We start from the raw sequence: 55,694 nt of genomic DNA, 5'->3' as shown, positions 1-55,694 counted from the left end.
GTCACATCGTCGGCCACACCGGCCTCGACGGCACGGCCGAACTCCTCGTCCGGGTATTCGCGCACGGTGGACAGGTCGTTGCCGATCACGGCATCCACCAGTCTCGGCTTCATGACCAGGCCGTCGTTGGCGAGTCCGGCCGAGATCATCGCGACCTGCAGCGCCGTCGCGGTCACCTGCCCCTGACCGAATCCGGTCAGCGCCGTCTGCGGGTCGTTGAGGACCCGGGGGTAGCTGGACTTGGCGACGGGGAGCGGCGTGGTGAACTCCTGGTTGAAACCGAACTTCTCCGCGATATCGAAGATCGTCTCGCTGCCCAGTTCAACGGCGAGCTCTGCCATCGGGATGTTGCAGCTGAGCTTGACGGCCTCGGCGATCGTCACGGTGGAGCCGGATCCGCACGTGCCGCCCCAGGCGTTGCGCACCTGGTTGTTGGATCCGGGGAGGGTGTAGCGAGCAGGATTGGGGAGCGTCGACTCGGGCGTCCACTCGCCGGTGGCGTACGCCGCCGCGGCGACGAGCACCTTGAACGTCGATCCGGGAGGGTTGACGTCGTCGGTCGCGTTGTTGATGAGCGGGTTGGGCTTGAGGGCATCCAGAGCGTTGTACGCCTCTTCAGCCTGCGTCGCGCTGTGCACGGCGAGCTCGTTCGCGTCGTATCCCGGCGTCGAGTACATCGCGAGGATGCGTCCCGTCGACGGCTCGATCGCGACCGCTGCGCCCTGCTTGTCGCCGAACGCCTCGTACGCGGCGCGCTGGGCCGCGGCATCCAAGGTCAACTCGATGCTGAATCCGCGTTGCGGCTGTCCGGAGACGATCCGCTCGATCTCGGCGAGGAAGGCGCTCGCACCGGTGCCCGAGAGGTCGGCGTTGAATGCGTTCTCGATGCCGGTCGAAGACTGCAGCGCCGGGTTGAAGAACCCGGTGACGCTCGACCACATCGGCGAATCGACGTACTCGCGCTGGTAGCGGTACTCGTCGTCGGACGCGACGGAGGACACGATAGGGGAGTCGTCCACGAGGATCGATCCGCGCTGGATCTCGTAGCTGGCCAGCAGCGAACGGGTGTTGCCGTCTGCCTGGCCGAGGTTGTCGGCCTCGACGACCTGGATCCAGCTGGTCGCGACGAACAGCGACAGGAACATGAACAGCATCACGATGCTGAGTCGGCGCATCTCTTTCGTCATCAGCCGATCACCACCCTGGGCTGGCGGCGCACGCCGTCGGATATCCGCAGCAGCAGTGCCACGATCAGCCAGTTGGCGACGAGTGAGGATCCGCCGGCCGCGAGGAACGGCGTGGTCAGACCGGTCAGCGGGATGACGCGGGTCACGCCGCCGACCATGATGAACACCTGCAGCGCGATCGTGAACGACAGCCCGGTCGCGAGGAGCTTTCCGAAGTCGTCCTGACCGGCGATGCCGATGCGGATGCCACGGCTGACGAACACCATGTACAGGCAGAGGATCGCGAACAGGCCGATGAGGCCGAGCTCTTCGCCGAGGCTCGGGATGATGTAGTCGCTCTCGGCCAGGGGAGTGATGTCGGGGCGTCCCTGGCCGAGGCCGGTGCCGATCAGGCCGCCGTGGGCGAGACCGAAGATGCCCTGAACGAGCTGGAACCCTGGGCCCCTCGGGTCGACGACCTCTGGGTCGAAGGCGTACAGCCAGTTCGTGAAGCGTCCGTGCACATAGGGGAGGATCTGGGTCGCCGCGGCGACGCCGGCCGCGACCATCCCGAGGCCGATGAGAACCCAGCTCGTCTTGCCCGTGGCGACGTAGAGCATCGCGATGAACAGGCCGAAGATGAGCATTCCGGTTCCGAGGTCGCGCTGGATCACGATGATGCCCAGCGAGATCAGCCAGACGACGATGACCGGGCCGAGTTCGCGCATGCGCGGCCATGTGATCCCGAGGAATCGCTTGCCGACGGAGGTGAGGCTCTCGCGGGTGCGCACGAGGTAGCCGGCGAAGAAGATCGCCAGGCAGATCTTGGCGATCTCACCCGGTTGGAACGAGAAGACCCCGCCGATCGAGACCCAGACATCCGCGTTGGCCTCTGCGACCCCGAGGCCGGGGATGAACGGCAGCAGCAGGAGCAGGATGCCGGCGAGCCCGAACAGGTACGTGTAGCGGAACAGGATGCGGTAGTTGCGCAGCAGGATGACGATCGTGATCGCACCGGCGAGCGAGATCGCCGTCCACGCCAACTGCTTGGTGGAGAACGCAGACCAGCCGGTGTAGTGCTCGGCGATGTCGAGGCGGTAGATCATCGCGATGCCGAGGCCCGTGAGCAGTGTCGCGATCGGCAGCACGAACGGGTCGGCGTCGGATGCCACGGCACGCAGCACGAAGTGCAGGGCGAAGGCGAGGATGGCGAGGCCGCCGCCGATGAAGAGGATGAACGGGTCGATCAGGCCGAGGGCGCCGAGCTGCACGAGTGCGAGGGCTGCACCGCTGATCGCGCAGGCGAACAGCAGCAGCCAGAACTCGCGGTTGCGCTGGGTCTGCGGCATCCGCATCCGCTTGAGGGCCTTGATGACGGCGGTGTCGGCGGCGACGTCGGCGCTCATCCGATCACCTCCTCGTCGGTGCTCGCGGGGGCGCTCTGCGGGGTGCTCGTCGGGGTGGGGCTCGGCGACGGGGTCGCCGTCTCGCCCGTGACGGCCTCTTCTCCGGCGCGCAGCCGGTCGACGATCGCCATGGCGTCCGAGAGTGAGCGGGCGGTGATCGTCCGCTCGACGGTGGCGCGCTGGTAAGCAGGCAGGTTCGCCAGGAGGATGCCGGTGTCCTCGAGCTCGGTCGACAGTGAGATCGGTCCGATGTTCTGCTGCACGCCCTGGAAGATCACGACGCTGTCCTCATCGGCGCCGACGAAGTAGCGGGTCTGCGTCCAGTTGTAGGCGAGGATGCCGGCGCCGGTGAGCGCGAGGATGACGACGACGAGGGCGGCGACCCAGCCGATGCGACGGCGTCTGGCCCGGCGACGGTCCTCCTCGATGAGCTCCTCGAGGTAGTCGGCGGCCGGCTCGAAGTGCGAAGGATCGTTCGCGGCCTGTCGGACCGGATGCAGCCAGCTCGTCCTGGGGGCACGGGTCGGCGGGATGAGGACGCCGGACGGAGTGGATGCCGCCCCGACGATGGTGGGGGTGCCGGACGAGAGCGGGTGCAGGCCGCCCACCTCGACGAGCACGATCGTGACGTTGTCCGGTGCGCCGCCGTCGAGCGCCTGCTTGAGCAGGTTGTCGGCGGTGCGACCCGGGGCGAGGCCCATGCGCATCGCCTTGAGGATGTGCGTCTCGTCGACGACACCCGACAGGCCGTCGGAGCACAGCAGCCAGCGGTCGCCCGGGAGCGTCGGCATGACGAACATGTCGAGCTCCGGGTCGTGGTCCATGTCGCTGAGCACGCGCATGAGCACGGAGCGACGCGGGTGGTAGCGAGCCTCTTCGGGCGTGATGCGGCCCGAGTCGACGAGGCGTTGGACGAACGTGTGGTCGGCGGTGATCTGGGTCAGCTCGTCGTCGCGATAGAGGTAGATGCGCGAGTCGCCGATGTGGCCGATGACGGCGTGGTCGTCGACCATGATGATCGCGCTGACGGTGGTGCCGAGCCCCGCGAGCTCCGGCTGCTCCTTCGCTGCGCGGATGAGGTCGCCCGCCGCGGTCGTCGCAGCCGCCTGCAGGGAGGCTTGCGCGTCGTCCGTCGAGGAGAACGCCTGGTCGAGCTGCTCGAGGTGCTGGATGGCGATGGTGGATGCCACGTCTCCACCCGCGTGCCCGCCCATGCCGTCGGCGACCGCGAACAGGTTCGCTCCGGAGTAACCGGAGTCCTGGTTGTTGGACCGGACCTTCCCGGTGTGGGAGATCGCGGAGGCGGATCCTTCGAAGACCATGCCGGGTTCAGGCCCGCAGCTCGAAGGTCGTGGCGCCGACCTTGACCGTGTCGCCGATGCTGATGGGCGCCGGAGCGCTGCCCAGGCGCTTGCCGCCGAGGAAGGTTCCGTTGGTCGAGTCGAGGTCCTGGATGGCCCAGGTGTCGCCCCGCAGCAGGAGGCGTGCGTGGTGGCTGGAGGTGTAGTCGTCGCGGATGACGAGGCCCGACTCGCTGGAGCGGCCGATCGTCATGGCCTCTGTACCCAGAGGGAGTTCGAGCCCGGCTTTCGGTCCGGAAGTGATCACGAGCTTCGCGACGCTGCTCGTGGTGGCGGCGGAGCCGTCTCGCGGGGAGGGCTTGGGCTTGGATGCCGGTGCCGGAGCGGCGGCGACCGGAGCGCCGCTCGCTGCCTCGGCGGGGAGCTTGCGCACCTTCACGCCGAACAGGTCGGCACGCAGCGAGTAGACGACGCCGAACACGAAGAACCACAGCAGCACCAGGAAGCCGATGCGCAGCAGCAGGAGGACGAGTTCACTCATCGTGCGGCCCCTTCTGCGGCGATCGCTACGACGCGGAAGACGAGGTCGGTGCGACCGATCGTGATGGTCGTGTCGCTCGGCAGAGGCGCCTCGCGCACCTTCTGTCCATTGACCTTGGTGCCGTTGGTGGATCCGAGGTCGCGCATCATGGCGCGCTCGCCGTCCCACAGGACTTCGACGTGCTTGCGGCTGGAACCTGCATCCCCGATGGTGATGTCGGCGTCGCTGCCGCGACCGATGACCGTGCGCGCGCGTGAGAGGGAGTGCCGGCGACCGTCGACATCGATCACGGCCTGCCAGCTGACGCGGCCCTCGATCGTGCCGGAGTTCACGCGCACTGTTCCGGTGGCGACCTTCTCGTCGGATTCGAGCGCGATCGAGACGGGTCCGGAGAAGCTGTACCCCTGCGCCTTGGCGTGCTTGGTCACCAGCGCGTGGAGTTCGTCGGTGAGCGCACCGCCGAGGGCGTGCATCCGGTCGTAGTCGTCGCCGCTCAGGCGCACGACGAAGCTGTTCGGCACGATGATGCGGTCGCGGCTGACGACGGCGGCCTTGATGTCGGCCTCCCGGCGCAGCGCCGAGGCGATCTCCACCGGCTGGATGCCGCTGCGGAAGGTCTTGGCGAAAGCGCCGTTGACGGCGCGCTCAAGACCCTTCTCAAAGCTGTCAAGTAGTCCCACTGGGCTCCTCTGGCATGGCGGCGGTAGCAACATCGTAGCCAGACCACCTGGGTACGCGCCCCTTTGCGGCCCCGGCCGCACGTTCTGCGCCGGTGAAAGTGCGTGATATCCTCGTGAAGTTGAGTTCTTCGGAACGAGACGCTCGCGCGAGTGGCGGAATGGTAGACGCGCTGGCTTCAGGTGCCAGTGTCCTTATGGACGTGGGGGTTCAAGTCCCCCCTCGCGCACGCGAGTGAAATGGCCCCCGACCTGAGATTTTCAGGACGGGGGCCATTCGCGTATCCAGCATCCCTCCTCCGCGAGAATTGCTCTGCGCGCTGAGACCGGCGTTGGCAACGCAATTCTCGCGCGCCAAGGCAATTCTCGGGATGGGTCACACGCGCTCGACCGGCATCCACAGCTCGGTCGTCGCGGTGCTGAAGTCGTCGGCGCGCTCGAGAACCGCCACAATCGACGGCCCGGGGCGCAGTCGCCACGGGTTCGAGGGGAACCAGTCGGCCGCTGACGAGGCGTATGCCTCCTGCAATGCAGCGGGGTAGGCACCCGACGTGCGGAACACGACCCAGTCGCCCTCCGGCACCTCGATCTCATCGAGGTCCTCCGGTGCAGAGGTCGCGGCATCCGCCGCCACCCCGTGCAGGTAAGTGAGCTCGCTCCCCTCGGTGTAATCGGGGTCGACGTCGGCGCTGACCTGCAGCAGGCCGGCGGGCTCCGTGTTGGACAGCGTCTTCAGCCGGTCGTGCTCGGATGCCGGGATGCTGGCGATGTGCGCCCGGATGTGCGGGTTCATGCCCTGGTGGATGAGCGGGACGCGGGCGGCGTGCCCCACGAGGCGGAAATCGGGGCGGTGGGTGATGCGGGTGTCCATGGAGCTGTTCCCTTCGACGGTCAGGCGGAACCTGAGTTTCGGTTGCGATCGAAGGGGACCGCCGTTAGCGCGGACCTCGGCCGGGCTCGTTCCGTGTACCGAGCGGAACGCCCGACCGAACGCCTCTGTCGAGCCGTAGCCGTAGCGCACCGCCGTGTCGAGCATCCGGTGTCCGGCCACGACGTCCGCAGCGGCGATGGCCATCCGCCGGCGCCGGATGTATTCCGACAGCGGCATACCTGCGAGCGACGAGAACATCCGGCGCAGGTGGTACTCGGTCGTCCCGAGCCGCATGGCGAGATCGTTGACGTCGATATCCTCGGCGAGGTGCGTTTCGACGACGTCGACCAGGTGGTTGAGCTCTGCGATCACGAGGGTCTCCCTTCGCACTCCAGCCTGCGTTCCGTGCCCCGGCGGCGCCCGACATCTCCGGACCGATGCGGTCGGATCCGCTGCCGCTAGGCTGGATGCGACTCGTCAGGGTGGACGTCATTCCGCCCGCCATCCCTTGGAGTCTCTCATCCGCCGCAACGCCCACGCCTCCACCGCGTCGCGCGGAGTCGCGGCATCCGTCTTCGCCTCGGTCCTGTTCGGCGCGATCGGCCTGCTCGGCGGCCACCTCGACGGCCTCACGCCCGAACAGACCACGGCCTGGCGGGTTCTGTTCATCGCTGCGGCCCTCGGCGCGCTGCACGCCACAGGACCTCGCCGCGCCGCTCTGGTGACAGTTTCGCGCCGCATCATCCGCCGCCCGAGGCTCATCGCCGTCGTGTTGCTGAACACCGCCATCATGGCGGTGCAGTTGTGGGTCTTCATGTGGGGGCCGGCGAACGGGGACACGCAGGACATCGCCTTCGGATACTTCCTGCTGCCACTGGTCATGGTCGTGGTCGGCCGGTTGTTCTTCCGCGACCGTCTGCGCATGCTGCAGTGGGCGGCCGTCGCGGCCGCTGCCGTCGGCGTGCTCGCTCAGGCACTGATCGCCGGAGGCGTGGGCTGGCCGGTGCTCATCATCGCCGGCCTCTACCCGGTCTACTTCGCCCTGCGCCGCTGGGCGGGCATCGACTCGATGCAGGTCTTCCTCATCGAGATCCTCCTGCTCGTCATCCCGTCCGCCGTGATCGCGGTCTCGCACCTCGTCTCACCGGCGGATGCCGCGGCATCCTGGCCGCCGCTCCTGCTCATGGCGACCCTCAGCGCGGCGGCGATGATCCTCTACATCCTCGCCTCGCGCCTTCTGCCGCTGTCGCTGTTCGGGCTGCTGTCGTACCTCGAACCCGTCCTCGTGCTCGGGGCATCCCTGCTGCTCGGAGAGACGCTCGCCGTCGCAGACGCCTTCGTCTACGGACCGATCGTCGCCGCCCTCGTGCTGCTCGGACTCAGCGGCCGCCGCCGGCCGCGCGAGCACCTCGAGGAGCCGCCGCTGTAACGGGAGCGTTCGCGCGGGTGGGTGGGTGCGGTACGCCCGCGCGTCAGCCGCGCTGGTGCCGGGTGCTGCGGCGGATGACCAGGCGGGCCGGGATCTCGTCGAGCGCGGCAGGCGCCGACCCTGTGTCGATCTCCGACAGCAGAGCGGATGCCGAGGCGCGTCCCAGCTCGCGACCCGACAGCGCGTTCGTCGCGGAGCGCTAGCCCGGCATCCTGCTCCAGCCCCACCGCGAGACGGGGTTTGCCACACGAGACGGGGGCGTATGGCCCGGGTCTCATGCTGCAAACCCCGTCTCGGCGCGGCGGCGCTCAGATCCAGCCGCGCTCCTCGGCCATGAGAACGGCCTGCTGCCTCGTCGCGACATGCAGCTTCGACAGCACGGCCGAAATGTGATTGCGCACCGTGCCGGGAGCAAGCGACAGCCTGCGCGCGATCTGCCCCGTCGTCTCGCCGCGCCGACCCGCTCGCAGCACGTCGAGCTCTCGGTCGGTCAGCGGGCAGCGCTCGTCACTCAGCGCGTCCGCCGCCACCTCGGGGTCGACGTAGCGGGCGCCGGCGGCGACGCGCCGGATGACCTCGGCGACCTCGTCGGCGCCGCGTGACTTCGGCAGGAATCCGGCGACTCCGGATGCCAGCGCTCGCCGCAGCACGCCCGGTCTCGCATGCCTCGTCACGACCACGCACCGTGCGGTGATGGAACGGCTGAGGCGTTCGGCCACTTCGACGCCGTCCAGTCCTGGCATCTCCAGATCGAGCAGGCAGACGTCCGGCTGCAGCTTCTCGGCCATCGCGACGGCCTGCACCCCGTCAGCGCACTCAGCGACGACGTCGATGTCGTCCTCGAGTCGCAGCAGCGCGGCCAGCGCCGAGCGGATCATCGCCTCATCGTCGGCGAGCAGCACCCGGATCATCGCGATCCCTCCGGCTCGGTCGCAGCATCCGGAACCGTGACGATCACGTGGAACTCGCCCTTGCCGCGCTCCACACGCACCGCACCGCGCGCCTCGGCGACCCGACGCGTGATGCCGTCGAGTCCCGAGCCGGCGCTCCCGGACTCGACGCGGGGTCCGTCGCCGGATACCCCGCTATCGGATGCCGCGTCGTTCGCGATCTCATACCGCCATGCATCCCCGTCGCGCGCCAGAGACAGACGAGCCCAGCGTCCGCTGCCGTGCCGCAGCACGTTCGTCGTCGTCTCGCGGATGACCGGCCCCAGAACGGATGCCGGTGCGTGGGCCGCATCGGCGGACACAGCGGCGTCGGCCGTCGTCCCGGCCGCGCGCAGGAGGTCGACGGCATTGGCGATCTCGTCCGGCAGCGGCACACCGCGGAAGCGCATCGCGAGGTCGCGCGTCCCCTGTCGCGCCTCGGCCACGCTCGCGCGCGCGAGTCGGAGCTGCTCCAACGCGGCATCGCGGTTCTCGTCTTGAGCCCCTGTCTTGTCGAGCAGCCGCTCCGCCAATTCGAGCTGCAGGGCGATCACCTGCAGGTGGTGACCCTGCAGGTCATGAACATCGGTGGCGACGCGCAGCCGCTCCTGCGTCGCGCCCAGACGCGCTTCGGACGCCCTGGCCCTGTCGAGCGTGACGAGAACGTCCCACCACCACAGCGACATCACGGCCATCACCGGCAGAGAGACGCCGATGAAACCGAACACCCACCAGGCTCCGACCACCTCGGCGTCGGCGTCGGCGAACACCGTTCGCAGGTCGATGAACCAGAGTGCGGCGAGCACCACCATCGCCACGAGCAGCAGCCGTACGCGGACGCCGCGCGGCCAGTTCAGCAGCGCAAGCGACTGGATGAGAGGCAGCGTCCCGACGAGCCAGAGTCCGCTGAGGATGCCGGTCACGACCCCGAACGCGATGGCGAGCGCAATGGGGATGAGGATGCCGCGCCAGCCGGCGACGGGCCCAGCGGCGTCGTCGCGGTGGCGGTACTGCAGCAGCAGGGGAAAGCTCGCCGCGCACCAGACGAGGCCGCCGACGCCGATCACGGCGAGCGTTGCGAAGTCGAAGCCCAGGCCCCCGAAGATGCTCAGCCAGACGAACACGACCATCACCTGGAAGGCCATGACACCCGACACGGTGTACCACCAGGTCGCCGTTATGCCCTGGTTCAGGCGGCGTGCACCGATCACCTCTGGGAGGGCGGAGCCGGGCGGGACTGTACTCATGCCCACAGCCTATGGGCGTGACAGTTGTCACCCATGCGGCGTGCGATGCTCAGGGAGAGAGGTGACAGCCTGACACTTCTGGGATGCCGCGGCACCGGCTGGACTGTACTCATGAACCTCATCGAGACCTTCCAGAACCTCGTCGCCCAGGTGCCCGAACTGGTCCAGCCGCTCATCGTCGCCCTCGCCGGCGCCGTGCCCTTCATCGAGGGCGAGGGCGCTGCGACCATCGGCATCCTCGGCGGCATCCCTCCTGTGATCGCAGCCATCGCGGCGATCACGGGCAACTTCCTCTGTGTCGCGCTCCTCGTGCTGCTGAGCTCGAAGGCCCGTGCCGCGGTCGTCGGCCGTCGCCGCGCGGGTGCGCTCGTCGGCGCTGACGGCCGCCCAGTCGCGGATGCCGGTGCCGCCGGCATCCCGATCGAGGACGACAACGCGCGCAAGACGGCCCGCAAGCAGAAGTTCCAGCGGGCGCTCGACCGCTACGGCGTTCCCGGGGTGAGCCTGCTCGGCCCGCTGCTGCTGCCGACGCAGTTCACCGCGACGATGCTCGCCGCCATCGGCGTCAGCAAGGCGCGCGTGCTGATCTGGCAGGCCGTCGCGATCGTCGGCTGGACGACCGTGCTCTCGCTGCTCGCCAGCGGAATCGTGCACTTCGCGGTCTGATGACGAGAGGTTGACGCCCTCACGCGCGGCGTCAACCTCTCAGCAGCGCGCGGAGGCCGGGGATGCCGGCTTCCGCATACGCGTCGCGCTGGCGCTGGGCTCCGGTCCCCGCCTCCAGGATCCGATCCAGATGCGCTGCCGCGAACGCCAGATCTCCGCTCGCGGTCAGCGCCGGGGTGATCACCTGCATCAGCAGGCTCACCGCCTGCCGTGCAGGAATGAGATCACCGCTGAACGGATCCACGAGGGTGGCATCCAGACCCTCCCGTGCTGCCGCCCACAGCGAAGCCTGAACGGCATCGCCGTCGCGCATCGGCACATCCATGTCAGCTGCCGACTCGACCAGAGCACGACCGAGGGCGGCGCACAGCAGGGCGTCCTCTGTCGTGAGTTGAGCGTCGAAGATGCGCAGTTCGACAGTCGGATACGTCTCCGACAGACGAGCAGCCCAGCAGACCGAGGCCAGATCGGGGATCACGTGCTGCGTGACGAGACGATCGACCGTCGCACGGTAGTGCCCCATGTCGCGGAAGTGGGGAGGGCAGCCTGTCAGCGGCAGCCGCCGCATGATCACGGTGCGCCAGCTCTGGTGCCCGGTGTCGCGCCCGTCGGCGAACGGGGAGTTGCCTGCCACGGCGAGCAGGGCCGGCATCCAGGGGCGGACGGCGTTCAGCGCCCTCACGCGCGCCTCATCGTCCAGCACCTCGACGTGCAGATGCAGTCCGTTGACGTGGTGTTCGTCGACGATGTGGCCGAGCCAGCGCGCTACCGTCCCGTAGCGCTCGGATGTCGAAACCGATGCCTCCGGTCCGATGCCGAAAGGTGTGCCGGATCCGATGGCGACCGCGCCGTGGTCTCGCGCGAACGATGCCAGTGCCAGGCGGAATGCGCGCAGTTGCTCGCGGGCGGCGCTCAGAGTCAGCACGGGAGTGGTGGAGAACTCGACCTGCGAGGTGAGGAACTCCTTGCCGACAGTACCCACGCCGCTGGGCAGCGCCCTACGTGCGGCGCTGCCCAGCGGGAGAGGAACAAGAGTGTTCTCTTCAAGGAGTTGGAACTCCTCTTCGATACCGAAACGGGTCACGTTCGTCGTCTCGGAACGGATGATCTGTCAGATCACTTGTCGAAAGCGTCCTTGACGTCGTCGCCGGCCTTCTTCAGATCGGCCTTGGCCTGATCCGTCTTGCCCTCGGCTTCGAGCTTCTCGTTGTCGGTCGCCTTGCCGGCGGCTTCCTTCATGTGGCCGGCGATGTCTTCTGCGGTGTGCTTCGCCTTGTCTCCAATGCCCATTGATCCATTCCTTTCGTCGGGGATCAGGTGATCCGTGGCAGACACGTTGGCACGGTCCGACGGATCGCGCGAAGGGGTTGACGGGCGCGCGGCCTGCGGTTAGAGCCCCACTGGCGATTCGCCATTCTCAACCTTTCGAGCGATGTTCGGATCCCCGCACGCTGGTGGGCTGGACATCATGACAGCAACGCGCACGCGCCTTCCCTACCGGCTCACCTCTCGAAGAGGTGCGTGGGCATCCCTCGGCATCGTCCTCATCGCCTTCGTCGCCCTGTTCGGTCTGTTGAGCCGGATCGATGCGCCATCAGGCAACGAGACGGCGCCGGCGGATTCGGAGTCGAGTCGCGTGAGCGCGCTGCTGGACGAGTTCCCCGATGCCGACGAGCAGTCGGTCATCATCGTGGCTTCGCGGGCGGATGCCGGTGAGCTGACGGCATCCGACATCGACGCCCTGGACGATCTCGTGCCCGCGCTCGACGAGCACACCGGCCTGGAGCCGTCGCCGCCGAGCGTCAGCGACGACGGCTACGCCGCGGTGATCGTCACGCCCATCAACGTCGGCGAGGACAACGCCGAGACCGCCGACATCGTGAAGGACCTGCGCGGATCGCTGCCGGACATCGATGGGCTCGCACTTCAGGTCACGGGCGGCCCGGCCTTCGGCGCAGACATCACCTCGTCGTTCGACGGCGCGGACTTCACGCTGCTGATCGTGACGATCCTCATCGTCGCGCTGCTGCTGATCATCACGTATCGCTCGCCGATCCTCTGGCTGCTTCCGCTCGTCGTGGTCGCATTCGCGGATCAGCTGGCATCCAAGGTCACGGGAGCTGTGGGATCGTGGCTCGACCTGCAGTTCGATGCCGGCATCATCAGCGTTCTCGTCTTCGGCGCCGGGACGAACTACGCGCTCCTCCTCATCTCGCGCTACCGCGAGGAGCTCGCCGTGAACGACGACCACCGAGCCGCGCTGAGCGCGGCCTGGCGCAAGACCGTTCCGGCGATCGTGGCATCCAACGTCACCGTCGTGCTCGCGCTGCTGACCCTCGCTCTCGCCGTCATCCCTGGTACGCGCGGACTGGGCATCTCGTCCGCCGTTGGCCTGCTCATCGCGCTCGCCGCAGTGCTCTTCGCGCTGCCGCCGCTGCTCGCGGTGTGCGGGCGCAGGGTGTTCTGGCCGTTCGTCCCGAAGCCGACCGCCGATTCCGCGGGTCATGCGGCTCCGAGCCGAGGATCCGTCTGGCATGGCATCGCGTCGGGCGTCATGAAGCGCCCTGCCGTGAGCCTCGTCGGCGGACTCGCGCTTCTCGCCGTCATGGCCACAGGACTGCTCGGAACGTCGGTCGGCCTGGACCAGGCGGAGAAGTTCCGCGTGCAGTCCGAGTCGGCCGTCGGCCTCGAGGTCCTCACCGATCACTTCGCCCCTGGGGAGTCGCAGCCGATCTTCATCGTCGCCGCATCCGATCAGGCGGACGAGGTCGTGGACGCCGTCACCGATCTCGGCGGCGTGGTGCGGGCGCATCCGACCGGCGAGACCGACGACGGTGCGCTGACCAGGATCATGGTGACCGGCGAGTACGCACCGGGGACCACGGAGAGTCTCGACCTCGTCGCGGAGCTGCGCGACGTGGTGCACGACATCCCTGACGCCGATGCGCTCGTCGGCGGCGCGGTCGCCACCGATCTCGACGCCCGTGCCGGCAACCAGCAGGACCTGCTGCTGATCGCGCCGCTCGTGCTCGCCGTCAGCTTGATCGTGCTGCTGGTGCTGCTGCGGTCGATAGTCGCTCCTGTGGTACTGCTGCTGGTGAACCTCGCGAGCGCCGCTGCCGCGATCGGCGTCGGGTCGTGGTTCAGTCGCGTGCTGTTCGACCAGCCGGCGCTCGATCTGCAGGTTCCGCTGCTGGCGTTTCTCTTCCTCGTCGCGCTCGGCATCGACTACACGATCTTCCTCGTGCACCGCGCCCGTGCCGAGGCCGAGACGCGCGGCACCCGCGAGGGCATGGTGCAGGCGGTGTCGCACACCGGCGCCGTGATCACCAGCGCCGGGATCGTGCTGGCAGCGGTGTTCGCCGCACTTGGCGTGCTGCCGCTGGTCACGCTCGGACAGCTCGGGCTCATCGTCGGAGTCGGCGTGGTGGTCGACACCCTGGTGGTCCGCACGGTCATCGTGCCCGCCCTGTTCGGGGTTCTGGGCGACCGGATCTGGTGGCCCAGGAACGTCGCGAAGGAGCCGCGGCGAGAATCCTGATCTTTGTCCCCCAAATGGGGGACAAACGCTTGCAGTTGGATATAGGCTGTCTCTGACGCACCCTCCGGTCGTCTTTGGCCCTCATCGCTCCCCCCGCGGTGAGGGCCGTTCCCGTTCTTGCAACATTTGGATTACCTTCTGGTCGCAGCGGTTCCGCTGGAGCGACCCGCAGATAATGTGGGCTTCGTCGGGGCACCCCGGCGAGATTCCAGCAGAACGGCAGTACATGAGCACCCAAGGCACGGTCAAGTGGTTCAACTCGGAGAAGGGCTTCGGCTTCATCTCCCCCGATGACGGCGGCGCCGACGTCTTCGCGCACTACTCAGCCATCGAGTCAAGCGGCTACCGCTCCCTCGACGAGAACCAGCGCGTCGAGTTCGATGTGGCGCAGGGCCCCAAGGGCCTGCAGGCCGAGAACATCCGCCCTCTCTGAGGCAGATACACATAGCACTCCCTGAGCGGGAGCACGTCATCTGCGTGCCCTCGCCCGGGGAGCGCTGTGGCTTAAGCGGCTTCTTCGACGAGCAGGAGTGAGCGCAGAGCGGCAGCGTCGACCGCGCGGAACGCGGCCGGTTCGCCCTCGGCATCCTCGCCGAAACCCCACTCGGAGAAGATGACGGGGATCCCGAACTCCGCTGCGCCCTCGATGTCATGGAAGCGGTCGCCGATCAGCACAGGTCGCGAGGTGTCGGCGCCGGCGGCCTCGAGACGCTCGAGCGCCCATCGGATGACGTCGCTCTTGCCGTCGCTGCGTCCGAGTTCCCCGGCGCGCGCACCGGAGATCGCGGTGAACAGACCGAGCAGGCCGTTGTGCTCGAGGATCGCGCGGACCTGGTTCTCCGGCTTCGTGCTCGCTGTCGCCTGGGGGATGCCGGCGGCGGCGACGTCGCGGATCACGTCGGGGACTCCGGGGTAGATGTCGACGGACGCCGCGTAACCGTCGCGCGCGGCGAGGGCGCGATAGGCGGTCAGCGCCTCACCGGCCCGCTCGGGGCTGAGGCCGGCGAGCTTCTGGAACGACTCGAACATCGGCGGGCCGACCCAGCGCGACATCTGTGCGGCTTCCGGCGCGGGCAGCCCGAACGATTCGTAGACTTCGAGCAGTCGGGGGAAGATGCCGGGGGTCGCGTCGGCGATCGTGCCGTCGACGTCCCAGAGCACGCAGGTATAGGGGGAGTGCAGCATGCGTCCAGCCTATGGGCGTGCGCTCAGAACAACCGCGGGATGCCGGACTCGATGCCCTTCATCTCGTCGTAGTCGAGGACGAGACAGCGGATGCCGCGGTCCTCGGCGAGAACGCGGGCCTGGGGCTTGATCTCCTGAGCGGCGAAGACGCCCTGCACGGGAGACAGGTGCGGGTCGCGCCCCAGGAGCTCGAGGTAGCGGGTCAACTGCTCGACGCCGTCGATGTCTCCGCGGCGCTTGACCTCCACCGCGATGGCCACGCCCGCGGCATCCCGAACCAGCAGGTCAACGGGACCGATCGCCGTCGGGTACTCGCGGCGCACCAGGGTCGCCCCGTCCGAGATGAGCGAGACCTGCTCGGCCAGCAGGCGCTGCAGGTCGGCCTCCACGCCGTCCTTCTGCAGGCCGGGGTCGATACCGAGCTCATGCGCCGAGTCGTGCAGGACTTCGTAGATCTGCACGCGCAGCGCATCGCCGGTCTTCTTGTGGGTCACGCGCCAGACGTCGATGACACCCGCACTCGCCTCTTCCTCGCCCGGCTCCTCGGCGGTGAGGGTGCACGGTGGGCTCATCCAGTTCAGCGGCTTGTAGCTGCCTCCGTCGGAGTGCACCAGCAGCGACCCGTCGCCCTTGTGCACGAGCAGACGCGTGGCGAGGGGCAGATGGGCGTTGAGGCGGCCCGTGTAGTCCACGGAGCAGCGGGCGATGACGAGGCGCACCCGACGAGCCTACTTCGTCCGGTGATCGTGCCGGGTGCGCTGTCCGGGGTTGTCCGGGAACGGGCGTACGGGCGGGGATGCGCTCGAGTGGCTCGCTTGAATGGGGGGCATGCCGAGACCTGAGTGGGCTGAGTACATCGTGGAGAGCGCCCACGCCGACGCTGCAGCGACGGGCGCCCTCATTGCTGTCGAAGCGCAGCGCAGTCGCCGCGTCCAACTCGAGGCTGCGCGGCGGCAGATCGAGGCCGCAGAGCGGCAGACCAACGCCGTCCGCGAGACGGCGTTGGCGACGCAGCATGCTGTTGCGGACGCTGCGGACCGCCAGGTCGCGGCGCAACGGGATACGACGCATGCCGTCGCCGATCTGGGCGCCTCGATGGATGCCCTGAACGACCGGCTCGGCGATTCGCTGGATCTCGGCTTCCTCCGGGTCCAGCAGACCGTGAGCGAGGGACTGGAGACCCTCGAGCGAAACCTGAACGTGATCGCTGGCATCACCCACGGCGGGTTCGAGCTGGTGGGGCAGCGGGTGATCGAGCAGACAGCCGTTCTCGGCGACATCGCGACGATGACCGCCCAGCCTCTGACGACCGCCGCCGCTGAACACTACCGGCGGGGGGTCATGTCGCTGGGGCAGGGGTGGCTCGATGACGCGGTTCCCGAGCTCGAACTCGCGATCGAGAAGGATCGGACCAATCCGGCGCCCCGCTACGCACTCGGTGTCGCCCAGGCCGCGCTGAACGAACCGGCTGCGGCGTTCGCGTCGCTGGTCTCGGCCATCAAGTACTCCACGGCTGACGAAAGATGGGGTTCACTGGCCGCGAGTGCCGCGATTCTGCTGCGCTCAGTCGCGACACCCGACCAGGCCGACGAGGTGGGGCGCGCTCTCGACAGCGCGTTGCGGGTCGCGCCCACGTGCGCGGAGCTTCTCCTGATCCGCGCCGTCCATCGTGGGACGCGAGGCGATCTCATTCACGCGTTCACTCTCGCTCCGGAGCTGGCGGTCGTGGCGATTCAGGCGGGCGTTCCCGGCGCGGAAGAGGCTGCGGAGATCGTCGCCTCCGATCCTTCGAGCCCGGTTCACGCGCGACGGGAGATTCAGCGACTCATCACCGCATCGGGAGACGACGGCTTCGGCCCCAATCTCGAACCGGCTGACATCCCGCAGGCGATGATCGGCTACGACGGATGGGTCCGCACCGCACTCCCCACTGTCGTGGAGCATGCCCGCGTCGGTATCGCACAGCGATTGGATGCGGCAGCAATCTCCGTATCGTCTACACGGGCGGCGGCGGACCTCGCCCGCCTCACTCTCGCGAGTATGCGAGAGGACGTTCGCGAACTCGAACGCCAGCGCGAAGGCGCCGTCGAGGCGGTCGCACGCGCCGAGGCAGCGGCCGCCGCCTACCGGATGCTCCCTGCCGCGACGGCGACAATCGAGCACACGCCGAATGTCGTAGGTGGGTTCCAGCCGTTTTTGCGACCTTTCGTGGCGTTGATCGTCACGGTGCTGCTGATGGCCTTCGCGGGTGCGAACTCGCCTATCGCGTTCATTGCCGGGACGTCGGCAGTCGTCTTCGGCATTCTGTTCGTCGTGTGGCTCGTCAAGGCCTTCGGCCACGCGGCCGAACGGCGCGCGGTGGCAAAGCGCGAGGCGGTCACCGCACAGCAGATCCGTGATCATCACGCGCGAATCGCGCAAGACCAGAGCGAGCGTGCGCGCGATCGCGCGGAGCGGGAACTGTCGGACGTCACACGGGCGCGACAGGCAGCCCAGCAGGCAGTAGCGACCGCCACCGATCGCATCGTCGAACTCGACGCCGATCTCCAGGCCGCCGAGATCGAGCATCGTCGGGCGCAGGAGGATCTTTCCCGCCTCACATTCGAGGCAGATCTTTACCAGCGGCCGATCCTCGCGCTGCTTCCACAGCTCGCGCCGGCTCGCATCCACCCGCTCGGATACGTCTCGTGACGCAACCCTCTCCCCTTCTCTCCCGATCAGATCACCGAAAGGCATCAAAATGACAACAAGCCCCGCCGGCTGGTATCCCGCCGAACAGCACCCCGGTCGTCAGCGGTACTGGGATGGAGATCAGTGGACCGATCACTTCCACCCACCGCTCGATGAGGCCCCGGCCGTCCCGCCCGTGACCGCCGCCGAGGTCACCCAGATCGCCGCGGCGTCCGGTGGGGACGACGATGTCGTCGCCATCCTCACGTCCGTGAAGAACGATGCGATCGCGGCCGGCATGCTGACCAAGCACAAAGTCACGTCGAAGGCGAACAAGCGGCGCCAGGAGGTTGAGGCCAACTTCACCGCGCGTCTGAAGACCGTCAAGAACTACTGGGTGAAGATCGACGTCATCAAGACGCCGCATGGCATCAGCTGGTCGCCCGACAATGGCGTCTGGAGCAAGGATGGGGCGTCGCGCGGGGGCAAGATGGGGCTGGCCAACGAGCTGTCCGCGGGAGGCGGCATGGTCAGTGGGCTCGTCGGGAACATGATCGCCGGGTCTGTCGCGAAGGCAGCGGCAAAGGACGCGCAGCGTGCCCAGATGGAGTACGCGGCTTTCGAGTCCGCGGTTCTCTCGAACTACTACCGCTGAGTCGATACATGTCGAACGTGTCGGCGTACGAGGCGATCATCGCGCGGGTCGTTGCGATGCGTGCCGCCGCCGACTGGCGAAATGGCGAGCAACGACTGCGTGAGTTGGAATCAGACCTGAAGACGCTGGGTGCACCGGCTGATCCGAGAGATCGGCAGCGCATCTGGGGGGACTTCTCCGCCGCCCGCGCCGCGTATCGCAACGCGCGCGCGGAGTTCTTCGCGGCGAGGGAGTCGGGGAGTGGTGCCGCCCGTGGACGGGGGGCGGGCGGCACCACAGCATCGCCCGCGTCACCCGCACGCGTCCGTGAACAAGACGAGGCGAAGCGGCGGAAGAAGACTCTGATCGGACAGCTCCGCCTCCTGCTCGGCGGAGAGCCTGGCGGACCGGCGACGGCGCAGGTGAAGGCGCTGGGCGGGGAGTTCTTCCAGGCCGGATACGCCGGGAAGGAGCACAACGATGCCCTCGCGGCGGAGTTCTCCAGCCTGCGCGCGGAGTACTTCCGCAAGCTCGGGGATGCGATTCAGCGTGCGCAGGAGCACCGCGATCGCATCGCACGCGATATGGATCACGCACTGTTCGTCCTGGAACGGATCGCGCACGGGTCGGACCTCACGGATCGGTGGGCGAAGTGGACCGAGGCTTCCGAGCGTTACCGCGCCTTCGGGTATCCCGGCAAGGAAAAGAAGGCGGAGCTCGATGCGCGCTTCCAGCGCCTGCGCGCCGAGCTGAGTGTCGCCCTCGAGCGGGACAAGCAGAAGCGCCAGCGACAGCGCGAGGCCGAGTGGGCGGCCGACCGGGCACGGCGCGGGCGGCCGGCTCGCTGAGGACTGGCCGGCGTTCGCACTATGCTGTGGTCGTGGAACAGGACGTGCGCGCTCAGAAGGCGTCGGCCCGCTTCAACTCCATCGTCGAGGAGCTCCGCATCCTGCGCGAATCTCGTGGCGTCACGTACCGAGAGCTTGCCGCTCGCATCACGCGACAACGCGAAGAGAATGGCCTCGCTCCGGCAACGGCCCGGATCGCGCACACGACGGTCGCGGATGTCTTCCGCCCCGGGCGTGCGCGGCTGAACGCTCAGCTCGTCGCGGAGATCGTGCGCGCGCTCGACGGCGATGCCGACACAGCGGAGGAGTGGCGTGCGCGGGTCGCTCAAGCGGCCCGGCTGGTCCCGGAGAGCCGTCCGACGCCTGACGCGATCGGTGCCTCGGCGTTCATCATCCCCAGCGTGCATCGCACCACGCCGGCGCTCATCGTCGCGCTCGTCACGGGCGGGCTCCTCCTGAACGCGACCGGCAAGTTCTTCAACCCGCTGCTGGGTGACGTCTTCTTCGTCGACATGGTGGGGACGGCTGTCGTGGCGCTGATCGGCGGGCCGTGGCTGGCCGCTCTCGTCGGGGTGCTTTTCGTCGTCGTGGAACTTCTCAAGTTCCAGGTCGGCGGTGCCCTGTTCGCGGTGACCATGATCTTCGCGGGCTTGATCTGGGGCTACGGGGTCCGGCGGGGTTGGGGCAACACGCTGCCGCGGTTTCTGGCCGTGAGCGCCGTGGTCGCCATCGCGACGTCGGCCGTCGCCGTGCCCATCACGATGCTGTACTACAACGGACACGTCGCTCGCGGGCTCGATGTGCTCTTCGCGCACCTTCAGGAGGGCGGCCTCGGGCCCTGGCTGGCCGTCAGCGGCACCAATCTCACCGTCTCTCTGGTCGACAAAGTCGTCACCGGCGCCATCGCCTTCCTGATCGCGCGTCTCATCCGGGCGTTGCCGAGAGTGGCCGAGCAGGTTTTCACCCCGCTGCGCTGACTCACCCAGGATGCCGATCTGCGGATCGTCCGGTTGAGCGGCTCGTGGCCGTCGCCCACGTGCGCGAGCAGACGAGCCTACTTCGTCGTGGCGGGTGCGCTCTTCGTCGCCAGCGGCTTGGCCGCGCCGGAGAACAGGCCGGATGCCACGACCAGCGCGACGAGGATGAACAGCGTGTTCAGCAGGCCGATGTGCTCGCTGATCACGCCGAGCACCGGAGGCCCGCCGAGGAACGCGATGTAGCCGATCGTCGCCGCAGCGCTCACGCGGGCAGCGGCCTTGGTCGGGTCGTCCGCAGCGGCCGACATGCCGAGGGGGAACCCGAGGGACGCGCCGATCCCCCACAGTGCAGCGCCGACGAAAACGAGCGGGAGCGACGGGGCGAGGATGAAGAGCAGGATGCCGCCTGCCGCCGCCACGGAGAGCGTGCGCAGGACGAGCACGCGGCCGAACCGGTCGACCAGGGGCCCGCCGAAGATGCGCACCGTCGTCATGCAGACCGAGAACACGGTGAGCGCCGCGGCGCCCATCGCCGTGCCGCCGCCGTGGTCCTCCGCCGTACCGAGCGCGAGCCAGTCGTTGGCGCCGCCCTCGGCGAACGACATTCCGAGCATCACGACGCCGAGCGCGTAGGTGCGCGGTTCGCGCCAGGCCGACAGGGCGACGTGCATCCGCTCGCGCCAGTGGGGCTTCTCGCCCGGCTCCTGAGGATCGAGCACGGACTCGCGATTCGGCACGTTCGCGATGCAGACGAACGCGGCGACGAAGATAGCTGTCGCCACGACAGCCGCGTGCAGCACGACCGAGAGGTGCGCATTGGTCGCCACCCACCCGGCGCCGGCGCCGATCACGGTGCCGAAGCTGAAGAACGCGTGGAACAGCGGCAGGATCGTCTTCCCCGCCTCCTGCTCGATCGCGGTGGCCTCGACGTTCATCATCACGTCCAGAGCGCCGTTGCCGAAGCCGAACAGGGCCAGACCGAGGATCACGATCGGGAACGCGGCGAATACGGTCGTTCCGACGCCGACGAGCGCCAGCCCGATCGACAGCAGGATCATGGTGGTCAGCATCCCGCGCCGAGCACCCGTGCGCGCCATCACGGCAGGGCCGGTCGAGATGCCGATGATCGACGCGATGCCCATGCCGAGCAGCAGCAGCCCGATCTGCGAGTTGCTGATGTCGAGTGCGCTCTTGATGTCGGGCACGCGTGACGCCCAGGTCGCGATCGAGACGCCGCTGGCGAGGAAGATCGCGAAGATCGCATTGCGCCACCGGACGTACTGTGAGCGCGTGAGCGTTGAGTCCATGCGCTGAGCATATCGAATCGATTCGATCTGGGAAACTTAGAGCGGCTATCCTCGGAACCATGAGCGCTTCATCCGCACCGCGCAGGGCGACGCTGTCCGTCGTCGCCCGCGAAGCGGGAGTGTCGACCTCGACCGCGTCCGTCGTCTTCAGCGGCAAGACGAAGGTCTCGGATGCGACGCGCGATCGGGTGCTCGCCGCAGCGGCCGCGCTCGGCTACACCGGACCTGACCCGATGGCCGCCTCACTGCGGCGAGGGCGGAGCGGGATCGTCGCTGTCGTGCTCGAGGGGCAGCTGCGCGCAGCCTTCCTCGACCCGGTCACCATCCCCATGATGGACGGGCTCACCGACGGCATCGCCTCGCTCGGCGCCGGGGTGCTGCTCCTCCGCGACGACCCGGCGGACGATGACATCTCGGCCCTCACCACCGCGCCGGTGGACGCGGCCGTGCTGATCGGATGCTCCGGTCGCACCCGTGAATCGTTGGACGTGCTGCGCAGCCGAGGGCTGCCGGTCGTCGTGATCGAGGGGGACGCCGGGGAGGGGATCCCGCGCATCACGCTCGACAACCGCGAGGCGGCCGCCGAGATCGCCAGGCACGTCCGCGAGCTCGGCCACACGGACGTCTCCGTCGTCACGCTCCCGCTGGACAGCGCTCGGACGCGCGGCCCCGTCACCGCCGAGATGGTCGAGCGCGCGACCGTCGAGGTGACCGTCGACCGGCTGGCCGGCGTGCGCGACGTGTACCCCGCAGCCCCTGCGCTCGCCGCATCGGCCAGCTCGATCGACGAGGGCGTCATCGCCGGACGCGAGATCCTCACCGATCCGGCATCCAGGCCGACGGCGGTCATCGCTCAGAGCGACCTGTTGGCCGCCGGCGTCATCCGTGCGGCCGAGGAACTCGGACTGCGCGTGCCGGAAGACCTCAGCGTCGCCGGATTCGACGGCATCCGCGTCGACGGGATCGGCGATCACGTGCTCACCACGATGGTGCAGCCTGCCGTCGAGAAGGGCCGAGCGGCCGGCGAGCAGATCGCACGGATGCTGCGCGGCGAACCGGCGACCTCGCTGCATTTCACCTCCCGTTTTCGTGCGGGATCGACTACTGCCGCGCCCGCGAACTGAAGAACTCCGCGCCGGGACGCCGCGGCTGGCGGGTAAACTGGATGAAACCCGCCCGCCTGCGCCTCTCGAGGCCGACGAGCCATTGAGGAGCCGCCCATGACAGTGCTCCTCGCCGTGTTCCTCGTGGGGGCCCTCGTCCTTCCCGCGCTGGTCCGTTGGCTGGGAGCCCAGGCGTTCGCCATCGCCGCGCTCATTCCTGCAGCGGCATTCGTTCATGCCCTCATCCTCACGCCCCAGGTGCTTGAGGCCGACTCGGCGCCCTTCGAGTCGATCTCGTGGGTGCCGCAGCTGGGTCTGAACCTCTCGATGCACATGGACGTGCTCGGCTGGATCCTCACCCTGATCGTCACCGGAGTCGGCGCGCTGGTGCTGCTCTACTGCCGCTGGTACTTCTTCGACGACACCACAGAACTCGGCCAGTTCGCGGGCGTCCTGCTCGGCTTCGCCGGCGCCATGTACGGCCTCGTCCTCACCGACGACATCATCATGCTCGTGATGTTCTGGGAAGTCACCAGCATCCTCTCCTACCTCCTCATCGGCCACTACCGTCGCCGCGCCGCCAGCCGACGTGCTGCCCTGCAGGCGCTGCTGGTGACCACGCTCGGCGGCCTGGTCATGTTCGTCGGCGTCGTGCTGCTCGCCGTGGATGCCGGAACGACGAGCATCATCGCGATCCTCGAGAACGCGCCATCCGGTCCCTTTGTGGATGCCGCGATCGTCATGCTCCTGGTCGGAGCCATCAGCAAGTCCGCCATCTTCCCCTTCCACTTCTGGTTGCCCGGTGCCATGGCGGCGCCGACCCCGGTGAGCGCGTACCTGCACGCGGCCGCGATGGTGAAGGCCGGGATCTACCTGATCGCCCGATTCGCGCCGATCTTCGCCCTGTCGGCCCCGTGGCGTCCGATCGTGATCTCGCTGGGCGTGTTCACGATGCTGCTCGGCGGCATCCAGGCCCTCCGAGAGACCGACCTCAAGCGCGTGCTCGCCTTCGGCACCGTCAGCCAACTCGGCTTCTTCACCGTCATGGTCGGGTACGGCACCCAGGCCACCGCCCTCGCGGGACTCGCGCTCGTCATCGGCCACGCACTGTTCAAGTCGGCGCTGTTCCTCATCGTCGGCGTCATCGACCGTCAGCTCTCCACGCGTGACATCACAGAACTCTCCGGAGTCGGCAGGCAGGCCCCTGTCATGGCGGTCGCGGCGTTCATCTCCGTGGCGTCCATGGCCGGCATCCCCCCGACGATCGGATTCGTCGCCAAGGAGTCTGCCCTGACCTCGCTGCTCGATGACGCGATGGGCGGCTCAGCCTGGGGACTGGTCGCTCTGATCGGCGTGATCGTCGGTTCCATGCTGACGACGGCATATGGCGTTCGGTTCCTGTGGGGTGCGTTCTGGCGGAAGCACGACGAGCGCGGGCAGCGGATGCCGGACACCGCATGGCCCGACCCGCCGGTCGGATTCCTGTCGGCGCCGATCATCCTCGCCGGGCTCACCTTCGCCGCAGGCATCGCGGCCCCGGCCATCGACATCGCCTTGCACGGATACGCGGTCACCGCCCTTCCCGGTCTCGATGCCGACGGCGCTGCTACCGAGGGACCAGGGCACCTGGCGCTCTGGCACGGGTTCGAGCCGGCGCTCGGCATCTCGGTGCTGTCGATCCTCATCGGCGCCGGTCTCTTCCTCCTCACGATCCGCACGGGGTGGGATCGCAGGGCACGTCTGCTGCGGTTCACCGCCGCAGACGTGTACGCGCTGGTCATGCGCGGCGTCGATCGGCTCTCCGTCATCACCACGACGCTCACGCAACGCGGTTCGCTGCCGGTCTACGTCGGCACGATCTTCGTCGTCGTCGTCGCGGCCGAGGTCACCGCGCTCCTGGCGTCGGACATCGATCGCCTGAATCTGTCTGCCTGGCACACGCCGACCCAGATCGCCGTGGCACCGATCATGGCCATCGCCGCGGTGTTCGCCGTGCAGGCGCGCAAGCGCTACACGGGCGTGGTGCTCGTCTCGGTCACGGGCCTCGGCATGGTCGCGCTGTTCGCGACCAGCGGCGCCCCCGACCTCGCCCTCACCCAGATCCTCGTCGAGACCGTGACCATGGTGACCTTCGCGCTGGTGCTGCGGCGGTTGCCGTCGCGCATGGGCGAGCACAACGCCTCGGTCTCGCGCATCCCGCGTGCCCTGCTAGCGATCGGCACCGGGCTCACGATGGCATTCGTCGTGATCGTGGCGACGCAGTCCCGAGTCGCCGATCCGATCTCGATGACGTTCCCCGAGCTGGCCTACGAACTCGGGCACGGGAAGAACGTCGTCAACGTCGCCCTCGTCGATCTGCGCGGCTGGGACACCATGGGCGAGCTGTCCGTCCTCGTCCTGGCGGCCACCGGAGTGGCATCCCTCGTGTTCGTCACGCACCGGGCCGACATGCTCGCAGCGCGCCCGGCGCTGCCCAAGCGCATCCGCCGCAAGGCGCGCATCGCGCCGCTCGTCGAGACCACGGAGGGCATCCGGTTCCAGACCGCTGAGAACCGCAGCAGCCCGCGGGCGTGGCTCATCGGCGGGCAGCAGATGAAACCCGAGAACCGCTCGATCCTGCTCGAGGTCATCGTGCGGATCCTCTTCCACACCATCATCGTCGTGTCGATCTACCTGCTCTTCGCCGGTCACAACCAACCCGGCGGCGGATTCGCCGGAGGGCTCGTCGCCGGCATGGCGCTCGTGATGCGCTACATCGCGGGCGGACGCTGGGAGCTGGGTGCCGCCACCCCGACGGATGCCGGGAGGCTGCTGGGCGCCGGACTCATTCTGGCCGTCGGCACGGCGGTGCTGCCGCTGTTCTTCGGCTTGGCACCGCTGACCAGCACGTTCTGGGAGTGGGAGATCCCCGGCATCGGGCATATGGAGTTCGTCACCTCGACCGTCTTCGACGTCGGCGTCTACCTCGTCGTGATCGGCCTCGTGCTCGACGTGCTGCGCAGCCTCGGTGCCGAGGTCGACCGCCAGACGCAGGAGCTGCGCACGCGGGGGGTGAGCATCTGATGGACGTGTCACTCACCCTCATCATCGTGATGGCCGTGCTGTTCTCCGCCGGCGTCTACGCGATGCTCGAGCGCAGCCTGACCCGTGTGCTGATCGGATTCATGCTGCTCGGCAACGCCACGAACCTGCTGCTGCTGATCGTCATGGGCGTGCCTGGCAACGCGCCGTTCTTCGGCTACAGCGACCTCAGCGACCCGCTGCCGCAGGCCCTCACCCTCACCGCGATCGTCATCACCTTCGCCGTGACGGCGTTCCTGCTCGCCCTCATCTACCGCTCCTGGCAGCTCGGCCAGGCCGACACCGTCGAGGACGATGACGCCGATATCGCCCTCCGCGAGCGCACCGACGAAGACGAAGACGTCCTGGATGACGAGGACGACACCGCCGACGAGGATGCCACGACGGACTTCGTCGGCGTGCAGACGGCACCGATCACCGTGCTGCACATGCGGGATCACCCGTCGATCCATGACGACGCCCCGTTCGATCGGGCGTGGGATGCGTCGGCATCGCGTCCTGACTCCGGGCAAGCATCCGACAACGCTTCCGACGACGGCGGGGAGGACCGCACGTGAGCGCCCTCGTCCCCCTGCTCGTCGCCCTGCCTCTGCTCGGCGCCGCCATCACGCTCGTGTTCGGACGCAGCCCTCGTCTGCAGGTGTTCGTCACGTTGGCCAGCCTTACGGCCGTCGCCGTCATCGCGGCGGTGCTGCTCGCCGTGGTCGACGCAGGCACTCCGCTGGCCGTGTCGGTCGGAGGGTGGCCCGTGCCGTTCGGCATCGTGCTGTACGTCGACCGGCTCGCGGCGCTGCTCGTCCTGATCTCCAGCATCGTGCTGCTCGCGGTCCTCCTGTTCTCGATCGGACAGGGAGCGGCCGACGGCTCGGACGAGACTCCGATCTCGATCTTCAACCCGTCGTACCTCATCCTCGCGGCCGGCATCTTCAACGCGTTCATCGCCGGCGACCTGTTCAACCTGTACGTCGGATTCGAGATCCTCCTCGTCGCCTCGTACGTGCTGATCACGCTGGGCAGCACCGAGTCGCGCATCCGCACCGGCGCGGTCTACATCGTCGTCTCCCTCGTGTCGTCGATCATCTTCCTCGCCGCGATCGCGATGATCTACGGCGCACTCGGCACCGTCAACATGGCGCAGATCGCCGAGCGGATGAGCGAGCTGCCGCAGGACACGCAGCTCGTGCTGCACCTCATGCTCGTCGCGGCGTTCGGGATCAAGGCGGCCATCTTCCCCGTCTCGTTCTGGTTGCCGGACTCCTACCCGACCGCGCCGGCACCCGTCACGGCGGTCTTCGCGGGATTGCTGACGAAGGTCGGCGTCTACGCGTTGATCCGCACCGAGACGCAGCTGTTCGCCAGCAACGACATCAACATGCTGCTGATGATCATCGCGCTCGCGACCATGATCGTCGGCGTGCTCGGCGCCGTGGCGCAGGCCGAGCTCAAGCGCATCCTCTCGTTCACGCTGGTGAGCCACGTCGGCTACATGATATTCGGCCTGGCGATAGCGACACCGGAGGCGATCGGCGCGACGGTGTACTACATCGTGCACCACATCATCGTGCAGACGACCCTGTTCCTCGCGGTCGGACTCATCGAGCGAAGAGCCGGAAGCACCTCCATCCTGCGGGTGAAGGGACTGCTGAAGGCCGCACCGCTACTGGCCGTGCTGTACTTCGTACCTGCCATCAACCTCGGCGGGCTGCCGCCGTTCTCCGGGTTCATCGGAAAGTTCGCGCTCTTCGAAGCCGCGGCATCCGTCGGCACCCCCATCATGATCGTGCTGATCTTCGGCGGCATCCTGACCTCCCTCCTCACGCTCTACGCGCTTATGCGCGCGTGGAACCTCGCGTTCTGGCGCGAGGAAGAGGACTCGACCGAGACCGAGGGGCGCATCTCCTACCTCGGCAACGCACCGGCCGCCGACGAGCAGCAGGAGCGGCGTCGCATCCCCCCGATCATGACGGTCGCAACCGGCGGCATGGTCGGTGTCACCCTGCTGCTGACGGTCTTCGCGGGGCCCCTCTACGCGCTGTGCTCCAGCATCGGAGAATCGCTGCTGCAGCCGGTCGAGCTCGTCCAGCTCGAGGGGGAGGTGAACCCGTGAGCCCGGAGTCCCGTCGCGGAATCCTGCGAGACATCGCGCTGCAACTGCCGTTCCTCGCGTGGTTGATCGTGCTGTGGATGCTGGTCTGGAACCAGTTCACGGTGCTCTCGTTCGTCACGGGTCTGGTCGTCGCGATCTTCGTCACCCGGGTGTTCCGGTTGCCGACGGTCGAGCTCTCCGGCCGGATCAACCTCTGGTACGCGGCGCTGTTCGTGGTGCAGTTCCTGTGGGCGATACTGCTCGGCGCGATCGCCGTCACGATTCAGGTGTTCGACTTCCGGCGGCAGCCGGGCGCCGCGATCATCGGTGTGCCGCTGCGGTACGCCGACGACCTCGTGATGACGCACGTCTCGATCACCGCCTCACTGATCCCCGGATCGCTCGTCGTGGAGACCGACCGGGATCGCAGCATCCTGTACCTGCACATCATCGGGGTTCGCGATCTCGACGACGTCGAGCAGCAGCGTCAGGGAGTGCTGCGCTGGGAGCGTCGCATCGTGCGAGCACTCGGCAGCCCGGCGCAGTATCGTGCGCTGAAGGCGGACGAGCGAGCGGAGGCCGTGCGATGAACGTGCTCATGACGACGATCATCGTGATCTTCAGCATCGCCGCGGTGCTGACCGTGATCCGCATCATCCGGGGGCCATCGATTCTCGACCGGGCGGTGGCATCGGACGTGTTGCTCACCGAGGTGATGTGCGTGATCGGCGCTGAGATGGCGATCAATGGTCACACGAGGAGCATCCCTGTACTGCTGATCATCGCGGCCGTCGGCGTGTTCGGATCGATCGCCGTGGCCCGCTACGTCGCACGGAGGGACAACACGACCTCATGAACGTGTTCGGATTCGAGATCCCAGACGTCGTGATCGACTCGGCAGTGCTCGTGCTGATCCTGCTCGGCGCGCTGCTCTGCCTGTCCGCCGCCGTCGGGCTGCTGCACTTCCGCGCCGTGCCGTCGCGGCTGCACGCGGCGACCAAGCCGCAGGTGCTCGGTCTCGTGCTGATCTGCCTGGCCGTCGCGCTGTCGCAGCGGTCGGTCGGCGGAATCCTGCTGGGGCTCGCGCTGGTTGCGCCGATCGTACTGATGCAGTTCGCGACCGCGCCGCTGTCCGCCCACATCGTCGGCCGCCAGGCGTACCGCAACGGCACCTCTGAGGAGCGCGACCTCGTCGTCGACGAGCTCGCCGAGTCGAAGCGGACCCCGCCGGCCGCGGGTTGACGCGCGGCCTCGCGCCGCCCGTTCTCGCCGCGAGACTCGGTCGCCTCTTGTCCGCGCTCGCATAACTCCGGAGAAAGCGGCCGCATCGGGCCCGCGGTGCACCTCTTTCCGCTGGTCTGGCGAAGACCTCCGGAGTTATGCGGAGATCTGCACCGGCTCGCTTACTGTGCACGGATGGCGGAGCACCTGAGTTCTCAACAGGTCGTGGGATTCCGGCGGTTGTCGGCCTCGGGCAGCGAGCACGATTCGGGGGATGGAGAAGCAGACAACAGCCGAACGCATCGCTGAGACGTACGCTCCGATGGTGTTCTCCCGCGCCGAACTCCTCGAAAGCGGCAGTACCGGAGCGGACATCACTCGCGCGGTGAAAGTCGGCGCCCTGCTGCGGCTGCGCCGGGACCACTATGCACACCCGGACATCGACGACCGCGTGGCAGAGGCGGTTCGAATCGGCGGCCGGGTCGCTTGCATCACCTTGCTGGAGATGGTCGGCGTGTTCGTGCTGCGATCGGCCGGATTGCACATGCACGTCCACCCGCACATGTCGCGTATCCGGAAGCGGAAGTCGCGCAATACGGTGATGCACTGGTCGCATCGGATGCGAAAGGGCGGCCCACGCCACGTGGTCTCAGTCCGGGATGCCGTGCTCCAAGCGATTCTCTGTCAGGAGCCGAGAGCCGCGATCGCCACTCTGGACAGCGTGCTCCACCTGCGTCTCGCGACGCGGATCCAGTTGGAGGAGCTCTTCATGTGCCTCCCGAGTCGCCTGCACACGCTCTTGAAGCTCGTCGATGCCTCCGCCGAATCGGGTTCTGAGACGTACATGCGGCTGATCCTGCGCACCCTGGGTCTGCGGTTCGAAACTCAGGTGACGATCCCAGGCGTGGGTCGGGTGGACTTCGTAGTCGAGGGGTGGCTCATCATCGAGTGCGACAGCAAGGAGTTTCACGCAGGATGGGACAAGCAGGTCGAGGACCGGACGCGCGACATCGCGGCCGCCCAGCTCGGATACGCGACCGTTCGGCCCATCGCAGCCGACATCCTGTTCGACACGTCCACCGTGCGGCAGCAGATCGCCGGCATCATCGAGGCGTTCGGACCTCGGATGCGCGTGCGTCGTGCTGCATGACTCCGGAGAAACTGCCCGTTGGGCGACCCGAGCAACCGGAAATACGCGGATCTCGCAAGAAGCTCCGGAGTTGCGCGGCCGGCGTGGGAACGGCGCTGCGCCGAGTCGCGTCGCCCGCCGTCAGAGCGTGGCGGCGAAGCGGCTGATCAGGTCGGCGGCGAGCTCGGCATCGCTGAGCAGCGTGCCATGCCCGTGGTCGGGGATCTCGCGCACCTCGGCCCGCCCGGGCACGAGTGCGGCGATCTCACGGCACCACGACACGGGAGCGAGCGGGTCGCGCTCGCCGCGCAGCACCAGCACGGGGCAGCGCACCTTCGCATAGGCCTTCTCGGGCTCGTGCACCACGGTCGCGCGGATCTTCCGGATCAGGTGCGGGCCGCCGCGCAGATACTCCCGCGCGCCGCGCCACAGCACGATCGGGCGTTCGCCGAGCAGATCGCGCAGCAGGTACGTCGCCTGCTCCCGGATGCTGCGCGATGCGCTGTTCACGGTGGGCCCGGCGAGCACCAATCCATCGATGAGCGACGGATGCCGCGAAGCGAGCTCCGCGCCGATCTGACTGCCCATCGAGTGGCCGACGATCACGGCATCCGAGACGTCGATGCTGCGCAGGAAAGCCGCGATCAGATCGGCGTGCCGCGCCATGGTCAGAGTACGAGAGGGCTCGGGCGCCTCACCGAACCCTGGCAGATCGAGGGCGATGATGCGGCCGGGGAGACGCTCCACGAAGTCGAGGTAGACGCTGCGTCCCATGCCGATGCCGTGGATCAGCACGTAGGGTCGGGAGCCCGTGCCGAAGTCCTCGGCGATCAGGGTCGCGCCGCCATGGGCGAACTCGACGACGGATACGGGAGTGCCCTCAGGAGCAAGCAGACGTTCTGGCACCACTCGACCCTATCCCGCACTTCCGCCGGTCACCGGCAGCAGGCGGTCACAGCACCGCGGACAGGAAGTCCCGCGTCCGCTGCTCCTGCGGGTGGCTGAAGATCTCCTCCGGCGCACCTTCTTCGACGATGCGGCCGCTGTCGAACATCAGCACCCGGTTCGACACGTCCCGCGCGAACTGCATCTCGTGCGTCACGATCAACATCGTCACATCGGTCTCGCGGGCGACGTCGCGCAGGATGTTCAGCACCTCGCCGACCACTTCGGGATCGAGCGCACTGGTCACTTCGTCGAGCAGCAGGATCTCGGGTTCCATCGCCAGCGCTCTGGCGATTGCGACGCGCTGCTGCTGCCCTCCGGAGAGTTGCGTGGGGTGCGCGTTCTCCTTGTCCGGCAGCCCGACCTTCTCGAGCAGCGCCCTGCCCCGTTCGAGAGCATCCTTCTTCGACAGCCCGAGCACATGCACCGGTGCCTCGATGATGTTCTCGATCACCGTCATGTTCGGGAACAGGTTGAACTGCTGGAAGACCATGCCGATGCGCTTGCGCATCTCGTTCTTGTGCTTCTCCTTCAGCTCCACGCGCTTGCCGTCCCGCGAGTAGTGCGTGAGCGGCTTGCCGTCGATGAGGATGTACCCGTCGTTCGCCTCCTCCAGCGTCATGACGAGCCGCAGGATCGTGGTCTTGCCCGACCCGCTCGGCCCGATCAGGGTCACCCGGTCGCCGCGACGCACGGTGAAGTCGAGGTCGTGCAGCACGACGTGGTCACCGAAGCGCTTCTCGACCCTGTCGAAGCGGATCGCCGGCACATCGCCGTCGCTCAGAGCGATGGCGCCGGTATGCGCGTCAAGCGGTGGTGTATTCAAGACGTTTCTCCAATCGCCTGGCCAGCAGCGAACTGAGGTAGCTGGCGACCAGGTAGATGAGGCCGGCGATGATGACCGCCTCGACGAAGCGGAAGTTCTTGCTGCCGTAGAGCTGTGCCTGGCGCACCATCTCGACGACCGTGATGACCATGAGGAACGGGGTGTCCTTGAACATCGAGATCACGTAGTTGGCCAGCGCCGGCAGCGTCGATCGCAGGGCCTGCGGGATGATCACGGCCGTCCAGGTGCGACCGGGCGACATCGACAGGGCGGTCGTCGCCTCCCATTGCCCAGGAGGCACCGCATCGATTCCGGCGCGGTACACCTCGGCCATGTAAGTCGCGTAGTGGATGCCGATGATGATCGTTCCCAGCACGATCGGCGGCACCGTGGTGAAGACGTAGTACGCGAAGAGCAACTGCACCACGAGTGGGGTCATCCGGATGAAGTTCATCACCAGAGTGATCAGGGCGCTCACCGGACGCGGCGCCGTGCGGCGGCCGAGGGCGATCGCGAGTCCGAGGACGGCGGCGATGATGCTGCCGATGACCGTCACGACCAGCGTGACGGTGAGAAACTTCTCCAGGATCTCGGGGAACGCCGCAGCCGCATGCTCCCAGCTCCAGAAACTGTTGTCGTCGTTCATCCGAACTGGCCCGCCCCCTTGGCATCCGGGATCGGGGCGGTCGTGATCGTGTCACGCCACTTCCCGCCCTGTCCGAGGCGGTGCTTGGCACGCGTCTCGAGTGCGTTCATTCCGAGCGTCAGCAGGTACGCGATCGCGAAGTAGATGAGCAGGCCCAGCCCATAGGCGAAATACACGTCGGTCTGCACGCGTAGCCGGTTCAACTCGGCCGTCAGGTCGACGATCGTGATCAGATAGACGACCGCGGTTCCCTTCAGCAGCTGGATCAGCAGATTGTTCAGCGATGGCAGCATCAGCGCCCACGCCTGCGGGAAGATGACGCGCCACATCCGCTGCGTGCGCGACATGCTGAGCGCCGTCGTCGCCTCCCATTGCCCGGCCGGGACGGCACCTATCGATCCGCGCACGACCTCGGCGCCGTATGCGCCGTAGTTCAGCCCGAGCGCCAGGATGCCGGTGAAGACGGCGGGCAGTTCCAGATTGAACGGCGGCAGCGGCAGCACGAAGAAGAAGAAGAACAGCTGCACCAGAAGCGAGGTTCCGCGGAACAGCTCGATGACGATGCGCGCGAACCCGCGCAGGATGATGTTCTCGAATCGTGCGAGCAGGCCGAATGTGATCGCGACGACGATGGCCAGGAGGGCGCCTCCGGCGGTCAACTGCAGAGTGATGATCACCCCGTCGACCAGCTGCGGCAGCGCCCTCCAGAGCGCGTCGAAATTCTCGTTCACTGAAGGGGGATCAGCCCAGCTCGCCGGAGCAGAGCTGCTCGGTGGTGAGGTCAGCCGGGGGCAGGTTCTCGGCGGTGAATCCGAACGGCTCGACCAGGTCGAGGTACGTTCCCTCGTCGGCCGTGATCTTCGCGAGCTCCTTGTTGTACGCCTCGAGCAGCTCGGTGTCGTCCTGGCGGAACACGGTCGCGCCGGCGCCGATCTGCTCGACACCGTCGATCTCCTGGACGAACGCGTCGGTGGTCTCGACGTCGTCCAGACCCTCGGTCATCCAGTTCATCGACACAGCCGTCAGGGCGAATGCATCAGCGCGTCCGGACTGCACGATCTCGATACCGGCCTGGGCGCTGTCGACCGGGACGGTTCCGGCGATGCCGAGGTCGGTGGCGTATCCCTCTTCGATCGCGCCGGACTGCACAGCGAGCGTGACGTCGTCGGCGGCAGCGACCGAGTCGAGGTCGCTGAGGTCCTTCGGGTTTCCCTTGGGGACGACCAGCGTCGTCGTGTACATGATCTCTGGGTCGCTGAAAGCGGCTTCGGCGCAGCGGTCGGGAAGGATCGACATTCCTGCGCTCACGGCATCCCAGCGGCCTGCGTTCAGGCCGGGGATGAGCGAGTTCCAGTCGACCTCTTCGACCTTGATCTCGTCGATGCCGAGGTTCTTGAAGATCTGCTCGTGCATGGCGATCGTCGCGCCGGTCGGCTCGCCGCCCTCGACCCACGAGTACGGCTGCTCCGACGCGATCGCGAGAGTGATCGAGCCTTCCTCCTGGGCCTTCTCGAGGGTGCTCATGCCTTCGGTGTCCGCATCGCCACCGGCCGAGCAACCGGCAAGCAGGCCCAGCGTGAGCGTGCCGACTGCCGCTGTGGCGACACCGATCCGTGTCGTTCTCTTCGTCATCATGTCCTCGCGTTCCGTATCGGGTTCCGTTCTCGGGCGCGCCACTCGGCCGCCGTAGACCGCGAACCAGACTAGGGAAGCTGTCGGCAGATGTACAGTCGGACGCGCAGATTGTCGACAAGTATGCAAAATCGTGATCTCGGGAGACACTGGGTTTCCGGATCGACTTCGTATCTCGCCGTCGAGGATCGACAATGAGTTGTTCGCTGTTTCATCCCCATGGGCAGCGACGAGCTGAAGGGATGCTCATGGCCTCACACACTCCGCGACCGGTGACGCCGATCTCGATGGTGCGCGTGCCGCGCCCGTCGACGGTCGACCTGATCACCGCCGAGCTGCGTTCGGCGATCAGATCGGGCGCACTCCCGGTGGGCAGCCCGATCGGCGAGGTCGAGATGGCGTCCCAGCTCGGAGTGAGCCGCAGCCCGCTGCGCGAGTCGATGCAGCGCCTCGTCCAGGAGGGGCTGCTGACGGCATCCCCTGGTCGCGGCATGAGGGTGAGCGTGATCGGACCAGATCGCGTCACCGACGTGTACGACGCCCGTCTGGCCATCGAGGCGCAGGCCGCGCGGCTGATCATCAAGGCCGGCGCCGATACCGTCCTGGACCGGCTCGAGGCCGCTTACGCTGCGCTCGTCGAAGTGAGCCAGGGCACGGATGCTCTCGCCATCAGCGACGCCGACCTCGAGTTCCATCGGCTGCTCGTCGACGTGGCAGGCAGTCCCAGGCTCGGGCGCTACATGTCGACCCTCGCGATCGAGACCCGAATCGCCGGACTCAGCGGCAACGGCGACGGCTACACCGCACGACGTTCCGTCTCGGACACCTACCGGCAGCTGCTGGACGCGCTCGCCGCGGGCGACGCGGTAGCGGCGTTCCTCGCGCTGGAACGCCAGTTCGCCGAGGCGGTCGCCCGTCTCACCGGCGAGGACGACGACGTCGACACGGTCGAGACCCCGGTCACCGAGGCCATCGCCGTGATCACGCCGATCGAGGTCAGCGAAGAGGACTGACGCTCACGTCTTCGACGTCAGTACGACTCACCCCCGCAGGGGTCGATGCCACTCACCCCGCAGGGGTCGATGCCACTCACCCCGCAGGGGTCGATGTCACTCACCCCGCAGGGGTCAATGTCAACGTGTCGACGGTCACCTCGTCGACGGCGTCCGGTGTGTACGCCCAGACCGTCTGGATGCCGTGCGACCAGTTCTCGGTCTGATCGACGTAGTGCGGATGGAACGCGTGCCCGGACGCTCCGGTGAGGTGGTTCCACGACGAGGCGTCGAAGTCCGACAGGTCGATGACCATGCGCATCGACGGCACCGTGGTCGTCGCGTAGGACTCGCCGATCATCCACCCGGTCGCGTTCACGACCGACGCCCCACCGCCGACCGGGTACGGTCCGCGGTTGAACAGCGCCTCGATCGGCGCGATGCCCGAGGAGCCCAGGGTGTCGCTGCGAAGCGTGATCGCGTGCAGGCCGCCCCAGTTCCATCGAGCGGTCACGTTGCCCTGCAGCGCGACGAGCTCGTCGTACGCATCCTCCGCAGAAAGCGCGAGCATCTCGTCCATGCTGCTCGCACCGATCTGCTCGTTCGTCCACAGCGGGTCGGACGGGTCGTCCAGGAGCGCGTCGACGACTGCGAACAAGCGGCCCTGGCTGCCGTAGGGCAGCGGCTCGTCGCGATTCGCGAACAGGTTCAGCACGAGGTTCGACCAGAGCACGTTCGCGTAGGCCGCCGCGGCGGAGTCCGCGTTGTTCTGGGCATCCCATGTGCGCAGCAGCGCCACGGCCTCCTTCGGCCCCGCGCCATCGACCGCGACGTCGCCCATCACGGTGGCGAGCTTCTTGCCGATCCACATCTCGTTGTCGTTCTGGATGTCGCGCATGTCGGCGCCGGTGAGGGGAGCAGCGGCCGCCTTGCGCTCGATGAGGTGCGCGATGCGCGCCGCACGGTACCCGTAGTCCCAGTCCCGGGAGAGGAAGTGGTCGTAGTCGTCCGTGACGATCGCGTTGTTCGCGGTGACGATGTACCCGGATGCCGGGTTGTACGACACCGGCAGTTCGTCGAACGGGATGAACCCCGTCCAGTCGTACGAGCTGTCCCACCCCGGCTGCGGAAGCCAGCCGTCACCGGCGCCTCGGATCGGCAGGCGTCCTGGCGCCTGGTAGCCGATGTTCCCCTCGACGTCCGCGTAGATGAGGTTCTGAGCCGGGACGTCGAACAGCGATGCCGCATGACGGAAGGCGTCGAAGTCGTGTGCGGTGTTCATCGCGAACAGCGCACTGGCCGTGGTGCCGGCATCCAGCGCCGTCCAGCGGAGGCTGACCGCGTACTCGCCGGTCATGCCGCTCCCGGCATCCGTCTCACCGTGGGTGAGGGCGGACCCATCCGCGATGACCAGGTCGTCGGCGACCGCGGTGAAGTCATCGGTGAGTCCTGAGAGAATCGGGCCGTGCACTGTCGAGCGGATCGTCAGGTCGATGTCGTCTCCGCCTGCGACCTTCACCGTCTCCTCGCGAACCTCCAGCGGCACGAGCTCGCCGTCGCGCCAGTACTGGTCGCCGTCGACCTTCTCGACGTAGAGGTCGGCGACGTCGGTGGTGAGGTTCGTGAAGCCCCACGCGACCTGGCTGTTGTGCCCGATGACGACGCCGGGAAGACCGGAGAACGAGAACCCGCCGACGTCGAAGGGGCACTCGTCGCTGACGGTCGAGCACCGCAGCTGAACCTGGTACCAGACGCTGGGAAGCGCGGCTCCGAGATGCGGATCGTTGGAGAGCAGCGGCATCCCGGTCGCTGTCAGTGCGCCCGACACGACCCACGAGTTCGATCCGATGCCCTCGCCGGCGTCGCCGAGCAGAATGCCGGCCGCCTCGATGACGCTGTCCGCCTCCTGCCATTCGATGGTCGTGACCGCGTTCTGGATCCCGGTGCCGTCGCCGTCCGTGCCGCCAGTGCCCTCGGTGAACGAGGCCGCGTCGGCATCCGTGCCGGTTCCGACCTCCGGCAGCGTCGAGATCTTCGGAACGATCACGGGGTTCTCGTCGAACGGATAGGCGGGGTAGAGCTGCTCGAGCAGCGCCATGCTGTCGGCCGGGGCGTCGGTATCGCCCGTCTCGGCGACGAGCAGCGCGCGCTCGGTCTCGTCCTCGATGTTGGTGCGGAGATCCCAGGCCATCGCCTTCAGCCAGGCGACGGAATCAGCCGGCTCCCACGGCTCGATCTCGTAATCCGGGTTCTGTATGCCGAGGACGGCATACTCCAGGGACGCCTCGGCACCGTCGTTCTCCGCAAGGTACGCGTTCACGCCGTCCGCATAGGCCTCGTAGTAGGAGCGGGTCGTCTCATCGAGCGCCTCGACCTCCTTCTCGGCGACCTCGCGCCAGCCGAGCGTACGCAGGAACATGTCGGTGCCCGCCTGTGATTCGCCGAACATCTCCGCGACGCGCCCGCTGGTCACATGCCGGCGGAAGTCCATCTCGAAGAAGCGGTCCTGAGCGTGCACGTAGCCCTGTGCGTAGAACAGGTCGTGCGAGGAGTCGGCGGTGATCGTCGGTACACCGAGGGCGTCGCGCTGCACCAGCACCTCGGACTGCAGCCCGCTCGCCGTGACCTCACCCGAGGTCTGCGGGAAGGAGCGCTGAATCGTCCAGACCACGAAAAACGCGGCGGCCACAGCGATGACGACGATCGCGGCGACCACGATGAAGGCGATCCGTCCGATCCGAGCCGCGAGGTGTCGGCGGGTGGGCTCCACAGATTCAGTCGTCATCGCACAGCTTTCAGGGTCGACCATGGGATTCGGTCTCACCGAACCCCGGAGCGCGTTTCGGGTGCGCGCCCTGGAAGCCTAGCCGATCAGGCGTTTCCGCCCGCGAAGCACTGTGGATGAGTCGTGCGTCACCCGATGAGGCTGGGCTGCAGGTCGCGCAGCGTCCGCCGGTGCGTCATCCTCGTCACACCGATCGCCGCGAGCACGAGCGCGCCGACCATCCACATCGCGAGGACCGCGAGATCCCACAGGGCGCGCGTGATGTCTCCGCCGTACATGAGCTGCCTCATGGCATCCACCACGAACCCCATCGGCAGCACATGATGCAGCGCTGCGAGGGGGCCCGGGAGCGTCTGCCAGGGGAACGTCCCGCCGGCGGTCACCAGCTGAAGGACCATGAGCACGAGGCCGAGGAACTGCCCGACGGATCCCAGCCAGATGTTCAGTGCCAGGATGATCGCGGTGAACGTCGCGGATGCCACGACGAGCACCCCGAGTGCCCCGACGAAGTTGTCGAACCGGAACCCCAGCGCGATCGTCAGCACGCCCATCAAAGCCACCATCTGCAGGGCCCCGAGTAGGGCAGGGGTGAGCCAGCCGGCCAGGGTGATGCGCAGCGGGGAGTGCAGGGCGGTGACCGCGCGCCGCGAGACGGGCTTGACGATCAGGAAGAGCGCGTAGATTCCGATCCAACCCGCCAGCGCCCCGAAGAACGGCGCGAGGCCCGCGCCGTAGTCCTCGGCGGAGGCGTCGTCAGCGGTCGTGATGCGCACGGGATCGGCGATCGTGTCGGCCTGCGCTGCCCGCTGGTCAGCGGTGGATGCCGGGATCTGATCCACCCCGGACGCCAGGCCGTCGCGCAGCTCGGCCGTCCCGTCGGACAGTGTGGCCAGGCCATCGCGCAGTTTCGCCGCGCCGTCATTCGCCGCCGAGGCGCCGTCGCGCAGCTCTGCCGCTCCGCTGGAGAGCGTGCCGGCGCCGCCGGCGAGTGCGTCGGCGCTGGAGGCGAGAGTCGCCGAGCCCGCGGCGAGCTGATCGATCTGCGAGATGGCCGTCTGGGCCTGGCCGGTCGCCGCGTCCACACGATCGCCGAGCGGCTGCAGGAGAGCTGTGATCTCGTCGATCTCGGCGTCCGCAAGACCCCGGTCCGACAGCGCTTGGCGCAGATCGGCGCGCACCTGCGGAAGCGCCGACTGCGCCTGCGAGATCGCATCTCCCACGCGGTCGGCGGCGGCGGCGATGCGCGCGTTCCCGTCGGCCACCTGGTGGGCGCCGTCGGCGAGGCGGCGTGAGCCGTCCGCGAGCTGGGCCGAGCCGTCCGCAAGCCGCGCCGAGCCCGAGGCGAGCTGTGCGGTGCCATCGGCCAGAGACGCCCCTCCGGAGTGTGCGGAGACCGCCCCGTCGGCGAGCTGCGACGCACCGTCTGTGGCCTCGACCAGGGAGGCGCGCACGTCGCTGAGCCCGGTGAGCAGCCGGTTCGCAGCCTCGGTGCCGACCTTCTCGGCCACCGTGGCACGGATCTTCTCCACCGCCTGGGTTCCCATGGTCGAGGCGAGGTAGTTGTTGGCGTCGTTGGTCGCGAGCTTGAGTACGGCCTGCCGAGGATCAGTGCCCGAGGCCGAGGTCAGCGCCTCGGAGAAGTCGCTGGGGATCGTCACGGCGAAGTCGACGTCACCCGCCTGCAGCGCGGACGCTGCGGCGTCGGCATCCATTCTCTGCCAGTCGAACGCGGCACCCTCGACCAGCGTCTCGGCGACGTCGTCGCCGTAGTTGACGTTCGTATCGGGGTCGGATGCCGATGGCGCGCCCTCATCGTCGACGACGAGTGCGACCGGCACATCGCTGAGCTTCGCGTAGGGATCCTGGTTAGCCCAGAGGTACAGGCCGCCGTACAGGACGGGTACGAGCATGAGCGCGAGCAGGGCGATGATGCCCATCTTCGTCGAGGTCAGCCGCCGCAGCTCGGCGGCGATCATCGATGGAACCTTCATCACTCCTCCTCGGCAGATGCCGGGGCTTCCACCGGCATCCGCTCGATCGCGGCGGCTGCCGCGCCTCCCACGATCACGAGCACGGCGAGGCCGCGGTCGGCGAACTCGCGCACGACCGGCCACCACGATTCTGGGCGACCGCCATGACGGTCAGGATGCACGAGCACGAGGCCCTCGACGCCCTCCCGCAGCACCGCGAGTTCGCAGAGGATCCGCACGCGGGCCGCGGTGGGCACGGCGCTGAACGGCAGGCCCGCGAGCTCCGGGTAGCCCGTGTTCTTCAACCAGCGGCGCGCGTGCAGGGGAGTCGCACCGCGGCCCGCAAACATGAGTTCTTCGCCGACGACTCCGGCGACGGCGACGTCCGGGTGCGGGTCGTTGACGTCCGGGGCGTCGATCAGGGCGATGCGACGGCGCAGCAGGGCGGCATCCTCGTCGTCATCGATCGTGACGCGACCGGTGTCGGAGCGCATCCGACCGCTCGCGATGAGGCCGAGCACGGTCGGACGCTGCTCGGTCTCTGCGAATGCGACCGTCGCGGTGCCGGTCTCATAGGAGAGCGAGGTCTCCGGCAGAGCCTGCCCCTGGCGTCCTTTCGAGACGCCGTGGAGTTCGATCCTCATCGGGCGGTCTCCTTCGAGAGCAGGTCTGGGTGAGCCTGGAGAAGCTCTTCGGACTCGCGCCAGGAGAGCCCGCCGATGCTGAGCATGGCGCGCACGGCGATGGATCGGGCGTCGGCGACGGATGCCGTGAACGCGGGCGCCCTGGTCACGAACGTGCGCGCACCCTCCTCGATGATGCGGGCGAGGGTCTCGGCATCCATATCGGTGCGCAGGGTCTGGGCCGACTGCCCCTGGCGCACGATCTCGAGCAGCATCCGCCGAACCGGCGCGAGCGCCGCGGCGGTCGAGGCGACGTGCTCGTCGTCGAGGGCGACGGCGGCGATGAGCTGCACGTCCTCGGCAGCGCCCCACAGCCGAGCGGCGAGGCGGGCCAGGTCGAGGCGGGCGTCTGCGGTCGCCGGCTCCTCCGCGATCGCGTTGAAGCGCTGTGCGCCGGTTGCGATGAGCTCGGTGACGAGCGCGGCACGGTCGTCGAAGTGGCCGTAGAGTGCGCGGCGACTGAGCCCGGCGGCGCGGGCGATGACGTCGATCGACGCGCGCGGATCGTTCGCGAGAGTCTCGCGTGCGGCGGCGAGGATGCTTTCACGGTTGGCGCGTGCGTCGCTCCGGGGTGCGCGGGTCGTCTGAGTCACCACTCCAGAGTAATAACGTGCACAAGTGTGTGCAAGTTAATTCAGCGGATGCTCAGCTGCGCCGGAACACGTACCCCGGCCGTCCGTGTCGCGAAGACCGTCAGTCGGTGCCGGAGTCGAATGCCGCACCCTCGGATGCGGCATCCACGGCCTCGGCGAGGGCCTCGTCGCTCTCCTCCACCGCGCCCGTGATCTCGGATGCTTCGCCCGCGGTGACGCGACCGACGAGCTCGCCGGTGGCTCCACCGACAAGCCCGAGGCCCGCGTACTGCTCGAGGCGTGCGCGCGAGTCGGCGATGTCGAGGTTGCGCATGGTGAGCTGTCCGATGCGGTCGACGGGGCCGAAGGCGGCATCGCCCACGCGCTCCATCGAGAGCTTCTCGGGGCCGTAGGAGAGGTTCGGCGAGACGGTGTCGAGGATCGTCCAGTCGTCGCCGCGGCGCAGACGGATCGTCACCGAGCCCGAGATCGTGAGTCCGACCCAGCGCTGGATCGACTCGCGCAGCATGAGCGACTGCGGCTCGAGCCAGCGTCCCTCGTACATCAGCCGGCCCAGGCGCCGACCCTGCTCGTGGTACGTCGCGAGGGTGTCCTCGTTCAGGATGCCGTTGACCAGGCGCTCGTACGCAATGAACAGCAGCGCCATGGCGGGAGCCTCGTAGATGCCGCGCGACTTCGCCTCGATGATGCGGTTCTCGATCTGGTCGCTCATGCCGAGGCCGTGGCGTCCGCCGATCGTGTTCGCCTCGTTGACCAGTGCCACAGGGTCGCTGTACTCGACGCCGTTGATGGCGACGGGACGGCCGGCCTCGAACGTGACGGTGACGTCCTCGGTCTCGATCGCGACGGACGGATCCCAGAACTTCACGCCCATGATCGGGTCGACGGTCTCCAGCGACACGTTCAGGTGCTCGAGGGTCTTCGCCTCATGCGTCGCGCCCCAGATGTTGGCGTCGGTCGAGTAGGCCTTCTCAGCCGAGTCGCGGTACGGGAACCCGTGCTCGACGAGCCACTCGCTCATCTCCTGGCGACCGCCGAGCTCGGTGACGAAGTCGGCATCCAGCCATGGCTTGTAGACCCGGAGGCGCGGGTTGGCGAGCAGGCCGTAGCGGTAGAACCGCTCGATGTCGTTGCCCTTGTAGGTGGAGCCGTCGCCCCAGATGTCGACGCCGTCCTCCTTCATGGCGCGCACGAGCATGGTGCCGGTGACGGCGCGGCCCAGGGGCGTCGTATTGAAGTAGGTTTTGCCGCCGGAACGGATGTGGAACGCGCCGCACTGCAGAGCGACGAAGCCCTCCTCGACCAGCGCGGTCTTCGCGTCGACGATGCGGGCGATCTCCGCGCCGTATTCGAGAGCGCGACCGGGGATCGACTCGATGTCGTCCTCATCCGGCTGCCCGAGGTCGCCGGTGTACGTGCACGGCACCGCGCCCTTGTCGCGCATCCATGCGACGGCGACGGAGGTGTCGAGACCCCCGGAGAAGGCGATGCCGACGCGCTCGCCGACGGGGAGGGACTGCAGGACCTTGGACATGGTGTCCATTCTATCGGCGCTCGGCGTGGCGATTTTCGGCGTGACGTGGGCGTTCGCAGAGGCCTCGGGCCGCGGCGTCGGAGTCCTCTCGCGCGATGCTGCGCGGCGGCTCAGGAGGAGGCGAGCTCGCCCTGAGGGGTGTCGGCCTCCGTGAGCGCTTCGAGGAAGCGGATCACGGCCTCGCGCTCATCCGCGTCGATGGCGGCGGCGGCCGCGAACCTCCTGGCGTGCTGCCGGCCGATGGTGTCGTGAGCGGAGAGCCGGGTGCTCTCGGTGACCTGGAGGCAGGCCGTCCGGCGGTCATGGGGGTGCGGAACACGCACGAGATGTCCAGCGGCGACGAGCCGGTCGACGAGCTTGGTCGTCGAGGCGCTGGAGATCCCGACCTCGTGCGCGACGTCTTTGGGCGTGACGATCGCACCCTGTTCCGTGGCGCGGATGATCATGCGGATGGCGTGCATGTCGCTCTCATTGAGCTTCATGTACCGCTTCGACGCCTCGGCGAGTGCACGCGATGCGACCTGCCAGCCGCGCAACGCCTCGAGGACGCGGTAGCACTGCTCGATCTCCTGGGGAGAGAGCCCTGACCGATCCACAAGATCCGATTCGCGCGGGAAGTACTGCATCGCTGGCCCCTTCTGCGCGGCTCTGTGCGGGCTGGTGCGCTATGCCATCCTACCTGTTACGCTAAGCATACCTCTCGCCAAGCTAACAAAACGAGAGTCGCGGACGAAAGGCGGTGGTGACGTGGAGATGGTCGTTCTCGTCGACGACGACGGTGCACCGATCGGCGTGCATGACAAGTCGACGGTGCACGGGGAGTCCACTCCTCGGCACCTCGCATTCTCGTGCCATATCGTCGATGCGGACGGCAGGCTTCTCGTGACGCGGAGGGCGCTGGGCAAGCTCACCTGGCCCGGCGTCTGGACGAACGCGGTGTGCGGTCATCCGCATCCTGGCGAGTCGCTGGAGGATGCCGTGCGGCGCCGAGCGGCGTTCGAGCTGGGCATCGATGTCGATGAGATCGTGTGCGTGCTGCCCGAGTTCGGCTACGTGGCACGGGATGCATCCGGCATCCAGGAGAACGAGTACTGCCCGGTCTTCACAGCGCGCGCCGTCTCGTCGCTCGACCCGAACCCCGACGAGGTCGCCGAGTTCCGGTGGACGACCCCATCGGCGCTGGTGGCAGCGGTCGGCGCTGCGCCGTGGGCCTTCAGCCCGTGGCTCGTGGAGCACCTCGCAGAACTGGCGCCGCACCTGACACGCGCTGGAGCAGAGGTCGGCGCTCATGTCTGAGGGCACGGCTCAGCTCGCCACGACGTTCGACGAGCGGCTGCGCGAGATCCTGGCGGCCGCGCGGCGGCGAGCGCGCTCCTACCCTGCCTCCTTCGAACAGCTCTGGGAGGCGCTCGCGACCATGGCGAGCGGCGGCAAGAAGCTTCGCCCACGGCTGCTGATGGACGCCTACGCCGCACTCGGCGGATCGGATGAGCGATCGGCGATGGACACGGCGTGCGCCGTCGAGCTCCTCCACCTGGCCTTCGTCATCCACGATGACGTGATCGATCGCGACCTGACGCGCAGGGGCGAGCTGAACATCACCGGCAGATTCGCGATGGATGCCGTGCTGCTCGGCGCCGAGCGCGAGGACGCACGGGCGTGGGGCGAAGCATCCTCGATCCTCGCCGGTGATCTCATGCTGACCACGGCGCACTCGATCATCGCCCGCCTCGACGTCGATGCGGAGCGTCGGCACGCGATGCTCGACGCCCTCGAGGATGCCGTTCACGAGAGTGCGGCCGGAGAGCACAGCGATGTGTGGCTGAGCCTGCACCTCGAGCCGTCCGGACCCGAGGACGTGCTGCGGATGGTGGAGCGGAAGACCGCTGCCTACTCGTTCCAGGCGCCTCTCGTCCTCGCGGCGATCCTCGCCGGCGCATCCGCATCCGCCATCGTCGATCTCACCGGGATCGCCCGCCGGATCGGCGTGATCTATCAGCTGCAGGACGACGTGCTCGGCCTGTTCGGAGACGAGGAGCGCACGGGCAAATCGACACTGAGCGACCTGCGAGAGGGCAAGGAGACCCTGCTCGTCGCGTACGCGCGCACCGACCCCGCCTGGGCGGCCGTCGCGCCGCTCTTCGGCGATGGGCTGCTCGACGAGGCGGGTGGGCAGCGCCTTCGCCGGGTGATTCAGGATTCCGGCGCGCTCAGGATCGTCGAGTCCGTGATCGGTGATCGGTGCGACGAGGTCCACCGATTGATCCGGGACGCGGGCATCCCGGTCGTGCTGCGCGATCAGCTCGCCGCGTTGACGTACGCATGCAGCTCGCGGGACTCATGAACGCCACCGGCATCGACCTCTACAACGAGACGGCGAACGCCAGCGCGTCGACCGTCATCCGCCGTTACTCGACGTCATTCGGGTGGGCGAGCAGGCTGCTTCCCGCGGCGAAGCGCGAGCACATCGCCCACCTGTATGCGCTGGTGCGCCTCGCCGACGAGCTCGTGGACGGCCCGGCGGAGAGCGTCGGCGTCGACACTCGTACCAGGGGCATCCTGCTCGACGAACTGGAGGCCGACACGGCGCGCGCCCTGACGCTCGGGTTCAGCACCAACCTCGTCGTGCATGCATTCGCCCTGACGGCACGTGAGCACGGCATCGACATGGAGCTGTGCCGCCCGTTCTTCGCGTCGATGCGGCGCGATCTCGACGACGCTGCTCTCGATGCCGCTGCCCTGGACGAGTACATCTACGGATCGGCCGAGGTGGTCGGCCTCATGTGCCTGGCGGTCTTCGAAGCCGGGGCCGATCGCGAACCGGAGGAGCGCGAACGGCTGCACAGCGGCGCCCGCCGCCTCGGGGCCGCGTTCCAGAAGGTCAACTTCCTCCGCGACTTCGCCGAGGACCACGACCAGCTCGGGCGCACGTACTTCCCCGGCACGGACACCGAGCTCACGGACGACGCGAAGGCGGGGATCGTCCGATCCATCCGGGCGGATCTGCGCGCAGCCGATGCCGCGATCCCTCTGCTGGCGGAGGGATGCCGCCCCGCGGTCTGGGCGGCGCGAACGATGTTCTGCGAGCTCACGGATCGCATCGAGGCCACGTCGACCGATGTCCTCCTGCGCACCCGAGTCCGAGTGCCGACGCCCGTCAAAGCCAGCATCCTGGCCCGCGCTCTGGCAATGAGAGCGGCGCGGCATGAGCGGCGTCCGATCGTGCGAGGAGCACTGTGAAACCGGCATCCCGCGTCATCGTCATCGGGGGAGGCGTCAGCGGTCTCGCTGCGGCGTGCCTGCTCGCGCGCGACGGCCACCAGGTGACCGTGCTCGAGAAGAACGCCGATCTCGGCGGCAGGGCCGGCGCCTGGGAGCAGGACGGCTTCATGTTCGACACCGGGCCGTCCTGGTACCTCATGCCGGAGGTGTTCGAGCACTTCTACCGGATGCTGGGCACCACGACCGCCGAGCAGCTCGACCTGGTTCCGCTGCAACCCGGCTACCGCGTCTACGGTGAGCCCGCGCTGCACAGCGCGCGGGCGGACGAAGCCCCGGCGCCCATCGACGTGCGCACCGGGGTGGACGACACCGCCGAGCTCTTCGAGAGCCGTGAGCGCGGTGCCGGCATCCGCGCTCGCCGCTACCTCGCTTCCGCGACGAAGACCTACCGGGCGGCGGTCCGCTCGTTCCTCTACAACCCGTTCTCGTCCTGGCGCGACTTCACGTCGCCGGCTGTCCTCGCCTCTGCCCCCGCTGTCGTCCCGCTGCTGGCCCGCTCGCTGTGGTCGTTCGTCGCGCGGCGGTTCCACGACCCGATGCTGCGGAAGATCCTCGGCTACCCGGCGGTGTTCCTCGGGACCTCGCCCTTCGATGCGCCGGCGCTCTATCACCTGATGAGCCACATGGATCTCGTCGACGGCGTGCAGTACCCGCGCGGCGGGTTCCGCGCGTTCGTGACATCCCTCACCGCGCTCGCCCGCGGGAACGGCGTCGAGATGCTCACCGGCAGCGACGTGACGGCCATCATCAGCGAAGGCGGCGCAGCGCGCGCCGTCGAGTACGAGCGGAACGGCGAGACGCACAGACTGGATGCCGACCTCATCGTCTCGGCGGTCGACGAGCATCACACCGAGACCGTGCTGCTGGCGCCCGCCGACCGTTCGTACCCGTCGAAGAAGTGGGAGACGCAGATCTCCGGTCCGAGCGCCGTGCTCGTCATGCTCGGCGTCGACGGGACCCTGCCCGAGTTGTTGCACCACACCCTGTTCTTCTCCGACGATTGGCACGACAACTTCGACGCGATCTTCGGGGCAGAGCCCCGGGTTCCGCAGACGCCGTCGATCTACGTCTGCAAGCCGAGCGCCACGGATGACGACGTCGCCCCGGCCGGGTCGGAGAACCTCTTCGTGCTGATCCCGTTGCCGCCCGACACGACCATCGGTCGCGGTGGGATCGGCGCGTCAGGCGATGAGACCGTGAATGCTGTGGCCGATGCCGCGATCGCGCAGATCGCGGAGTGGGCGGGCATCCCCGATCTCGCCTCACGCGTCGTCGTACGGCGCACGGTCGGCCCTGCCGATTTCGCGTCGCAGTTCAACAGCTTCCGCGGCAGCGCGCTGGGGCCGGCGCACACCCTGTCGCAGAGCGCCTTCTTCCGCGGGGTGACCCGTTCGCGCCGCGTGGACGGCCTCTTCTACGCCGGGGCGACCACGGTGCCGGGGGTCGGGCTGCCGATGTGCCTGATCAGCGCCGAGCTCGTGCTCAAGCACGTCAGGGGCGATCACTCGCCCGGGCCTCTGGAGCCGGAATCGTTCAAGCCCGACTCCCTGGAGCCCGATTCGCTGGAGGTGCGATGAACGTGGTCTACGCAGCGTCGCTGGTGATCAGCGCGGCGTGCCTCGTGCTGCTGGACGTGCGGTTCTCGCTCGTCCTCCGGCGGCGTCCGGTGGCCGGTGCTGCGGCGCTCGTGATCGGCCTGCTCTTCTTCATCGCCTGGGATGCCGTCGGCATCGGCCTCGGCGTCTTCCGCCACGTCGACTCGGACTGGGCGACGGGCCTGTTGCTGGCGCCGGAGTTCCCCGTGGAAGAGCTGCTGTTCCTCATCTTCCTCAGCTACCTCACCCTCATCCTTCTGAGCGGATGGCAGCGCTGGCGAGAGCGGGAGAGTTCCCGATGACATACCTTCTGCTCTCCCTCCCGTTCGTCGCCGTGAGTCTCGCGGTGTTCCTCATCGGCTTCGCCGTCGCCCGGCGCCGAGACGAAGCGCGAACGTACGTCACTTCATGGGTCGTCGCAACGGTGGTGCTGCTCGTGCTGACCGCCGTGTTCGACAACATCATGATCGCGGCGGGATTCTTCGACTACCGCGAAGACGGCATCTCCGGCATCCGACTGGTTCTCATGCCCATCGAGGACTTCCTCTACCCGCTCGCCGGTTCCCTCCTGCTCGCCGGCGTCTGGCAGATGCTCGGCGGTACCCGCGCGAGGACGGAGCGAATGGATGCCTGAGCACGCCGTCCGCACCCTGCTCGTCGCCTCGCGTCCGCTGAGCTGGATCAATACGGCGTACCCCTTCGCCGCCGTCTACCTGCTGACGACCGGCACCATCGATCTCGCCTTCGTGGTGGGGACGCTGTTCTTCCTCGTGCCGTACAACCTCGCGATGTACGGCGTGAACGACGTGTTCGACTACGAATCCGACCTCGCGAACCCCCGCAAGGGCGGTGCGGAGGGGGCGAAGCTGCCGCCGTCGCTGCACCGCGCGACCCTGGTGGTGTCGGGCGTTCTCGCCGGGGTGTCCGTGGTCGCGCTCGTGATCCTCGGAGCCCACCGTCCGCTGTCGTGGCTCGTCCTGGCGGTGAGCATGTTCGCGGTCCTGGCCTACTCGGTGCCCGGGCTGCGCTTCAAGGAGATCCCGGTGCTCGACTCGATCACGTCGAGCACGCATTTCGTCTCGCCTGCGCTGTACGCCGCAGCGCTCGCCGGAACGACGATGACACCGCCGCTCGTCATGACGATGATCGCGTTCTTCTGCTGGGGCATGGCCAGCCACGCGTTCGGTGCCGTGCAGGACATCGTCCCCGATCGCGATGCCGGAATCGGGTCCATCGCGACCGTGTTCGGGGCAGCGGCGACGGTCAGGCTCGCGGTCGGGCTGTGGGTCATCGCCGGTGTGCTCATGCTGTTCACGCCGTGGCCGGCGAGCCTGGCCGCGCTCGCCGTGCTTCCGTACATCGCGATCGTCGCGCCGTATCTCACCATCGACGATGCGCGATCGGCGTCGGCCAACCGGGCCTGGCGCCGCTTCCTCGCCATCAACTACGCGGTGGGATTCGCCATCACGATGCTGCTCATCCTCTTGTGGACGAACTCCGTCCGGACGGAAGGACTCTCATGACTCGCGTGCTCGTCACCGGAGCGACCGGATACATCGGCGGTCGCCTGGTACCGCAGCTGCTCGACGCAGGACACGACGTCAGCGTCTACGTCCGATCGGCGTGGAAGCTGCGCGACGTGCCATGGCGAAGCCGGGTGAAGGTCTACTCCGGCGATCTGTCCGACCCGGTGGCGACGAGAAGAGCGATGAACGGCGTCGATGTCGCGTTCTACCTCGTGCATGCGATGAGCGCGGGGCGCGGGTTCGGGAAGGCCGAGAAGCAGACGGCCGAGACGTTCGCCGAAGCAGCCGCCGGTTCCGGTGTGGGGCGCATCGTCTACCTGGGCGGACTGCATCCGAGCACCGGCAACCTCTCGGAGCACCTCGCATCCCGTGCGGCGGTCGGCCAGGTCTTCCTCGATTCCCCAGTGCCGGCGATCGTGTTCCAGGCCGGCATCGTGATCGGATCCGGGTCGGCATCCTTCGAAATGATCCGACACCTCACCGAGGTGCTGCCCTACATGCCGGCGCCCCGCTGGGTGAGGAACCGGGTGCAGCCCATCGCCATCCGCGACGTGCTGCGGTACCTGGTGCACGCCGTCGACATCGGGGAGAAGCTCAACCGGACGTTCGACATCGGCGGCCCGGACATCCTGCGGTACGGGCAGATGATGAACGGCTACGCGGTCGAGGCGGGGCTCCCGCAGCGGCACATCGCCGCCCTTCCCGTTCTCACCCCCTGGCTCGCTTCGCAGTGGGTCAGCCTGGTCAGCCCGATCCCCCGCCAGATCGCGGTGCCGATCATCGCCTCCCTGCAGAACGACTGCATCGTGGGCGAGCACGACATCGACGAGTACATCGCACCGCCCGACGAGGGGCTGCTTCCGTATCGCACCGCCGTGCGTCTCGCGCTGCGCCGCGAAGCCGACGGCGAGGTCGAGACGAGCTGGCAGAGCGCGACGGTTCCCGGCGCTCCGAGCGACCCGCTGCCGAGCGACCCGGACTGGGCGGGACACACGGTCTTCACCGACCTGCGCGAACGTCGCACGACGGCGCAGCCGGACGCGGTGTGGGACGTGATCGAGGCGATCGGCGGTGAGAAGGGGTGGCACTCCTTCCCGCTGGCATGGGCCGCGCGGGGATGGATCGACCGTCTCGTCGGCGGGGTGGGCATGCGCCGTGGACGTCGGCACCCATCGAGGGTCAACAGCGGCGATGTCATCGATGTCTGGCGCGTGGAGTCCATCGATCGAGGGCGGATGCTGCGGCTGCGAGCCGAGATGCGAATGCCTGGTCGCGGCTGGCTGGAGCTCGGAGTCGAGCCGGCCGAAGGCGGAAGCACGTACCGGCAGCGTGCCGTGTACTTCCCCAAGGGCCTCAGCGGCCGGCTCTACTGGCTGGTGCTGCTGCCGTTCCACGGGATCATCTTCAACGGCATGGCCGCCAGCATCCTGCGGGAAGCGGAGCAGAAAGGACAACACGATGAGTGACTCGACGAGGCGGGAGACGAAGCCGCCCGCCGCGAGCGGAGTGCACCTCGAGGCCGGCGCGGTCGTGCCCTCCGCCACAGCGGCGACCCGCGAGGGCCCGGAGCACACCGCGATGCCGCAGGCGTACGACGCCATCCTGCTCTCGGGCTTCGGCGGGCCGGAGGGACAGGACGATGTGCTGCCGTTCCTCCGCAACGTCACGCGTGGCCGAGGCATCCCGGACGAACGGCTCGAAGAGGTCGCGCATCACTACCGGCACTTCGACGGCGTGAGCCCGATCAACCAGCAGAACCGCGAGCTGCTGCGGGCGCTGCGCGCGGCGCTCGCCGCCGAGGGCATCGACCTGCCGGTGTACTGGGGCAACCGCAACTGGGCGCCGTACCTCGACGAAGCGCTGGCCGAGGCGGCCGCGGACGGCATCCGGACCATGATCGCCATCCCGACGAGCGCGTACTCGTCCTACTCGTCGTGCCGCCAGTACCGCGAGGACTGGGCCGACGCCCTGGAGGCGGTGGGGCGGCAGCAGGGCCTGCAGATAGATGCGCCTTTGAAGATAGACAAGGTGCGGCAGTACTTCTCGCATCCCGGCTTCATCCGCCCGTTCGTCGACGGCCTGCGCGATGCGCTCGCCGCGGCGCGTGCGGCCGGTCACGCCGACGATGCGATCGAGGTGCTGTTCTCGACTCACAGCATCCCGACCGAGGATGCAGCGCACTCCGGCGGCGAGACGTTCGCCGGCGTCGACGGGGGCGGTTATGTCGCGCAGCATCTGGCGGTCGCGCGCGAGGTGATCGCCAAGACGGGGCCGGGGATCTCCTGGCAGCTCGTGTTCCAGTCTCAGTCAGGGCCGCCGACGCAACCGTGGCTCGAGCCGGACATCAACGACACGATCGGAGCGCTCGAAGGCCGAACAGCCGTGATCGTCGTGCCGCTGGGGTTCGTGAGCGATCACATGGAGGTCATGTGGGACCTCGACACCGAGGCGCGCGAGACGGCCGAGGAGCACGACCTGTGGTTCGCGCGGACGCCGACACCCGGCATCCACCCGGCCTTCGTCAGTGCGCTCGTCGATCTCGTCCGAGAGCGGATCGCCGGCATCCCCGTCGAACGGCGCCTCAACGAGACGGAGATCGGACCGTGGTTCGACGTGTGCCGCGGCGGATGCTGCGCGAACCCGCGGCTGGGGTTCAAGCCGGCGATCGCGGGGCTGCAGCCGTAGCGCCCGATGCCCGGAGCGGATGCCCGGGGCTAGGGTGAGCGCATGGGAGAGGCGATCCTGTGGGGAGCTGTCGCGGCTGCGCCGCTGCTCGTCGGCGCCGTGCTCGCGATGCTGCGGAAGTGGCCGCCTCGGTTGCTCGGCATCGTCCTCGGCTTCGGCGCCGGGGCGCTCATCGCGTCCATCGCGTTCGAGCTGTGGGAGGAGGGGCTGGATCTTGCCGGTCCAGTCCCGCTTGTGGTCGGTGTCGCCGCAGGCGCCCTCGCCTACTACGTCGGCGACAGGCTCGTCGAGCGCAAGGCTTCGAAGGGCGCCGGGGGCCCGCTCGCCGTCGGGGCACTGCTCGACGGCATCCCTGAGCAGCTCGTCCTCGGGATCGGCCTGGCATCCGGCGAAGGGGTCAGCGTCGCCCTCGTCATCGCGATCGTCGTCTCGAACCTGCCCGAGTCGATCGGCTCGGCCGCCGATCTCATGGACGGCGGCATGAAGCGCTCGCGGGTGCTGTGGCTGTGGGCCGGCGTCGCGGGCGTCTGCGCGATCGCGACGATCGCCGGTTTCGCGCTGGCGGATGCCGTCGGCCCCGAGTTCCGCGCCGGGGCGAGCGGCTTCGCCGCCGGGGCCCTGCTCGTCATGCTTGTCGACTCGATGATCCCGGATGCTCAGTCCAAGGCGAAGGAGTCGACCGGACTCGCGACGGTGCTCGGCTTCGCACTCGCCGCCGGGCTGTCGCTCGCGTCCTAGCTGTACTGACCCCGCCGCGGTCAGGACCCCGGGTACTCCTGCAGCCGCTCCTCGAACTCCTCCACGTCGGCCTCGCTGAGCAGCTCCGGTGCGAGGAAGTAGATCTGCAGACCCTCCAGCGGCTCCCCGGACTTCGCGCTGTCGGCCTCACGTTCGGCTCGCAACTCGCCCGCCGGGTCGTTGGAGAGGTCATGGATCACGGCGTAGAAGCGCAGTGGGTCGGGGTAGTTGTCGGTGTACCACTCCCAGGTGTGCTGGGTACGCGGGTCGCTGGACCCGTAGAACCTCTGCAGGATCGTGCTGTCGAGGCTCGACGACGGGTCGTTGAACGAGTACATCCCGTACATGCCGCGCTCGGTGACGACCTCGTCGATCACCTCCATGACGTCGAGTTTGCGCTCGTAGTCCTGGACCGGCTCGTTCGTCGCCCACGGCACCGAGATGTACTGGACGAGCATCGACTCCCCGCCGTAGCCGTTGCGTTCGGGCCGCAGATCCTCGGGCGCGACCTCGGTCCAGGTGTATCCGAACCGGTCGCTGAGCCGTCGCCGGATCTCGGCGAGCGTCGCGTCGCTCTGCTCGCGGACCTCTTCCAGCGACGGCTGCGCGAGGATCTCACTCGATGACCTGTCCTTGACGCCCGGGAAGGCCTCTTCGTGCTTCTGCTCCGCAGTCTTCTGGCCGCCGTAGCTGCCGGATGCCGATGTCTGCAGCGCACTCGCAGCCCCCATCGTCGCGACGTTGAGCATGAGCGTGATGATCAGTGCGGATGCCCCGAGCGCCCGCCCGCGCGCGGTGAACAGAGCCGCCACGACGACGCCGACGACGACCAGCTGCACCGTAAGCATCGTCACGCCGTAGATGAGGCTGGTGGCGCCGGCCAGCAGCGCTCCGAGCAGCGTGAGCGCGAACAGGATCGCCGCCAGCAGAGCGGCCCAGCCGATCGCGTTCGCCGGCTGCTTCTCCGCCGGAGCCTCGGCGGTGCTCACCAGCGGAGCGGCCGCGGGCGCGGTCCTGCGCCGAGCGCCGTGGTACCCGCCGGGCGGCGGTACCGGTGGGGCGCCCTCAGCGCCCGCGAGGTAGCGGGTGCGCTTCGGATCTACCATGGTTTGTCCGTCCCGCCGCCGGGGCCGTCCTCGTCGCCCATGTTCTGCTCGCGCTCCTCAGCACCCTGATCGAGCTTGTCCTGCAGCTCGTCGAGCTTGTCCTGACCTGGGCCTGACGGCTGCTCCTGCTCCTCGCCCTGGTCGGGGTTCTCCTCGCCGTTCTGCCGGCTCTGCTGCTGCTTCTCCTGCAGCCGGTTCTCGAGCTCGTCGAGCGTCTCGCTCATGTCGCGCTGCGGGTCCGGCGACTGCTGCTCGGCTTCGTCGCTGCTGCACTCCTCGGGCGTCTCGGCGGTGACGACAAGGCCTTCACCGTACAACTGGGCTGCCGCTTCGCCGTCGCCGGCATCACGTGCGGCATCGCCCTGGCGTTCGATCACCAGGGCGAGATTGACGCGGACGGCGCAGACCTCGAGTCCGGATGCCAGGGGCAGCGCCTCTTCGAGCTTCGCCCTGGCGCCGTCCAGCTCTTCGGCCCCGGCTAGGGCCGTGCCGATGTTGTACGGCGCCTTGAACGGCTCGAACCAGTTCAGGAACTCCTGCCCCTGCGCGGCCGCGGTCGAACCGGAGTAGTCGGCCACGACGTACGTCGAGATCGCCTGGTGGGCGAAGCCGTACATGCTGAGCACCTTGCCGACGACGAGGAGGGCGGTGAGCGTCAGGGGCAGGGTGCCGATCGCGATCCAGCGGCGGATGCTGCGCCGCCGCCTGTTCGCCGCGAGGAGGGCCGCCGCGGCATCCGCCTGCGTGGGGGCGGTCATGCGTCACCTCCGCGGAAGGCCAGTCCGCGCAGCTGCGCCGTGAGCATAGCCGCGCGCGCGAGCTCGACGCCGAGCAGCAGCACGATGATGAGCGCGAACACCCAGTACAGCTCGATCACGTTGCCCACGGAGCCGGACGCGGCGTAGTCGGTCGTCGTGGTCGGAGCCGCGGGCAGGTCGATCGCGGCGTCCGCCGAACGCACCTGCAGCGGAACCCCGAGATCGTCCGCGATGGTCTGCAGGTTGGTCTCGTCGATCACCGACATCGCCGGCTGCCCCTGGTAGTCGATGTAACCCTGATCGCCGCTGAACGACCCGGAGGTGACCTTCATCGGTCCGCCCTCGGTGGTGCCGTACCCCAGTACGGCACCACCGTCGACGTAGCGCGCGCTGCCGGAGAACGACTCGGGATCGCTCGACACGGTCTGCTCGCCATCGCCCAGGTAGAACACCATCCGCGACCGGTCGGGCGCCGATTCGGCCGCGCCGGCGAGCGTCTCCTGGAGCATCGTGTGCGCGATGCCGATGGAGCTGCCGCGGGACTGGGAGGTCACTTCGGGCCTCAGCACCTCGAGCGAGGACATCAGCGCTGTCGTGTCGGTCGTGAGCGGCAGCCGCTGCTCCGCCGCGCCGGCGAAGGTGATGAGGGCGAAGCGTGCGCCGGGGTACTCGTCGACGATCGCCTGCACGTCGGCCCGAGCGCCGTCGAGGCGTGGGTGGTCGCCGTCCCAGTCCTCAGCGACGATGCTCGCGGTCGTGTCGAGCACGATGACGATGTCGGTGTCCGTCGCGAGGGTCTCGGTGGCGCCGCCGGGGATGCCGGGACGCAGCAGCATGGCGAAGCAGGCGAGCAGCATAACGAGGCGCATCGCCCACAGGCCGGTCCCTGAGCCTGTCGAAGGGTGCCCTCGCACCAGCATCCAGACGGCGACCGCCGCGACCGGAGCGAACAGCAGGATCAGGAGGAAGACGTTCAGGACGGGCTGGAAGATCACAGTCTGACCCTCCACATCAGCACGATGAAACCGAGGGTGAGCACGAGCAGGACGGCGATCCACAGGTTCGGGGTGTCGGTCCAGACGACCTGCGCCTGGCCGCGGAGCTCGGTGGCATCCTGCTCCTGCACGTCTGCGATGATGTCGGCGACCGTCGTCGTGTCGCGCAACCCGTACGCCTCGCCGCCGGTGGACTGCGCTGCGGCCACGAGCTCGTCGCTGATCCGCGTGTTCACGCCCTGCACCGGATTGAGCGCGAAGACGCGGATGCCGGTGGATGCCGCGTACTGCGCGGCCTCTTCGAGGGTGACGATGGACGCTCCGGCGAGCTCGTTGTCGGTGGCGAGGATGATCGATCGGCTGCGCTCGTCGTCCAGATGATCGAAGC

56 protein-coding genes and 1 tRNA gene (2 of these 57 running past the window's edge) are annotated in these 55,694 nt (G+C 68.2%); 29 read left to right on the top strand and 28 right to left on the bottom strand.

Features of this window, described 5'->3' with window-relative positions; genetic code table 11:
- The 5 genes in view from KHB019_RS09650 to KHB019_RS09630 are tightly spaced (at most 7 nt apart) and all read right to left on the bottom strand, a layout consistent with a single transcriptional unit that may run on beyond the window.
- On the bottom strand, positions 1-1,187 hold the 5' portion of the coding sequence (locus KHB019_RS09650; RefSeq protein WP_230104022.1) for a peptidoglycan D,D-transpeptidase FtsI family protein. Its footprint begins 268 nt before the window's first position; only the first 1,187 of its 1,455 coding nucleotides appear in the window; the start codon lies at positions 1,185-1,187; its stop codon lies beyond the left edge, outside the window.
- Entirely contained in the window at positions 1,187-2,572 is a 1,386-nt protein-coding gene (locus KHB019_RS09645; protein WP_337458808.1) for an FtsW/RodA/SpoVE family cell cycle protein, read from the bottom strand. Before KHB019_RS09645 ends, KHB019_RS09650 begins: the two co-directional genes overlap by 1 nt.
- Positions 2,569-3,894 carry a PP2C family protein-serine/threonine phosphatase gene (locus tag KHB019_RS09640; protein ID WP_325471583.1) on the bottom strand — a complete coding sequence of 442 codons (1,326 nt, stop codon included), beginning with the start codon at positions 3,892-3,894 and terminating at the stop codon, positions 2,569-2,571. The genes KHB019_RS09645 and KHB019_RS09640 overlap by 4 nt, the downstream gene beginning before the upstream one ends.
- A gap of 7 nt (positions 3,895-3,901) precedes the next feature.
- Positions 3,902-4,414, bottom strand: coding sequence for an FHA domain-containing protein FhaB/FipA (locus tag KHB019_RS09635; protein ID WP_337458807.1), 513 nt, complete (start codon positions 4,412-4,414; stop codon positions 3,902-3,904).
- Entirely contained in the window at positions 4,411-5,094 is a 684-nt protein-coding gene (locus KHB019_RS09630; protein ID WP_337458806.1) for a DUF3662 and FHA domain-containing protein, read from the bottom strand. Before KHB019_RS09630 ends, KHB019_RS09635 begins: the two co-directional genes overlap by 4 nt.
- Positions 5,095-5,238: 144 nt before the next feature.
- Between KHB019_RS09630 and KHB019_RS09625 the strand changes: the two genes are divergently transcribed.
- Positions 5,239-5,321, top strand: a tRNA-Leu gene (locus tag KHB019_RS09625).
- A gap of 146 nt (positions 5,322-5,467) precedes the next feature.
- Here KHB019_RS09625 and KHB019_RS09620 read toward each other — a convergent pair.
- Positions 5,468-6,334, bottom strand: a complete 867-nt coding sequence (locus tag KHB019_RS09620) for an AraC family transcriptional regulator (RefSeq protein WP_337458996.1) — start codon at positions 6,332-6,334, stop codon at positions 5,468-5,470.
- 136 nt (positions 6,335-6,470) lie between these two features.
- On the opposite strand from KHB019_RS09620, the gene rarD reads away from it, so the two are divergent.
- Together rarD and KHB019_RS09610 are read left to right on the top strand one after the other, a co-directional pair.
- Positions 6,471-7,391, top strand: a complete 921-nt coding sequence (rarD, locus tag KHB019_RS09615; protein WP_337458805.1) for an EamA family transporter RarD — start codon at positions 6,471-6,473, stop codon at positions 7,389-7,391.
- A 74-nt stretch (positions 7,392-7,465) separates the two neighbouring features.
- Positions 7,466-7,594: a hypothetical protein gene (locus KHB019_RS09610; RefSeq protein ID WP_337458804.1), complete on the top strand. Its 129-nt coding sequence runs from the start codon at positions 7,466-7,468 to the stop codon at positions 7,592-7,594.
- Positions 7,595-7,699: 105 nt separating this feature from the next.
- Here KHB019_RS09610 and KHB019_RS09605 read toward each other — a convergent pair whose 3' ends face one another.
- Positions 7,700-8,302, bottom strand: coding sequence for a response regulator transcription factor (locus tag KHB019_RS09605; RefSeq protein WP_337458803.1), 603 nt, complete (start codon positions 8,300-8,302; stop codon positions 7,700-7,702).
- Entirely contained in the window at positions 8,299-9,567 is a 1,269-nt protein-coding gene (locus KHB019_RS09600) for a sensor histidine kinase (protein WP_337458802.1), read from the bottom strand. Before KHB019_RS09600 ends, KHB019_RS09605 begins: the two co-directional genes overlap by 4 nt.
- A gap of 111 nt (positions 9,568-9,678) precedes the next feature.
- Here KHB019_RS09600 and KHB019_RS09595 point away from each other — a divergent pair, with 111 nt between their 5' ends.
- Positions 9,679-10,233: a small multidrug efflux protein gene (locus KHB019_RS09595; RefSeq protein ID WP_337458801.1), complete on the top strand. Its 555-nt coding sequence runs from the start codon at positions 9,679-9,681 to the stop codon at positions 10,231-10,233.
- A 31-nt stretch (positions 10,234-10,264) separates the two neighbouring features.
- Here the strand turns inward: KHB019_RS09595 and KHB019_RS09590 are convergent, their stop codons facing one another.
- Complete coding sequence (locus KHB019_RS09590; RefSeq protein ID WP_337458800.1) at positions 10,265-11,317, bottom strand: carboxylate-amine ligase; 1,053 nt, start codon at positions 11,315-11,317, stop codon at positions 10,265-10,267.
- 32 nt (positions 11,318-11,349) lie between these two features.
- Positions 11,350-11,523, bottom strand: a complete 174-nt coding sequence (locus KHB019_RS09585; protein WP_230104010.1) for a CsbD family protein — start codon at positions 11,521-11,523, stop codon at positions 11,350-11,352.
- A 178-nt stretch (positions 11,524-11,701) separates the two neighbouring features.
- On the opposite strand from KHB019_RS09585, the gene KHB019_RS09580 reads away from it, so the two are divergent.
- Both KHB019_RS09580 and KHB019_RS09575 read left to right on the top strand, forming a co-directional pair.
- The gene (locus KHB019_RS09580) at positions 11,702-13,774 is read left to right on the top strand and encodes an MMPL family transporter (protein WP_337458799.1); all 2,073 of its coding nucleotides are present in this window, start codon (positions 11,702-11,704) and stop codon (positions 13,772-13,774) included.
- Positions 13,775-14,000: 226 nt separating this feature from the next.
- Positions 14,001-14,207 carry a cold-shock protein gene (locus tag KHB019_RS09575; protein ID WP_046014597.1) on the top strand — a complete coding sequence of 69 codons (207 nt, stop codon included), beginning with the start codon at positions 14,001-14,003 and terminating at the stop codon, positions 14,205-14,207.
- A 71-nt stretch (positions 14,208-14,278) separates the two neighbouring features.
- Here KHB019_RS09575 and KHB019_RS09570 read toward each other — a convergent pair whose 3' ends face one another.
- Together KHB019_RS09570 and nucS are read right to left on the bottom strand one after the other, a co-directional pair.
- Positions 14,279-14,959, bottom strand: a complete 681-nt coding sequence (locus KHB019_RS09570; RefSeq protein WP_337458798.1) for an HAD hydrolase-like protein — start codon at positions 14,957-14,959, stop codon at positions 14,279-14,281.
- Positions 14,960-14,982: 23 nt separating this feature from the next.
- On the bottom strand, positions 14,983-15,678 hold the full coding sequence (gene nucS / locus KHB019_RS09565) for an endonuclease NucS (protein WP_230104007.1): 696 nt from the start codon (positions 15,676-15,678) through the stop codon (positions 14,983-14,985).
- Positions 15,679-15,787: 109 nt separating this feature from the next.
- Between nucS and KHB019_RS09560 the strand changes: the two genes are divergently transcribed.
- From KHB019_RS09560 to KHB019_RS09545, 4 genes are read left to right on the top strand one after another with little or no spacing between them, the layout of a single operon-like run.
- Positions 15,788-17,650, top strand: coding sequence for a hypothetical protein (locus KHB019_RS09560; RefSeq protein ID WP_337458797.1), 1,863 nt, complete (start codon positions 15,788-15,790; stop codon positions 17,648-17,650).
- A 49-nt stretch (positions 17,651-17,699) separates the two neighbouring features.
- Complete coding sequence (locus KHB019_RS09555) at positions 17,700-18,284, top strand: DUF2510 domain-containing protein (RefSeq protein ID WP_230104005.1); 585 nt, start codon at positions 17,700-17,702, stop codon at positions 18,282-18,284.
- An 8-nt stretch (positions 18,285-18,292) separates the two neighbouring features.
- On the top strand, positions 18,293-19,111 hold the full coding sequence (locus KHB019_RS09550; protein WP_230104004.1) for a hypothetical protein: 819 nt from the start codon (positions 18,293-18,295) through the stop codon (positions 19,109-19,111).
- Between the two features lie 32 nt (positions 19,112-19,143).
- On the top strand, positions 19,144-20,088 hold the full coding sequence (locus KHB019_RS09545) for a helix-turn-helix domain-containing protein (protein ID WP_230104003.1): 945 nt from the start codon (positions 19,144-19,146) through the stop codon (positions 20,086-20,088).
- Between the two features lie 77 nt (positions 20,089-20,165).
- Here the strand turns inward: KHB019_RS09545 and KHB019_RS09540 are convergent, their stop codons facing one another.
- Positions 20,166-21,395 (bottom strand): MFS transporter, encoded by a 1,230-nt coding sequence (locus KHB019_RS09540; RefSeq protein WP_337458796.1) that lies wholly within the window; start codon positions 21,393-21,395, stop codon positions 20,166-20,168.
- Between the two features lie 59 nt (positions 21,396-21,454).
- Here KHB019_RS09540 and KHB019_RS09535 point away from each other — a divergent pair, with 59 nt between their 5' ends.
- The 8 genes from KHB019_RS09535 to KHB019_RS09500 all read left to right on the top strand — a co-directional run bounded on the left by KHB019_RS09535 (position 21,455) and on the right by KHB019_RS09500 (position 30,036).
- Positions 21,455-22,519 (top strand): LacI family DNA-binding transcriptional regulator, encoded by a 1,065-nt coding sequence (locus KHB019_RS09535; protein ID WP_337458795.1) that lies wholly within the window; start codon positions 21,455-21,457, stop codon positions 22,517-22,519.
- Between the two features lie 96 nt (positions 22,520-22,615).
- Positions 22,616-25,561 (top strand): Na+/H+ antiporter subunit A, encoded by a 2,946-nt coding sequence (locus KHB019_RS09530; RefSeq protein WP_337458794.1) that lies wholly within the window; start codon positions 22,616-22,618, stop codon positions 25,559-25,561.
- Positions 25,561-26,136, top strand: coding sequence for a Na(+)/H(+) antiporter subunit C (locus KHB019_RS09525; protein ID WP_337458793.1), 576 nt, complete (start codon positions 25,561-25,563; stop codon positions 26,134-26,136). The genes KHB019_RS09530 and KHB019_RS09525 overlap by 1 nt, the downstream gene beginning before the upstream one ends.
- On the top strand, positions 26,133-27,686 hold the full coding sequence (locus KHB019_RS09520) for a Na+/H+ antiporter subunit D (protein ID WP_337458792.1): 1,554 nt from the start codon (positions 26,133-26,135) through the stop codon (positions 27,684-27,686). Before KHB019_RS09525 ends, KHB019_RS09520 begins: the two co-directional genes overlap by 4 nt.
- Positions 27,683-28,255: a Na+/H+ antiporter subunit E gene (locus KHB019_RS09515; protein WP_230103997.1), complete on the top strand. Its 573-nt coding sequence runs from the start codon at positions 27,683-27,685 to the stop codon at positions 28,253-28,255. Before KHB019_RS09520 ends, KHB019_RS09515 begins: the two co-directional genes overlap by 4 nt.
- A gap of 8 nt (positions 28,256-28,263) precedes the next feature.
- Positions 28,264-28,521 carry a monovalent cation/H+ antiporter complex subunit F gene (locus KHB019_RS09510; RefSeq protein ID WP_443193201.1) on the top strand — a complete coding sequence of 86 codons (258 nt, stop codon included), beginning with the start codon at positions 28,264-28,266 and terminating at the stop codon, positions 28,519-28,521.
- Positions 28,518-28,907 (top strand): monovalent cation/H(+) antiporter subunit G, encoded by a 390-nt coding sequence (mnhG, locus tag KHB019_RS09505; protein ID WP_337458790.1) that lies wholly within the window; start codon positions 28,518-28,520, stop codon positions 28,905-28,907. Before KHB019_RS09510 ends, mnhG begins: the two co-directional genes overlap by 4 nt.
- A 253-nt stretch (positions 28,908-29,160) precedes the next feature.
- Complete coding sequence (locus KHB019_RS09500) at positions 29,161-30,036, top strand: endonuclease domain-containing protein (RefSeq protein ID WP_337458789.1); 876 nt, start codon at positions 29,161-29,163, stop codon at positions 30,034-30,036.
- Positions 30,037-30,156: 120 nt separating this feature from the next.
- Here KHB019_RS09500 and KHB019_RS09495 read toward each other — a convergent pair whose 3' ends face one another.
- The 5 genes from KHB019_RS09495 to KHB019_RS09475 are packed head-to-tail and all read right to left on the bottom strand — an operon-like array spanning position 30,157 to position 34,067.
- On the bottom strand, positions 30,157-30,921 hold the full coding sequence (locus tag KHB019_RS09495) for an alpha/beta fold hydrolase (protein ID WP_230103993.1): 765 nt from the start codon (positions 30,919-30,921) through the stop codon (positions 30,157-30,159).
- Between the two features lie 46 nt (positions 30,922-30,967).
- Positions 30,968-31,744: an ectoine/hydroxyectoine ABC transporter ATP-binding protein EhuA gene (gene ehuA / locus KHB019_RS09490; protein WP_290368279.1), complete on the bottom strand. Its 777-nt coding sequence runs from the start codon at positions 31,742-31,744 to the stop codon at positions 30,968-30,970.
- 22 nt (positions 31,745-31,766) lie between these two features.
- A complete protein-coding gene (gene ehuD / locus KHB019_RS09485; protein WP_337458788.1) occupies positions 31,767-32,432 on the bottom strand; it encodes an ectoine/hydroxyectoine ABC transporter permease subunit EhuD in 666 nt (221 codons plus the stop codon).
- Positions 32,429-33,163, bottom strand: coding sequence for an ectoine/hydroxyectoine ABC transporter permease subunit EhuC (gene ehuC / locus KHB019_RS09480; RefSeq protein ID WP_325471570.1), 735 nt, complete (start codon positions 33,161-33,163; stop codon positions 32,429-32,431). Before ehuC ends, ehuD begins: the two co-directional genes overlap by 4 nt.
- A gap of 10 nt (positions 33,164-33,173) precedes the next feature.
- Positions 33,174-34,067: a transporter substrate-binding domain-containing protein gene (locus KHB019_RS09475; RefSeq protein WP_325471569.1), complete on the bottom strand. Its 894-nt coding sequence runs from the start codon at positions 34,065-34,067 to the stop codon at positions 33,174-33,176.
- A gap of 245 nt (positions 34,068-34,312) precedes the next feature.
- On the opposite strand from KHB019_RS09475, the gene KHB019_RS09470 reads away from it, so the two are divergent.
- A complete protein-coding gene (locus tag KHB019_RS09470; RefSeq protein ID WP_325471568.1) occupies positions 34,313-35,077 on the top strand; it encodes a GntR family transcriptional regulator in 765 nt (254 codons plus the stop codon).
- 100 nt (positions 35,078-35,177) lie between these two features.
- Here the strand turns inward: KHB019_RS09470 and KHB019_RS09465 are convergent, their stop codons facing one another.
- The 6 genes from KHB019_RS09465 to KHB019_RS09440 all read right to left on the bottom strand — a co-directional run bounded on the left by KHB019_RS09465 (position 35,178) and on the right by KHB019_RS09440 (position 43,247).
- The gene (locus KHB019_RS09465; RefSeq protein ID WP_337458787.1) at positions 35,178-37,841 is read right to left on the bottom strand and encodes a penicillin acylase family protein; all 2,664 of its coding nucleotides are present in this window, start codon (positions 37,839-37,841) and stop codon (positions 35,178-35,180) included.
- A 128-nt stretch (positions 37,842-37,969) separates the two neighbouring features.
- Complete coding sequence (locus KHB019_RS09460; protein WP_230103987.1) at positions 37,970-39,832, bottom strand: YhgE/Pip domain-containing protein; 1,863 nt, start codon at positions 39,830-39,832, stop codon at positions 37,970-37,972.
- Entirely contained in the window at positions 39,832-40,455 is a 624-nt protein-coding gene (locus KHB019_RS09455; protein WP_230103986.1) for a hypothetical protein, read from the bottom strand. Before KHB019_RS09455 ends, KHB019_RS09460 begins: the two co-directional genes overlap by 1 nt.
- Entirely contained in the window at positions 40,452-41,087 is a 636-nt protein-coding gene (locus KHB019_RS09450; protein ID WP_230103985.1) for a TetR/AcrR family transcriptional regulator, read from the bottom strand. Before KHB019_RS09450 ends, KHB019_RS09455 begins: the two co-directional genes overlap by 4 nt.
- A 100-nt stretch (positions 41,088-41,187) precedes the next feature.
- The gene (argG, locus tag KHB019_RS09445) at positions 41,188-42,621 is read right to left on the bottom strand and encodes an argininosuccinate synthase (protein WP_230103984.1); all 1,434 of its coding nucleotides are present in this window, start codon (positions 42,619-42,621) and stop codon (positions 41,188-41,190) included.
- Between the two features lie 110 nt (positions 42,622-42,731).
- Positions 42,732-43,247: a MarR family winged helix-turn-helix transcriptional regulator gene (locus KHB019_RS09440; RefSeq protein WP_337458786.1), complete on the bottom strand. Its 516-nt coding sequence runs from the start codon at positions 43,245-43,247 to the stop codon at positions 42,732-42,734.
- Positions 43,248-43,374: 127 nt separating this feature from the next.
- Here KHB019_RS09440 and idi point away from each other — a divergent pair, with 127 nt between their 5' ends.
- Genes idi through KHB019_RS09390 form a run of 10 tightly spaced genes read left to right on the top strand, consistent with a single transcriptional unit; the run spans position 43,375 to position 52,447 of the window.
- Positions 43,375-43,917 carry an isopentenyl-diphosphate Delta-isomerase gene (idi, locus tag KHB019_RS09435; protein ID WP_337458995.1) on the top strand — a complete coding sequence of 181 codons (543 nt, stop codon included), beginning with the start codon at positions 43,375-43,377 and terminating at the stop codon, positions 43,915-43,917.
- Positions 43,910-44,965, top strand: a complete 1,056-nt coding sequence (locus KHB019_RS09430; RefSeq protein WP_337458785.1) for a polyprenyl synthetase family protein — start codon at positions 43,910-43,912, stop codon at positions 44,963-44,965. The genes idi and KHB019_RS09430 overlap by 8 nt, the downstream gene beginning before the upstream one ends.
- On the top strand, positions 44,944-45,861 hold the full coding sequence (locus KHB019_RS09425) for a phytoene/squalene synthase family protein (RefSeq protein ID WP_337458784.1): 918 nt from the start codon (positions 44,944-44,946) through the stop codon (positions 45,859-45,861). Before KHB019_RS09430 ends, KHB019_RS09425 begins: the two co-directional genes overlap by 22 nt.
- Positions 45,858-47,480: a phytoene desaturase family protein gene (gene crtI, locus KHB019_RS09420; RefSeq protein ID WP_337458783.1), complete on the top strand. Its 1,623-nt coding sequence runs from the start codon at positions 45,858-45,860 to the stop codon at positions 47,478-47,480. The genes KHB019_RS09425 and crtI overlap by 4 nt, the downstream gene beginning before the upstream one ends.
- The gene (locus KHB019_RS09415; RefSeq protein ID WP_337458782.1) at positions 47,477-47,800 is read left to right on the top strand and encodes a lycopene cyclase domain-containing protein; all 324 of its coding nucleotides are present in this window, start codon (positions 47,477-47,479) and stop codon (positions 47,798-47,800) included. Before crtI ends, KHB019_RS09415 begins: the two co-directional genes overlap by 4 nt.
- On the top strand, positions 47,797-48,132 hold the full coding sequence (locus KHB019_RS09410; protein ID WP_337458781.1) for a lycopene cyclase domain-containing protein: 336 nt from the start codon (positions 47,797-47,799) through the stop codon (positions 48,130-48,132). Before KHB019_RS09415 ends, KHB019_RS09410 begins: the two co-directional genes overlap by 4 nt.
- Positions 48,125-49,021, top strand: a complete 897-nt coding sequence (locus KHB019_RS09405; RefSeq protein ID WP_337458780.1) for a prenyltransferase — start codon at positions 48,125-48,127, stop codon at positions 49,019-49,021. The genes KHB019_RS09410 and KHB019_RS09405 overlap by 8 nt, the downstream gene beginning before the upstream one ends.
- Positions 49,018-50,490, top strand: a complete 1,473-nt coding sequence (locus KHB019_RS09400) for an SDR family oxidoreductase (RefSeq protein WP_337458779.1) — start codon at positions 49,018-49,020, stop codon at positions 50,488-50,490. Before KHB019_RS09405 ends, KHB019_RS09400 begins: the two co-directional genes overlap by 4 nt.
- The gene (locus KHB019_RS09395; protein ID WP_337458778.1) at positions 50,483-51,709 is read left to right on the top strand and encodes a ferrochelatase; all 1,227 of its coding nucleotides are present in this window, start codon (positions 50,483-50,485) and stop codon (positions 51,707-51,709) included. Before KHB019_RS09400 ends, KHB019_RS09395 begins: the two co-directional genes overlap by 8 nt.
- Before the next feature lie 42 nt (positions 51,710-51,751).
- Entirely contained in the window at positions 51,752-52,447 is a 696-nt protein-coding gene (locus KHB019_RS09390; protein ID WP_337458777.1) for a ZIP family metal transporter, read from the top strand.
- Between the two features lie 20 nt (positions 52,448-52,467).
- Here KHB019_RS09390 and KHB019_RS09385 read toward each other — a convergent pair whose 3' ends face one another.
- The 4 genes in view from KHB019_RS09385 to KHB019_RS09370 are tightly spaced (each overlapping or abutting the next) and all read right to left on the bottom strand, a layout consistent with a single transcriptional unit that may run on beyond the window.
- Entirely contained in the window at positions 52,468-53,553 is a 1,086-nt protein-coding gene (locus KHB019_RS09385; RefSeq protein ID WP_337458776.1) for a hypothetical protein, read from the bottom strand.
- A complete protein-coding gene (locus KHB019_RS09380) occupies positions 53,547-54,311 on the bottom strand; it encodes a hypothetical protein (protein WP_337458775.1) in 765 nt (254 codons plus the stop codon). Before KHB019_RS09380 ends, KHB019_RS09385 begins: the two co-directional genes overlap by 7 nt.
- Positions 54,308-55,306 (bottom strand): vWA domain-containing protein, encoded by a 999-nt coding sequence (locus KHB019_RS09375; RefSeq protein ID WP_337458774.1) that lies wholly within the window; start codon positions 55,304-55,306, stop codon positions 54,308-54,310. The genes KHB019_RS09380 and KHB019_RS09375 overlap by 4 nt, the downstream gene beginning before the upstream one ends.
- Positions 55,303-55,694: the 3' end of a VWA domain-containing protein gene (locus KHB019_RS09370; RefSeq protein ID WP_337458773.1), read on the bottom strand. Its footprint extends 595 nt past the window's final position; 392 of the gene's 987 nt are visible here — the last part of the coding sequence; its start codon lies beyond the right edge, outside the window — the gene reads right to left on this strand; it ends in the stop codon at positions 55,303-55,305. Before KHB019_RS09370 ends, KHB019_RS09375 begins: the two co-directional genes overlap by 4 nt.

This window comes from Microbacterium sp. KHB019, from assembly GCF_037285405.1.
Classification (GTDB): Bacteria; Actinomycetota; Actinomycetes; order Actinomycetales; family Microbacteriaceae; genus Microbacterium.
Note: the sequence above shows the minus strand (reverse complement) of the source record. Positions and strands in the feature narration are given on the sequence as shown.

What these genes read in the sequence shown, in the direction of transcription:
- KHB019_RS09645 (WP_337458808.1), bottom strand. Translation starts at nt 2,572, where the DNA reads ATGAGCGCCGACGTCGCCGCCGACACCGCCGTCATCAAGGCCCTCAAG.
- KHB019_RS09640 (WP_325471583.1), bottom strand. Translation starts at nt 3,894, where the DNA reads ATGGTCTTCGAAGGATCCGCCTCCGCGATCTCCCACACCGGGAAGGTC.
- KHB019_RS09635 (WP_337458807.1), bottom strand. Translation starts at nt 4,414, where the DNA reads ATGAGTGAACTCGTCCTCCTGCTGCTGCGCATCGGCTTCCTGGTGCTG.
- KHB019_RS09610 (WP_337458804.1), top strand. Translation starts at nt 7,466, where the DNA reads ATGACCAGGCGGGCCGGGATCTCGTCGAGCGCGGCAGGCGCCGACCCT.
- KHB019_RS09605 (WP_337458803.1), bottom strand. Translation starts at nt 8,302, where the DNA reads ATGATCCGGGTGCTGCTCGCCGACGATGAGGCGATGATCCGCTCGGCG.
- KHB019_RS09600 (WP_337458802.1), bottom strand. Translation starts at nt 9,567, where the DNA reads ATGAGTACAGTCCCGCCCGGCTCCGCCCTCCCAGAGGTGATCGGTGCA.
- KHB019_RS09595 (WP_337458801.1), top strand. Translation starts at nt 9,679, where the DNA reads ATGAACCTCATCGAGACCTTCCAGAACCTCGTCGCCCAGGTGCCCGAA.
- KHB019_RS09585 (WP_230104010.1), bottom strand. Translation starts at nt 11,523, where the DNA reads ATGGGCATTGGAGACAAGGCGAAGCACACCGCAGAAGACATCGCCGGC.
- KHB019_RS09580 (WP_337458799.1), top strand. Translation starts at nt 11,702, where the DNA reads ATGACAGCAACGCGCACGCGCCTTCCCTACCGGCTCACCTCTCGAAGA.
- KHB019_RS09575 (WP_046014597.1), top strand. Translation starts at nt 14,001, where the DNA reads ATGAGCACCCAAGGCACGGTCAAGTGGTTCAACTCGGAGAAGGGCTTC.
- KHB019_RS09570 (WP_337458798.1), bottom strand. Translation starts at nt 14,959, where the DNA reads ATGCTGCACTCCCCCTATACCTGCGTGCTCTGGGACGTCGACGGCACG.
- KHB019_RS09560 (WP_337458797.1), top strand. Translation starts at nt 15,788, where the DNA reads ATGCCGAGACCTGAGTGGGCTGAGTACATCGTGGAGAGCGCCCACGCC.
- KHB019_RS09555 (WP_230104005.1), top strand. Translation starts at nt 17,700, where the DNA reads ATGACAACAAGCCCCGCCGGCTGGTATCCCGCCGAACAGCACCCCGGT.
- KHB019_RS09550 (WP_230104004.1), top strand. Translation starts at nt 18,293, where the DNA reads ATGTCGAACGTGTCGGCGTACGAGGCGATCATCGCGCGGGTCGTTGCG.
- KHB019_RS09540 (WP_337458796.1), bottom strand. Translation starts at nt 21,395, where the DNA reads ATGGACTCAACGCTCACGCGCTCACAGTACGTCCGGTGGCGCAATGCG.
- KHB019_RS09535 (WP_337458795.1), top strand. Translation starts at nt 21,455, where the DNA reads ATGAGCGCTTCATCCGCACCGCGCAGGGCGACGCTGTCCGTCGTCGCC.
- KHB019_RS09530 (WP_337458794.1), top strand. Translation starts at nt 22,616, where the DNA reads ATGACAGTGCTCCTCGCCGTGTTCCTCGTGGGGGCCCTCGTCCTTCCC.
- KHB019_RS09525 (WP_337458793.1), top strand. Translation starts at nt 25,561, where the DNA reads ATGGACGTGTCACTCACCCTCATCATCGTGATGGCCGTGCTGTTCTCC.
- KHB019_RS09510 (WP_443193201.1), top strand. Translation starts at nt 28,264, where the DNA reads ATGACGACGATCATCGTGATCTTCAGCATCGCCGCGGTGCTGACCGTG.
- mnhG (WP_337458790.1), top strand. Translation starts at nt 28,518, where the DNA reads ATGAACGTGTTCGGATTCGAGATCCCAGACGTCGTGATCGACTCGGCA.
- KHB019_RS09500 (WP_337458789.1), top strand. Translation starts at nt 29,161, where the DNA reads ATGGAGAAGCAGACAACAGCCGAACGCATCGCTGAGACGTACGCTCCG.
- ehuD (WP_337458788.1), bottom strand. Translation starts at nt 32,432, where the DNA reads ATGAACGACGACAACAGTTTCTGGAGCTGGGAGCATGCGGCTGCGGCG.
- KHB019_RS09475 (WP_325471569.1), bottom strand. Translation starts at nt 34,067, where the DNA reads ATGATGACGAAGAGAACGACACGGATCGGTGTCGCCACAGCGGCAGTC.
- KHB019_RS09470 (WP_325471568.1), top strand. Translation starts at nt 34,313, where the DNA reads ATGGCCTCACACACTCCGCGACCGGTGACGCCGATCTCGATGGTGCGC.
- KHB019_RS09465 (WP_337458787.1), bottom strand. Translation starts at nt 37,841, where the DNA reads ATGACGACTGAATCTGTGGAGCCCACCCGCCGACACCTCGCGGCTCGG.
- KHB019_RS09460 (WP_230103987.1), bottom strand. Translation starts at nt 39,832, where the DNA reads ATGAAGGTTCCATCGATGATCGCCGCCGAGCTGCGGCGGCTGACCTCG.
- KHB019_RS09455 (WP_230103986.1), bottom strand. Translation starts at nt 40,455, where the DNA reads ATGAGGATCGAACTCCACGGCGTCTCGAAAGGACGCCAGGGGCAGGCT.
- argG (WP_230103984.1), bottom strand. Translation starts at nt 42,621, where the DNA reads ATGTCCAAGGTCCTGCAGTCCCTCCCCGTCGGCGAGCGCGTCGGCATC.
- KHB019_RS09440 (WP_337458786.1), bottom strand. Translation starts at nt 43,247, where the DNA reads ATGCAGTACTTCCCGCGCGAATCGGATCTTGTGGATCGGTCAGGGCTC.
- idi (WP_337458995.1), top strand. Translation starts at nt 43,375, where the DNA reads ATGGTCGTTCTCGTCGACGACGACGGTGCACCGATCGGCGTGCATGAC.
- KHB019_RS09430 (WP_337458785.1), top strand. Translation starts at nt 43,910, where the DNA reads ATGTCTGAGGGCACGGCTCAGCTCGCCACGACGTTCGACGAGCGGCTG.
- KHB019_RS09425 (WP_337458784.1), top strand. Translation starts at nt 44,944, where the DNA reads ATGCAGCTCGCGGGACTCATGAACGCCACCGGCATCGACCTCTACAAC.
- KHB019_RS09415 (WP_337458782.1), top strand. Translation starts at nt 47,477, where the DNA reads ATGAACGTGGTCTACGCAGCGTCGCTGGTGATCAGCGCGGCGTGCCTC.
- KHB019_RS09410 (WP_337458781.1), top strand. Translation starts at nt 47,797, where the DNA reads ATGACATACCTTCTGCTCTCCCTCCCGTTCGTCGCCGTGAGTCTCGCG.
- KHB019_RS09405 (WP_337458780.1), top strand. Translation starts at nt 48,125, where the DNA reads ATGCCTGAGCACGCCGTCCGCACCCTGCTCGTCGCCTCGCGTCCGCTG.
- KHB019_RS09400 (WP_337458779.1), top strand. Translation starts at nt 49,018, where the DNA reads ATGACTCGCGTGCTCGTCACCGGAGCGACCGGATACATCGGCGGTCGC.
- KHB019_RS09395 (WP_337458778.1), top strand. Translation starts at nt 50,483, where the DNA reads ATGAGTGACTCGACGAGGCGGGAGACGAAGCCGCCCGCCGCGAGCGGA.
- KHB019_RS09390 (WP_337458777.1), top strand. Translation starts at nt 51,752, where the DNA reads ATGGGAGAGGCGATCCTGTGGGGAGCTGTCGCGGCTGCGCCGCTGCTC.
- KHB019_RS09385 (WP_337458776.1), bottom strand. Translation starts at nt 53,553, where the DNA reads ATGGTAGATCCGAAGCGCACCCGCTACCTCGCGGGCGCTGAGGGCGCC.
- KHB019_RS09380 (WP_337458775.1), bottom strand. Translation starts at nt 54,311, where the DNA reads ATGACCGCCCCCACGCAGGCGGATGCCGCGGCGGCCCTCCTCGCGGCG.